At 36.5% G+C, this 57,671-nt stretch carries 46 protein-coding genes, 1 tRNA gene and 2 pseudogenes (1 of these 49 running past the window's edge); 24 read left to right on the top strand and 25 right to left on the bottom strand.

Annotation, left to right across the window (positions count from 1 at the left end):
* Both DRF57_RS13740 and DRF57_RS13735 read left to right on the top strand, forming a co-directional pair.
* Window positions 1–1,036, top strand: the 3' portion of a protein-coding gene (locus DRF57_RS13740; RefSeq protein ID WP_047495942.1) for an efflux RND transporter permease subunit. The gene continues 2,111 nt to the left of window position 1, outside the view; 1,036 of the gene's 3,147 nt are visible here — the last part of the coding sequence; its start codon lies off the left edge, out of view; it ends in the stop codon at window positions 1,034–1,036.
* Window positions 1,037–1,127: 91 nt separating this feature from the next.
* Entirely contained in the window at window positions 1,128–2,543 is a 1,416-nt protein-coding gene (locus DRF57_RS13735) for a TolC family protein (protein ID WP_052188800.1), read from the top strand.
* A 67-nt stretch (window positions 2,544–2,610) separates the two neighbouring features.
* On the opposite strand, the gene DRF57_RS13730 is transcribed toward DRF57_RS13735, so the two are convergent.
* Together DRF57_RS13730 and DRF57_RS24225 are read right to left on the bottom strand one after the other, a co-directional pair.
* Window positions 2,611–3,180, bottom strand: coding sequence for a disulfide bond formation protein B (locus tag DRF57_RS13730; protein WP_084084429.1), 570 nt, complete (start codon window positions 3,178–3,180; stop codon window positions 2,611–2,613).
* A gap of 11 nt (window positions 3,181–3,191) precedes the next feature.
* Window positions 3,192–3,344 carry a DUF5993 family protein gene (locus DRF57_RS24225; RefSeq protein WP_373866355.1) on the bottom strand — a complete coding sequence of 51 codons (153 nt, stop codon included), beginning with the start codon at window positions 3,342–3,344 and terminating at the stop codon, window positions 3,192–3,194.
* Window positions 3,345–3,440: 96 nt separating this feature from the next.
* Between DRF57_RS24225 and DRF57_RS13725 the strand changes: the two genes are divergently transcribed.
* Window positions 3,441–3,932, top strand: a complete 492-nt coding sequence (locus DRF57_RS13725) for a GNAT family N-acetyltransferase (protein WP_084084427.1) — start codon at window positions 3,441–3,443, stop codon at window positions 3,930–3,932.
* Window positions 3,929–4,408, top strand: a complete 480-nt coding sequence (locus tag DRF57_RS13720; RefSeq protein ID WP_047493004.1) for a MarR family winged helix-turn-helix transcriptional regulator — start codon at window positions 3,929–3,931, stop codon at window positions 4,406–4,408. Before DRF57_RS13725 ends, DRF57_RS13720 begins: the two co-directional genes overlap by 4 nt.
* Window positions 4,409–4,532: 124 nt before the next feature.
* On the opposite strand, the gene DRF57_RS13715 is transcribed toward DRF57_RS13720, so the two are convergent.
* Entirely contained in the window at window positions 4,533–7,142 is a 2,610-nt protein-coding gene (locus DRF57_RS13715; protein WP_115919109.1) for a TonB-dependent receptor, read from the bottom strand.
* Between the two features lie 480 nt (window positions 7,143–7,622).
* Here DRF57_RS13715 and DRF57_RS13710 point away from each other — a divergent pair, with 480 nt between their 5' ends.
* From DRF57_RS13710 to DRF57_RS13680, 7 genes are all read left to right on the top strand, one after another.
* Window positions 7,623–8,618 (top strand): alpha/beta hydrolase, encoded by a 996-nt coding sequence (locus DRF57_RS13710; protein WP_115919107.1) that lies wholly within the window; start codon window positions 7,623–7,625, stop codon window positions 8,616–8,618.
* Window positions 8,619–8,801: 183 nt separating this feature from the next.
* Window positions 8,802–9,932: an alpha/beta hydrolase-fold protein gene (locus DRF57_RS13705; RefSeq protein WP_115919105.1), complete on the top strand. Its 1,131-nt coding sequence runs from the start codon at window positions 8,802–8,804 to the stop codon at window positions 9,930–9,932.
* A 63-nt stretch (window positions 9,933–9,995) separates the two neighbouring features.
* Window positions 9,996–10,871 carry a helix-turn-helix transcriptional regulator gene (locus DRF57_RS13700; protein WP_157969894.1) on the top strand — a complete coding sequence of 292 codons (876 nt, stop codon included), beginning with the start codon at window positions 9,996–9,998 and terminating at the stop codon, window positions 10,869–10,871.
* A 229-nt stretch (window positions 10,872–11,100) separates the two neighbouring features.
* On the top strand, window positions 11,101–12,624 hold the full coding sequence (locus DRF57_RS13695; protein ID WP_115919141.1) for a long-chain-fatty-acid--CoA ligase: 1,524 nt from the start codon (window positions 11,101–11,103) through the stop codon (window positions 12,622–12,624).
* Between the two features lie 5 nt (window positions 12,625–12,629).
* The gene (locus DRF57_RS13690; RefSeq protein WP_115919103.1) at window positions 12,630–13,508 is read left to right on the top strand and encodes an alpha/beta hydrolase; all 879 of its coding nucleotides are present in this window, start codon (window positions 12,630–12,632) and stop codon (window positions 13,506–13,508) included.
* Window positions 13,509–13,520: 12 nt separating this feature from the next.
* Window positions 13,521–16,181 (top strand): TonB-dependent receptor domain-containing protein, encoded by a 2,661-nt coding sequence (locus tag DRF57_RS13685; protein WP_115919101.1) that lies wholly within the window; start codon window positions 13,521–13,523, stop codon window positions 16,179–16,181.
* Window positions 16,182–16,185: 4 nt separating this feature from the next.
* The gene (locus DRF57_RS13680; RefSeq protein ID WP_115919099.1) at window positions 16,186–17,367 is read left to right on the top strand and encodes an alpha/beta hydrolase; all 1,182 of its coding nucleotides are present in this window, start codon (window positions 16,186–16,188) and stop codon (window positions 17,365–17,367) included.
* A 325-nt stretch (window positions 17,368–17,692) separates the two neighbouring features.
* On the opposite strand, the gene DRF57_RS13675 is transcribed toward DRF57_RS13680, so the two are convergent.
* The 4 genes from DRF57_RS13675 to DRF57_RS13660 all read right to left on the bottom strand — a co-directional run bounded on the left by DRF57_RS13675 (window position 17,693) and on the right by DRF57_RS13660 (window position 23,790).
* Complete coding sequence (locus DRF57_RS13675) at window positions 17,693–18,619, bottom strand: hypothetical protein (protein ID WP_047492982.1); 927 nt, start codon at window positions 18,617–18,619, stop codon at window positions 17,693–17,695.
* A gap of 162 nt (window positions 18,620–18,781) precedes the next feature.
* The gene (locus tag DRF57_RS13670) at window positions 18,782–19,906 is read right to left on the bottom strand and encodes a hypothetical protein (RefSeq protein ID WP_115919097.1); all 1,125 of its coding nucleotides are present in this window, start codon (window positions 19,904–19,906) and stop codon (window positions 18,782–18,784) included.
* A 265-nt stretch (window positions 19,907–20,171) separates the two neighbouring features.
* Window positions 20,172–20,786: a response regulator transcription factor gene (locus DRF57_RS13665; protein WP_115919095.1), complete on the bottom strand. Its 615-nt coding sequence runs from the start codon at window positions 20,784–20,786 to the stop codon at window positions 20,172–20,174.
* Entirely contained in the window at window positions 20,779–23,790 is a 3,012-nt protein-coding gene (locus DRF57_RS13660; RefSeq protein ID WP_115919093.1) for a ligand-binding sensor domain-containing protein, read from the bottom strand. Before DRF57_RS13660 ends, DRF57_RS13665 begins: the two co-directional genes overlap by 8 nt.
* Window positions 23,791–24,052: 262 nt before the next feature.
* Between DRF57_RS13660 and DRF57_RS13655 the strand changes: the two genes are divergently transcribed.
* Together DRF57_RS13655 and DRF57_RS13650 are read left to right on the top strand one after the other, a co-directional pair.
* A tRNA-Ala gene (locus DRF57_RS13655) sits at window positions 24,053–24,126 on the top strand.
* Window positions 24,127–24,453: 327 nt separating this feature from the next.
* Window positions 24,454–24,813 (top strand): Arm DNA-binding domain-containing protein, encoded by a 360-nt coding sequence (locus DRF57_RS13650; protein ID WP_115919091.1) that lies wholly within the window; start codon window positions 24,454–24,456, stop codon window positions 24,811–24,813.
* Between the two features lie 350 nt (window positions 24,814–25,163).
* Here the strand turns inward: DRF57_RS13650 and DRF57_RS13645 are convergent, their stop codons facing one another.
* The 8 genes and pseudogenes from DRF57_RS13645 to DRF57_RS13610 form a co-directional block, all read right to left on the bottom strand.
* Entirely contained in the window at window positions 25,164–26,369 is a 1,206-nt protein-coding gene (locus DRF57_RS13645; protein WP_157969893.1) for a TIR domain-containing protein, read from the bottom strand.
* 215 nt (window positions 26,370–26,584) lie between these two features.
* A complete protein-coding gene (locus tag DRF57_RS24220) occupies window positions 26,585–26,782 on the bottom strand; it encodes a TIR domain-containing protein (protein ID WP_206607193.1) in 198 nt (65 codons plus the stop codon).
* Window positions 26,783–26,866: 84 nt separating this feature from the next.
* A complete protein-coding gene (locus DRF57_RS13635; protein WP_115919087.1) occupies window positions 26,867–28,327 on the bottom strand; it encodes an SIR2 family protein in 1,461 nt (486 codons plus the stop codon).
* 112 nt (window positions 28,328–28,439) lie between these two features.
* A pseudogene (locus DRF57_RS13630) lies at window positions 28,440–28,733 on the bottom strand (TIR domain-containing protein); the annotation flags it as partial.
* A 21-nt stretch (window positions 28,734–28,754) separates the two neighbouring features.
* The gene (locus DRF57_RS13625; RefSeq protein WP_115919083.1) at window positions 28,755–32,315 is read right to left on the bottom strand and encodes a TIR domain-containing protein; all 3,561 of its coding nucleotides are present in this window, start codon (window positions 32,313–32,315) and stop codon (window positions 28,755–28,757) included.
* A gap of 218 nt (window positions 32,316–32,533) precedes the next feature.
* Window positions 32,534–32,854 (bottom strand): helix-turn-helix domain-containing protein, encoded by a 321-nt coding sequence (locus tag DRF57_RS13620; RefSeq protein ID WP_115919081.1) that lies wholly within the window; start codon window positions 32,852–32,854, stop codon window positions 32,534–32,536.
* Between the two features lie 723 nt (window positions 32,855–33,577).
* Window positions 33,578–34,036 carry a YdeI/OmpD-associated family protein gene (locus DRF57_RS13615; protein WP_273636139.1) on the bottom strand — a complete coding sequence of 153 codons (459 nt, stop codon included), beginning with the start codon at window positions 34,034–34,036 and terminating at the stop codon, window positions 33,578–33,580.
* 115 nt (window positions 34,037–34,151) lie between these two features.
* Window positions 34,152–35,117, bottom strand: a complete 966-nt coding sequence (locus DRF57_RS13610; protein WP_115919078.1) for an alpha/beta fold hydrolase — start codon at window positions 35,115–35,117, stop codon at window positions 34,152–34,154.
* Window positions 35,118–35,901: 784 nt separating this feature from the next.
* Between DRF57_RS13610 and DRF57_RS13605 the strand changes: the two are divergent.
* The 7 genes and pseudogenes from DRF57_RS13605 (at window position 35,902) to DRF57_RS13575 (ending at window position 43,542) form a co-directional block, all read left to right on the top strand.
* Window positions 35,902–38,058 (top strand): annotated as a pseudogene (locus DRF57_RS13605) (type VI secretion system Vgr family protein).
* On the top strand, window positions 38,055–38,927 hold the full coding sequence (locus DRF57_RS13600) for a hypothetical protein (RefSeq protein ID WP_115919076.1): 873 nt from the start codon (window positions 38,055–38,057) through the stop codon (window positions 38,925–38,927). The pseudogene DRF57_RS13605 and the gene DRF57_RS13600 overlap by 4 nt, the downstream one beginning before the upstream one ends.
* A complete protein-coding gene (locus tag DRF57_RS13595) occupies window positions 38,917–40,290 on the top strand; it encodes a PAAR-like protein (RefSeq protein ID WP_167449374.1) in 1,374 nt (457 codons plus the stop codon). Before DRF57_RS13600 ends, DRF57_RS13595 begins: the two co-directional genes overlap by 11 nt.
* Window positions 40,291–40,304: 14 nt before the next feature.
* Complete coding sequence (locus DRF57_RS13590; RefSeq protein ID WP_123863325.1) at window positions 40,305–41,039, top strand: hypothetical protein; 735 nt, start codon at window positions 40,305–40,307, stop codon at window positions 41,037–41,039.
* Window positions 41,040–41,219: 180 nt separating this feature from the next.
* Complete coding sequence (locus DRF57_RS13585) at window positions 41,220–41,858, top strand: pentapeptide repeat-containing protein (RefSeq protein ID WP_047492959.1); 639 nt, start codon at window positions 41,220–41,222, stop codon at window positions 41,856–41,858.
* A gap of 518 nt (window positions 41,859–42,376) precedes the next feature.
* Window positions 42,377–42,664, top strand: coding sequence for a hypothetical protein (locus tag DRF57_RS13580; protein ID WP_115919070.1), 288 nt, complete (start codon window positions 42,377–42,379; stop codon window positions 42,662–42,664).
* Between the two features lie 77 nt (window positions 42,665–42,741).
* A complete protein-coding gene (locus tag DRF57_RS13575; RefSeq protein ID WP_115919068.1) occupies window positions 42,742–43,542 on the top strand; it encodes a hypothetical protein in 801 nt (266 codons plus the stop codon).
* Between the two features lie 179 nt (window positions 43,543–43,721).
* Here DRF57_RS13575 and DRF57_RS13570 read toward each other — a convergent pair whose 3' ends face one another.
* Together DRF57_RS13570 and DRF57_RS13565 are read right to left on the bottom strand one after the other, a co-directional pair.
* Window positions 43,722–43,916 carry a hypothetical protein gene (locus tag DRF57_RS13570; RefSeq protein ID WP_115919066.1) on the bottom strand — a complete coding sequence of 65 codons (195 nt, stop codon included), beginning with the start codon at window positions 43,914–43,916 and terminating at the stop codon, window positions 43,722–43,724.
* On the bottom strand, window positions 43,913–44,212 hold the full coding sequence (locus tag DRF57_RS13565; RefSeq protein WP_115919064.1) for a hypothetical protein: 300 nt from the start codon (window positions 44,210–44,212) through the stop codon (window positions 43,913–43,915). The genes DRF57_RS13570 and DRF57_RS13565 overlap by 4 nt, the downstream gene beginning before the upstream one ends.
* 488 nt (window positions 44,213–44,700) lie before the next feature.
* Here DRF57_RS13565 and DRF57_RS13560 point away from each other — a divergent pair, with 488 nt between their 5' ends.
* A complete protein-coding gene (locus DRF57_RS13560) occupies window positions 44,701–47,061 on the top strand; it encodes a TonB-dependent receptor (protein ID WP_115919062.1) in 2,361 nt (786 codons plus the stop codon).
* Between the two features lie 6 nt (window positions 47,062–47,067).
* Window positions 47,068–48,270, top strand: coding sequence for a YncE family protein (locus DRF57_RS13555; protein WP_115919060.1), 1,203 nt, complete (start codon window positions 47,068–47,070; stop codon window positions 48,268–48,270).
* Between the two features lie 200 nt (window positions 48,271–48,470).
* Here DRF57_RS13555 and DRF57_RS13550 read toward each other — a convergent pair whose 3' ends face one another.
* The 6 genes from DRF57_RS13550 to gcvH form a co-directional block, all read right to left on the bottom strand.
* Window positions 48,471–50,594: an outer membrane beta-barrel family protein gene (locus DRF57_RS13550; protein ID WP_115919058.1), complete on the bottom strand. Its 2,124-nt coding sequence runs from the start codon at window positions 50,592–50,594 to the stop codon at window positions 48,471–48,473.
* A gap of 10 nt (window positions 50,595–50,604) precedes the next feature.
* Window positions 50,605–51,813, bottom strand: coding sequence for a PepSY-associated TM helix domain-containing protein (locus DRF57_RS13545; protein ID WP_115919056.1), 1,209 nt, complete (start codon window positions 51,811–51,813; stop codon window positions 50,605–50,607).
* A 491-nt stretch (window positions 51,814–52,304) separates the two neighbouring features.
* A complete protein-coding gene (locus DRF57_RS13540; protein WP_115919054.1) occupies window positions 52,305–53,030 on the bottom strand; it encodes a YoaK family protein in 726 nt (241 codons plus the stop codon).
* Window positions 53,031–53,312: 282 nt separating this feature from the next.
* Window positions 53,313–53,909, bottom strand: a complete 597-nt coding sequence (locus DRF57_RS13535) for a class I SAM-dependent methyltransferase (protein WP_047492931.1) — start codon at window positions 53,907–53,909, stop codon at window positions 53,313–53,315.
* On the bottom strand, window positions 53,906–54,277 hold the full coding sequence (locus tag DRF57_RS13530; RefSeq protein WP_115919052.1) for a glycine cleavage system protein H: 372 nt from the start codon (window positions 54,275–54,277) through the stop codon (window positions 53,906–53,908). Before DRF57_RS13530 ends, DRF57_RS13535 begins: the two co-directional genes overlap by 4 nt.
* Window positions 54,278–54,330: 53 nt before the next feature.
* Window positions 54,331–54,711, bottom strand: a complete 381-nt coding sequence (gene gcvH / locus DRF57_RS13525; RefSeq protein WP_047492925.1) for a glycine cleavage system protein GcvH — start codon at window positions 54,709–54,711, stop codon at window positions 54,331–54,333.
* A gap of 231 nt (window positions 54,712–54,942) precedes the next feature.
* Here gcvH and DRF57_RS13520 point away from each other — a divergent pair, with 231 nt between their 5' ends.
* Complete coding sequence (locus tag DRF57_RS13520; RefSeq protein WP_115919050.1) at window positions 54,943–55,626, top strand: Crp/Fnr family transcriptional regulator; 684 nt, start codon at window positions 54,943–54,945, stop codon at window positions 55,624–55,626.
* A gap of 178 nt (window positions 55,627–55,804) precedes the next feature.
* A complete protein-coding gene (locus DRF57_RS13515) occupies window positions 55,805–56,176 on the top strand; it encodes a DoxX family protein (RefSeq protein ID WP_115919048.1) in 372 nt (123 codons plus the stop codon).
* Window positions 56,177–56,278: 102 nt separating this feature from the next.
* Here DRF57_RS13515 and DRF57_RS13510 read toward each other — a convergent pair whose 3' ends face one another.
* A complete protein-coding gene (locus tag DRF57_RS13510) occupies window positions 56,279–56,644 on the bottom strand; it encodes a winged helix-turn-helix transcriptional regulator (RefSeq protein ID WP_115919046.1) in 366 nt (121 codons plus the stop codon).
* 260 nt (window positions 56,645–56,904) lie between these two features.
* On the bottom strand, window positions 56,905–57,588 hold the full coding sequence (locus tag DRF57_RS13505) for a hypothetical protein (RefSeq protein WP_084084337.1): 684 nt from the start codon (window positions 57,586–57,588) through the stop codon (window positions 56,905–56,907).
* Window positions 57,589–57,671: the final 83 nt, after the last annotated feature.

Here is a 57,671-nt window from a genome sequence, read left to right as displayed (position 1 = left end):
CGGTAAGCTGATGCAGAGACCGGAAATTCAATTTGCTCAGACTTCATTCAATACAAAATATCCTCAGTATCAAATGGACATCAATGTTCCGTTAGCAAAACAGCTTGGGGTTTCCGTAAGTGATATCCTGGCTACTATGCAGGGGTATATAGGAGGTGTCTATACTGCTGACTTTACAAAATACGGAAAACAGTTCAGAGTAATGGTTCAGGCTCTTCCGGATAATAGAAAAAGTATTGATAACCTGAACGAGCTGTATGTTAAAACAGGTTCTGGGGTAATGTCTCCGATCTCACAGTTTGTTACGCTTACAAAAGCATACGGACCACAGTCGGTAAGCCGTTATAACCTGTTTACCTCAGTGAAGGTAACGGGGGCAAACTCTGAAGGATATAGTTCCGGAGATGCCATTACCGCTGTACAGCAGGTAGCCAATGAAACCCTGAATCAAAACTATGCAGTAGAATTTACCGGGTTGACCAGAGAAGAATTGAATTCAGGATCTCAGACGCTTCTTATTTTTGGGCTTAGTTTGATCTTCGTTTACTTTATCCTTTCTGCGCAGTATGAAAGCTATATTCTTCCGCTGATTGTTATTATTTCTCTTCCTCTTGGGGTAATGGGAGCTTACTTCGGACAGAAGATTATGGGCTTGGAAAATAATATTTATTTCCAGATTGCCCTGATCATGCTCGTGGGACTACTGGCGAAAAACGCGATTCTTATTGTCGAATTTGCTGTTCAGAGAAGACATCATGGTGAAACGATTGTCATGTCTGCCATCAATGCAGCTAAAGCCAGAGTAAGACCTATTCTAATGACATCTTTTGCCTTTATCTTCGGTTTACTGCCGTTAGTTCTTGCAAGTGGAATCGGGGCAGTGGGTAACAGATCAATTGCAACAGGAGCCGCTATTGGACTATTGATAGGAACTATTTTAGGATTATTTGTAATTCCTGTTCTGTATGTGATCTTTGAAACACTGCAGGAAAAAATTAAACCTCTCAAAAAAGAAGATATCAATTTAGCAGAATAAAAATAATGATTTAGAAAAGAGAAGTTAGACACTGGCTATCCGGCTAAAAACTAACTTCTCATTTCTGGATTCTAACTTCTAATTTTAAATAATGAAGAGTTTATTAAACATCATAAAAGGAATAACTTTTTCAGTTTTCATACTGGGAGCCATTACATCCTGTATGGCCAGAAAAGATTATGAAAGGCCGAAGAACGTTGTGGACGAAAAGCTTTTCCGTACAGATATGCTTCCTGCTGACAGTACCAATATTGCAGATATTTCGTGGAAGGAAATCTTTACAGATCCGGTACTTCAGGGACATATCTCTAAAGCTTTAGAGAATAACCTGGATATCAGGATTGCTTTACAAAGCATCAGTTCTGCGGAAGCTTACCTGAAACAAAGTAAAGCTGCTTATCAGCCTACCGTTTCTATTGGTCCTAACTATACTTTCCAGACTCAGTCTATCAACACGCAGTTTGGACAGATCATTGGAGACCGAAGATATGTTAATCAGTTTGATATTACAGCAAGTATTGGCTGGGAAGCAGATATTTGGGGTAAGCTGAAAGCTCAGGAAAAAGCACAGCTGGCTACTTATTTAGGCACAGTTGCTGCACATAAAGCAGTAAAAAGCAGCCTTGTTGCTTCTATTGCTTCTGCGTACTATCAGCTGTTGACTTTCGATGCTCAGAAAAAGATCATTACAGAAACTATTGACGTACGTGAGAAAAACTTAGAAACAACAAAAGCTTTGAAAATTTCTGGAACTGTTACAGAAGTGGCGGTACAGCAAAGTGAAGCCCTTGTTTTTAATGCAAAATCTCTATTGATTGATATCGATACACAGATCCAATCCCTTGAAAATACAATGAGTCTTCTCATGGGGGAACCTTCTCACGCTATTGCAAGATCTACACTGGAAAACCAGAATCTTCCTATTGACTTAAGATTAGGATATCCGACTCAGCTACTGGCTAACCGCCCGGATGTTATGAGAGCAGAGTATAATCTGATGAATGCTTTTGAATTGACCAATTCAGCTAAAGCTCAGTTTTATCCTACTTTAAAGATCACCGGAAGCGGAGGGCTTCAGTCTGTAGATATCGACCACCTGTTCAGTGTAAACTCATTGTTTGCCAATGTGGTGGCAGGGTTGGCTCAGCCTATTTTAAATAAGAGACAGATCAAGACAAACTATGATGTGAGTCTTGCCAATCAGGAAACGGCTTATTTAAACTTTAGAAAAACTGTGCTTACTGCAGGAAAAGAAGTTTCTGATGCCATCAGGGTATATTCTGTACAGGATTCTTTTATTGAATTAAAACAAAAAGAATTGGATGCCTACAAAAAATCAGTTGATTATTCTCAGGAATTGGTAAACTACGGTATGGCAAACTATCTTGAAGTTTTAAATGCAAGTGTGAATTCACTGAATGCGGAGCTTAATATCTCCAATGCACGATACAATAAAATGAAAGCTGGCGTAGAGCTTTATCAGGCTTTAGGCGGAGGCTGGAAATAATTTATATATCCTTTGAAAAAAAAGAGTTGCAGTTTTCCTGCAACTCTTTTTTTTGTTCATATCCCGATTACCACCATTCTCCGTTAAAGAGCATGTAGGAATCCGGATCATCCGGGCAAAAGCCGATACCACATTCAAAAAAAGTAGCCAGGCCGTTCGTTAAGGCCAGTAAAAAACAGATTCCAAAAGCCAGATTAGCTAATACCTTGAAACCAGGAGTAAGCTGATGATTTTCTTTTTTTTCAAATTGACCTGAAGACAGAAGCAAAAGCGCAATAGCCAGTATGCCGGAGAGAAAGGCAACAAGCGCCCAGCTATAAAGATGCATCCCCAATACAGGAGTTCCAAAACCATGGTCAGTGGGGCTTGGGCATACGTGGAGTAATATCTGTCGATAAGAAATTCCAGCTCCCAGCAATGCACTCAGGATAGACAACCCATAGTGTGCTGAACTAAATCCAAATCTGAGGTTTAAAAAGAGCCCAAACATAAGTCCAAAGAAACATAGCCGTTGTAATAAACATAAAGGACATGGATATTCATGCATTACAAACTGAAAATAATAAGCACCTGATAAAATAGCGGAAACGATTATTATTCCCAGGAAATTGATGTAGGCAATATTTTGATTATTCATAATAGTGTTTTTTAAAATTGAAGATTCAGTTCATTTGTTATATGATACTTTGCTGCTACAATAACAAGTAAAATACTTACTACGAATAAAATTATTGCCGGTTTTCTGCGATTTTTCCAGCCTAGCCAGAATGCTAGCGCGAATGTTAAAAAAGGTAATGTCATCATAATGTGAATTTTTATTTGTTAAATATAAAAGAAAAATTTAATTTGCATATATGTATTTAACTACGTAGTTTTGTACTTTAAAATTCAAATACTATGAAATTGCAAATACATCCTATAGGAAATTCTTATTCGGAACAGGCTATTGATCTCATTCTTACGATTCAGCAAAAAGAATTTAATGTTCCGCTTACAATCCATGACCAGCCGGATCTTTTTGAGATTGAAAGTTTTTACACCGAAGCCGGAGGAAACTTCTGGGGGGCTTTTATAGACGGAGAGCTGGTAGGAACTATTGCTTTGGTCAAATTTGATGAAAGGGCAGGAGCGATCAGAAAAATGTTTGTGAAAAAAGAATTCCGGGGAAAAGAACTGAATATCGCACAGGAATTGCTGGAAATTTTAATTTCTTTCTGCCGAGAAAACGGAATAGATGATTTATATTTGGGAACCATCACAGTATTGAAAGCCGCTCAGCGGTTTTACGAACGGAACGATTTTGAAAAGATTGAGAAAGAAAAACTTCCGGCTCAATTTCCATTGATGGGTTCCGACGATATTTTTTATCATTTAAATACCACCTTATGAATGTCATTAATGAAGCAGGGATACTTGCTATTTCAACCAGACTGCACCGTCTGAGTGAACAATTAAGAAAAGATGGGGCTATGATCTATAAAGCATTTGGGATAGATTTTGAACTCAAATGGTTTCCGGTCATCTTTACCATATACAAGAAAGAAACAGCAAGTGTGGTTGAAATTGCTAATGAAATTGGGTATACCCATCCTTCCACTATAACTCTGCTTAAAGAACTTGAAAAGCTCAAAATTTTGGAATGGAAAAAAGATATCAGTGATGAGCGTAAAAGGCTCTTTCTGTTAACGGCTAAAGGTATTGAGCTGGTTGAAAAAATGAAACCTGTATGGGAATTGGTCGCCATAGTATTGAGTGAAATCGCAGATAATGAAAATAATCTCCTAAAAGCCATTGATGAAGCTGAAGAAAAAATTGCCAATCAGTCTTTTTACCAGAGAGCAATGCAGATTAAGAATTCAAAATAAAAAACTGACCGGCTGTAGGGGGTATGATTTTATTACTACAGTCATTTTTTCAAGGTCGAGCAAATATTATAAAACCCGCCAGAATTGACGGGTTTTATTGATGTATAATTCGGATAATTCTGTATTAGAATCTGAAAGTGGCTGCAACAGACCAGGTTCTTCCAAATCCAAGGAATCCTGTATTGCCGTCAGCTACGCCCTGATAAACTCTTCCAGCTTCCTGGTATGTTTTCCCGGCATCCGGACCATTGGCAATTTTATCACCTGCAAAAATATTGGAGCTTAGCTCAGAAATATAATACTTATTGAATAAGTTATACACATTAGCTCTTAATGTCAAAGATTTTTTCTGATCGATAATGAATTTATAAGTAGCCCCTACATCAAATAAATGATAGCTTGGTAATTTTACAATCCCTTTTTCTCTTGCTGCTTCAGTAAGGAAGTTGATAGGGTTGAATTGCGCATAAAGCTTGTCATAATATTCCCAGTTAGCATCAATGCTGAAAGCTTTGGTGATATTATAATCAGCCCCGATGCTTGCTGTTGTTTGTGCAGCATCTCCTACCTTCAGATCTTTGATGTTGATGATTCCTGTTGCTCCGGATACTTCCTGGTTGCTCTGAACATCCATGATGTTGAAATTTGCATTTCCTTTGTACTTCCAGTTTCCTAATGATAACATCCCTCTAAGTCTAAGGTTAGAAAGCGGTCTTGCCTTCGCTTCCAATTCAACTCCCTGGTGTACTTGTCCAACATTCAGGGCGTTGTAGAAATAAGCATTTCCAAGTTTTAATTGAGAGAAATTGGCAACATCTGCAGCACCAGCATTGAATGTTCTTGAAATGAATCTGTCATCCCACTGTGTTCTGTAAGCGTTGATATTAACATCTACATAACGGGATTTGAACCCATATCCTAACTCTACAGAGAAGATTCTTTCATTCTTCGCATCATTGTAAATATTCTGGTTTGATGGGAATAAAGCATTAAATAAAGGCTGTCTTGAAATCACTCCTGTATTGAAAAATACGTTATGATGCTGGTCGATATTATAATTGGCACCTCCTTTTACAATATATCCCGTTTTGTGATACCATTTGGTTTCCTGATTTCCGGGAGTGTACAGCATATAGTCTATTCTCTTGTAATACTGTTCGGAAACTGATGCCTGCACAGAGGCGCTTAGCTTTTCTGAACTGTATTCAACCATTCCATACATACCCGCCCATTTTACCAAACCTTCATTGTATATAGATACTTTCTGAGCATTATTCAGCTTGGTAAGAGGTTCCGGTTTTACAGTTTGGTCTACATAAGATCCCTTTGGAGCATTTACCGTATTGGGAATATACAATGCATCAGAACCCAACATATCAGTCACAATATCATAAAGTGCTCCTTTATACGTCTTAAGGTCGATCCCTCCGTTAAAAGTCCAGTTGTTCTTTTTGTAATTAAGATCTGCGATTGCTCCATACCAGTCATGAGAATTAATACTTTGCTTTCTCACAATACCGCTGGTTCCGTTTAAAGTCGATACATACTGTCCGTTATGATCAGCCGGAGAACCTGTAGGAGCCGTAAAGGTTGATTTCTGGAATGAATTTCCATTATAATCGGTTACCAGACCTCCTCTGTTGTAACGGTAAATCATATCCCAGTTGATAGTACCGTCTCCGCCTTGTCCGTAATTCATGAAATTCATGGTTTGTCCGTTAGCGTTTTTGATAGAACCATTAAGTCCGGTACCACCGCCACCACGTCCCCAGGAGCCATAAACAACTGTGGAAAGCTTCAGGGCATCATTAATATTCCAGTCCCAGTTAAGTGACGCAATAGGTTTGTGATAGAAATTAGGAGCTAAATTGAAAGAAGAACCATTTAGCATTCCTGTTTGTGGATTGTATCTTCTTCCGTAAGTTTCAAACTGTTGTAGAGTGGCTACATTCGCCCCGGTGGCAGAAGATCTTCTTGTGTCGTGTACCTGTGGTGCACCCGTCGCAATCAAATTGAATGCATGTTTTTCATTGGGCTTAAATCCTGTAGAGAAAAACCATGAATATCCTTCTCCTTTGGTTCCGTTGATATAACCGTCACCTTGCCAACGGGAAAGTAATACTGTAGTTCCCCATTTATTTTTTAATCCGGAAGAATACATAGCTGATACTCTGGAGTAGTTATCGTTACCTGCTTCCGCCTTTATCATTGCTTTTTGCTCAGAATCGGTAGCTTTGGTTACAATATTTATCGTTCCTCCTACAGACGGCACTACAAATTTAGAAGCTCCAAGCCCTCTCTGAATCTGAATATTGCTCGCAATATCTGCTAACCCCGTCCAGTTAGACCAATATACAGTACCTCCCTGCATATCGTTAACAGGCTGTCCGTTGATGATAACCGCAATGTTGGCACCATCAAAACCCCTCATGTTAATTCTGCTGTCTCCAAATCCACCACCTACTTTGGTGACGTACACGGATGGAGTAGACTTCATAATTTCGGGAAATTCTCTGTTTCCTAATTTTTCCTGAATTTCAGCTGCCTTAATGGTGGAAACTGCAACAGGTGTTTTTCTTTCTTTGGCTGTTTGGGAAAGGTTCCTTCCCACTAACATCACCTCATCAATAGATTTAGATTTTTCTAAAGAATCCTTCGTACTCTGTGCATAATATATGCCGGCCGTTGGTAGTACAAGCGCTATAAGTAGTCGCTTTTTAAAAATAATGCTCATGAAATAAACTAGCGTTTTTGAGTTTAAGGCTGCAAATATGGATATTTATTTTTTAATAGAGTATTAAATCTTTATTACGGGATTTCATAAAGAAGGGAATATGGGGATAATGGCTATTTTTTGTGAGTTAATACAAGTGCTTCACTGATTTCATTTACAGGCTATTAGGGTGTGAATACGCAATTTGTTAAGTGTGGTTGCATTTGTTGTTAAAAATTTTAATCATATGATCTTTAATTTGTGAAAATGATATTTTGTAAAATAATCTGCCATAAAGCGTTTATCTTTATCCGTAAGATAGATCGTTTTTAGAAAAATCAGCTTTCATGCAGGCTGTTTATCCATCTTTTGTATTAGGATTTTATGGTTGATCTTTGTCATGAAAAATTTCTTTTCCGTATCATAAAATTTCCTTTTCGTATCATCCGATGGTAAGCATAATACTATTTTTGAAAGAATATAATCTGTATTACTATTATTATGAAAAACTCGCTGTTATTCTTACTGCCTTTCCTGATCCCGGGTTTATCATTGGCTCAACAATATCATCCGCTAACTGCCCAGGAAGGAGAAAAAAGACTGTTGCCTCAGTTTCAGGTTACGGGTCATATTCCGATTCAGGATATGACATTTGAAGAAGTAAAAAGAGATCGTAAAATTCAGGAAGAAATGGCCTGGCCGGAACTGAAAAACAAAGACAGTATTGAAGTAACACGGTCTAAAATTCCTGGACTGAATGCAAAAGATCCAGAAATTCCGGTAACGATTTATAAACCCAAAAATTCAAAAAAACTGCCCATATTTCTTTGGTTTCATGGTGGTGGTTTTGTATATGGAACCGCAAAATGGGATCATCAGCGATGTGCAGATTATGCATTGAAAGGAAATGCTGTGGTTATCAATATAGAGTACCGTTTCGCTCCGGAAAACCCTTTTCCGGCAGCCCTTCATGATGCGTATGCTTCATTATTATGGGCCTATAAAAATGCTGAAAGTATAGGTGGAAATCCAAACCTGATTGCCGTGGGAGGCTCCAGTGCGGGAGCTGGTATTTCCGGAGGCCTGGCCCAATATACCAGGGATCAGAAAGGTCCTAAAATCAGTTTACAGGTTCTGGAAATTCCGCCGGGGGATTTCAATATGGATTATCCGTCGGTCATTGAATTTAAAAGAATTCGGGGGCTTAAAGGTGACGATTTTCCGGTTTTAAAAGACTTTTACATAGGAAAAAATGGGAATCCACAAGAGAAATATGTGCTGCCCGGAAATACTAAAGATCTTTCCAATCTTCCAGCAACGGTTATTTTTGTTGCAGGAACAGACCCTTTGCGGGATAGTGGATTGGCGTACGCTGACCGGCTGATAAAAGCAGGTATTTTTACAGAATTACACCTCTTTGCAGGTTATGCCCACGGAATGCCACTCCCGGAAAGCATGGAGATCACGCTGAGAATGATGAAGCAGTTTCTTAAGTAATCAGGATAGAAATGAGGAAGGGAAATCTTAATTCCGGACAGTCAGAAAAAACAATATTCCACAGATTGAGATAAAGAAGAAAAATTTTCCTTACTATTGGTGTAAATAACGCAGTATCATCAGAAATATTGAAGGCTATTATATTATCTGACTGCGATTTTCTTATAAGTTAAAATTAAAATAATGCAGTATCCACACAAAGTATCTTTAATTGCCATTTTATTTTCTTCCATTGCGTTTTCCCAGACGTATAAAACTTCTTCAACAGTTTTATCCGGAAAAGAATTCCCGAAAATAGATGCAGAGAGAAAAGCTGAATTTCAGGTGTATTTTCCTGATGCCAAATCTGTAATTTTAGATGGAGGTGATGGAATGAAAAGTATAAAATCCTCTGCTTCCAAAGGTGAAAATGGCTTTTGGAACATCTCTACCAGCCCTATGGAAATAGGTTTTCATTACTACTGGTTTAATGTGGATGGTCAACGTACAAATGATCCTAATACCCAGCTGTATTTTGGATACAGCCAACCGACCAGCGGAATTGAAGTTCCTTCGGGAGAAGATTTTTTCCTGGAGAAAAATGTAAAGCACGGAAAAATTGTTAACGACAGTCTGAGGTCAGAAATAACCCATGGCACACGGAAATTTAAAGTATACCTTCCTCACAATTACGGATCCGAAAAACTTCCCGTTTTATATCTTTACCATGGTACCGGAGAAGATATTACCGGCTGGGAAAAACAAGGCTACATCCTTCACATCCTTGATAATCTTTTTGCAGAAAATAAGGCTAAGAAAATGATAGTGGTCATGGATTATGGCGTAGCCCTGAATCCTGAACAGGAAAAAATGCCGGATAACTATCCCAGAACTGTTCTTTCTTCTAAAAATCTTGACAAAATTGTTATCCAGGAACTGATTCCCTATATTGAAAAAAAATATAAAACCTCTGACAAGAAAGCTATTGCGGGACTTTCCCGTGGCAGTTATCAGGCCATGCTGATTGGGGTTTCCCACCCGGAGGTATTCTCGGCCATCGGGGCATTTAGCCCGGTAATTTATGAAGGAACCGAGGCAGAGCCTTTTAAAGAACTCCCGATCGGAAACTTATTAAAGACTAAGAAAAAACCTTACTTCTTTATAGGAATTGGGGAAAAAGAAGATGTGTTATTTTTTAAATTTAATGAGGTACTAACGACTTTTTTACATCAGAATAATTACCCTTATTTCCAATATAAATCTCCGGAAACCCGTCATGAATGGCTGACCTGGAGAAGATCACTTTATCAGTTCTCACAACATATTTTCAAGTGATAAAACATGATATTTGTCATGTTTTATAATTTTATTAACTTGCATCCAATAAATTACCGTTTTATGGAATTACTCCTTCCTTACCTGGAGCCGGATGGTTTTAAACAGGGTCTGATTCAGGATTACAGATTTTGTGACAAAGATTTCCTGAACTCTACTGTTCTGGAGATGCCTGAGGATTTGGGAAGCGGGAAGCTTATTCTTTTCAGTAAGAGAAATTTTCACTTTTTCCGGGGGAAATGGAACTTTCATGAAGAAACTATTTTCCATTCTCCACATAAAGTAGGAGATAATGGAATGATGGATTTCCGGATCAATAAAGAAGGAAAAATCAGCAGCAATTTCATAAATGATGAAAAAAAGTTCGAGCACAATACTACTGATATTGATGGGGTAAGAATTTTTGTTCCTAAAAATCTTTTTTCAAAAGATAACGGACTGCTGAAGGAGAAGCTGGAAAATGCACAACGCAATTACCTGAGCCAGGAAAAACTGAAAACTATTTTCGATACCCCATTTGATGATGCATCCTGCAGTATTATCCTCGAAAGCAGAATTCTGGAGTTCTTAAGCTACTGGATTCATTATCTTCTTTCTGATGAGAAGACCTTTGAACACAAAAAGGCATTTGAGGACAAAATAAAACTGGCAAAAGATTTTGTGGATACCAATGCATTCCAAACTTTGGCGATCAGGGAAATCAGCAGATATTGTGGACTCAACAGCAGTGATCTTAAAAAAGGATTTAAAGATTATACCCGATTGCCTATTCATCAATACATCATTAAAGCCAGGATGGAAAAAGCACGATCCATGCTGCTGGAAACCGAAAAATCAGTAGGGGAGATCAGTGACTGTATTGGATATAATAATCGTGGGCATTTTTCTCAGCTTTATCTCCGTCATTTCGGAAAACTTCCTTCCGAAGAACGCCAGTAAAACTTAAACACTTTTCTATGGAATGTTGTGAATGTTGTCTATTTCAACGTTTGCAAGAGGTTGTATTTTTATACGCTTTGAAAAAATTTCTTTTTCGTATCACGGAATTTCCTTTTCGTGTCAGCATCTGTTCAGCATATCATTAATTTGGAGTTAAGATTAGTTCATATGAAATATCCTTTAATCAAGGCCCTTTTCATATCAATATTAACTCAATATGAACAAAACTATGCTGAACTTATCAATTTTAGTGGAAGAAAGCGCAAGAAGGAACCCTGAAAAACCTGCCTTAAGCCTTGGAGAAACTACGATCAATTATAGAATTTTCCATGAAAAAGTCTGCCAGGCGGCCAATGCGTTTACAAAAAAGGGAATCGGTTACGGGGACAAAGTTGCTTTGCTCTGTCCTAATATTCCTCAATTCCCGATTATTTTTTTCGCCATATTAAAAACAGGAGCAACGGTTGTACCCTTTAGTATTTTTCTTAAACCTGAAGAGATTGCTTATCAGCTTTCCGACTCAGACAGCACCCTGTTTTTGTGTTTTGCAGGAACTCCGGAAATGCCTGTGGGACAATTTGGAAAAGAAGGCTTTGCTCAAAGCGGATCATGCAGAGATTTTATCAGCATAGGGCATCTGGCTGAAGATATCCTGAATTTTGATGATTTAATTAAAGATGAAGAAACCGATTTTGAATCATATATGACCTCATCGGAAGACACAGCGGTCATTATTTATACTTCAGGGACTACAGGGAGACCCAAAGGAGCAGAACTTTCTCATATTAACCTTTTTACGAATGCAGAAGCCAGTACCACCATAGTTGGGGCGGCTGAATTTGAGGCTCAGCTTGTTGTTTTACCATTATTTCACATCTTTGGCTTGACGGTAATGTTGCTTGCAGGAATCCGGAAATCGCTTCATCTTATCCTGCTTCCAAAATTTTCTGCCCAATCAGTGTATCAGCTGATTACCCGTTTTGATATCAGAATTTTCGCCGGCGTTCCCTCTATGTATTGGGTGCTTCTGAATGAAGAAGATACCGAAGAAAATACCCATAGTATTAAAAAACTGAGAATCTGTATTTCCGGAGGAGCTTCACTTCCTGTAAAAATCATTGACGAATTTGAAACCCGTTTCGAGGTTCCTATTATTGAAGGATATGGAATGTCTGAAGGTTCTCCTGTGGTGACATTCAATCAGATGGCAGTGGGGAGAAAGCCTGGCTCGATTGGAACTCCGATTTGGGGTGTTGAGGTAAAGATCGTGGATGATCAGGGCAATGAACTTCCGGTTGGAGAAAAAGGAGAGTTGGTCTACCGTGGTCCCAATGTGATGAAAGCCTATTACAAAAGACATCAGGAAACTGAAGAAGTTCTGAAAAACGGATGGATGTTTTCCGGAGATATTGCCATAAAGGATGAAGATGGCTTTTTCTTCATTGTTGACCGTAAAAAGGAGGTGATTATCAGAGGCGGCATGAATGTTTATCCCCGTGAAGTGGAGGAAGTGATGATGAGGAATCCTGATATTTCTATGGTTGCCATTATAGGCATCGATGATGAAAAACTGGGTGAAGAAATTAAAGCTTTCGTGGTGAGAACAAAAGAAAGCAAAGCTTCCGAAGAAGATATCAAACTGTGGATAAAAGAAAGAATTGCCAAGTATAAATATCCGAGAATCATAGAATTTATTAATGAACTGCCTTTAAGTGCCACAGGAAAAATACTTAAAAAGAATTTAAAAAACTAACTGAAATGAATTATTTTAAAATTGCAGTACTGTCCATTGTATTAATGGCCACAAGCTGCGCAACACAAAATACAGGGAGCACCAAAACAGCCTCTGTAAGCCAAAAGCAAGAAAAGCTTACTGACATAAAATACGGCACACATGAAAGGAATGTGATGGATGTTTATCTTCCTGCCGACAGAAGCCCTAACACGGCATTTCTTATTAGCATTCACGGTGGAGCCTGGACACAAGGTGACCGAAAAGACGATGTTAAATTGGCCGAATACCTTCTCTCACAGGGAATTGCTGTTGCCAGTGTCAATTATCGGTATGCTAATCTTACAGACACGCATCTTCCGGAACTTCTGGATGACATCGACCATGTTGCCAAATACCTTTCTTCCCATGCCGGGGAATGGAATACCAGAAAAAACGGGTTCTCCATTTCCGGAGGAAGCTCCGGCGCCCATGTTTCTCTGATGTATGCTTATACAAAAAATCCTCAGATCAAAACCATCATAGAGATGTGTGGCCCTGTAGACTTTACAGATATTCAGACGTTACAGTATGTGAAAGCAGCCAATCTTTTGAGTGTTCTGGATAAAATGTCTGGTAACAAAGTAGTCTGGAATCCCGGTGATGCTATCCCGGAAGCTTATGCTAAAACCAGCCCTGTACAATTTGTGAATCAGATTCCCACCATGATTATTCATGGGGATAAAGATGAAGTGGTTCCCATCCAGCAGGCTTATATCCTGGAAAAAGCCCTGAAAGCAAAAGGAGCTCAGTATAAATTGGTTATCGTTCCAGGAGCTGGACATCTTATTACAAAATTACCGAAGGATGAACAGATTGTTTTCACCAACGCGGCGGAATGGCTTAAAAAATATGGTACAAACTAACGATTAAAGTATATGAAGACTCAATTTTCACATAGAAAAATGACGGTAGCTATACTTTTTCTGACGGCCTCTTCTCATATGATAGGGCAGAAAAAAGAAGCTGATACCGCAAAAACAAAAGATATTGATGAAGTGATCATGACCGGGGTTTTTGACAAAAGGACAAGAATGAATGCACCCATTGCGATCTCCGTTCTGAAAAGCGATGTCATTGAGAAGCAGGTTCCCGTGAGTGCTGCAGATCTATTGAAAAACGTTCCCGGAGTATATGTCAATTCGTCATTGGGGGAGATCAGGAATAATGTAAGCTCAAGAGGGATCAGTGCGGGATCTTCAGATGGTACGTTTGCTTATGAATATATATCTATGCAGGAAGATGGCCTGCCGGTAACCAATACTACTTATTATAATTATGGACCAGACTTTTTTCTCAGAGCAGATGCCACGATTTCTCAGATTGATGCCGTAAGGGGAGGTCCCGCTTCTATTACTGCGGCCAATGCACCAGGGGGAATTTTCAATTATATCTCTAAGACGGGTGGAAATAAATTTGGAGGAGAAATCCGGGCTAAGTATGGGGTTCAGGGAGCCGATAATTCCGGGTATCACAGACTTGATGTCAACTTTGGAGGTCCTTTGGGTGATAACTGGTTTTTTAATATTGGTGGATTTTACCGGTATGATTTAGGGGCCAGATATGCAGGATATCCGTTTAATAATGGAGGCCAGGTAAAAGCAAATATTGTAAAAAAATACAGTAAAGGAAGTCTGAAGGTATTTGTAAAGTATCTTGATGATAGAAATGGCTATACCCAATTGGTACCTACAAGAAATTATACAAGTCCCGAACCGGCAGAAGGATTTAGCAGCAGCTCATCCCTGCTGATTCCGAAATTACAGTATAATTCTCCGGATTTTATTCATGGTGGGAATATAGATTATAATTCAGGCCGCCTGGTGAGTAACAAATACCGGTCTGTAGGTTTAAACTGGGACCACAACCTGGGAAATAACTGGAAGTTGTTTTTGGCTAGTAAGTATTCTGATAATGAGGTAGCACAGAACAGTGTAGGAAATTCTTTTCTTACATCGCTGGATGATATGACCTCTTATTTTTTGGTTGGCGGACTGGGAGTGGGGACTTATTCCTTTAAGGATGCCCTCACAGGACAGGAACTTGCCAGTGTGAATTCTACACTGGGGGCCGGAGGATTACCTGTTTATCAGATCACGAAGAATCAATTGCCGGGTCAGTCTATTCAGAATAATTCATTTGTCATGTCAGCGCTTAATTTTTATGAAAATAAAGTAAAGGAATCCATGAACCAGCTGACCATCAATAAAAAATGGAATACTATGAATTTTTCATTTGGCGGTTATTATGGGTACTCGGATGTATGGCGTTTCTCCGGAATCAATGGGATAGGACTTACCACCTTAGAGAACCGGCCAAGAATGATGACTTTAAGTTTAACGGGAGTTACTACTTTAGATTTTACAAAACCCGGTGTTTATCAGCTGACGAATAATGACGGTTTTGCACAGGCGGCCGGCAGTACAGGAGATTTACTGGAGTTTAAAGCTAAACAGCAGCAGGGTGCCGTATTTTTCGGACATACCTGGGATATTACAGATCACCTGACGTTGGATTGGGGAATACGGTACGAAAAGGTATGGATCAAGGGAGATAATACCCGAACCTATCTGTTTTCAGATAAAAACGGAGGTACGGATGGCAATATTTATACCTTATACAATAACAACGCTCTTTCAAAACTTACCAACGTTGCCTACAGCAGACAGCTGGAAAACTTTTCCTATTCTGCAGCGCTGAACTATAAATTCAATAATAATGTTGCCGTATATGCCAGATATTCTAAAGGCAGTAAGTCTCCGGATCTCGACATGTTTTTTGCGGCCAACAGACCGGAAACCATAGGGTTACTTGATCCGCAATCGAGAAAAACACAACAGGTGGAAATGGGATTTAAAACTAAAACAGCCTATTTTGATGCTTTTGTAACTCCATTTTACAGTTTACTGAGTAATGTACCTTACAGCTTTATGGCAGATGACGGAAAAGGTGGGTTCTACACAACGCCTTCCTTATATAATAAAAATGAAACCTATGGAATAGAGCTGGAAACCAATATCAGACCGTCCGATAATTTCAGTATCAGGGCTGTGCTTACCTTACAGGATCCAAAAGTGAAAGAAGGGTATCTATGGAATTTAGGAAGTGCACCCGGCCCATCAGATGATACTGTAATTTCATATTCGGGAACTACTATTGCGTATACCCCAAAAATTATGGCCAATATAACTCCTAATTTGAAAATTGGTAAAGCATTTGGATTTGTAACCTGGAGTTATATGGGAAAAAGAGAGGGGAGTAATACCAATATCTATAAATTGCCGGGGTTTTCACAATTTGATCTGGGAATAGGATATAATTTAAATGAGCATCTCAGTATGCTGGTCAATGTGAACAATCTATTTAACAAATATGGTGTGATGAGTTACCAGCGACCGGGAACTCTTCAGCAGCAGCTTGCCGGGTTTGAAAATTTCACTCAGGCAGAGTATGCTTCTGCAGTCGCCAACGATACGCCTTATTTCACGATTGCAATTCCTCCGACTTCAGGATATCTTACCGTAACGTATAAATTTTAATATAATGAAAAAGTCTTTAAATATATTTTTTGCGATTTTGTTCTTCATCATTTTGGTGGTGTTGGTGATCCCCATGATTTCGGTGTATCTGAAAGCTCCCATGCTTTTAAGCGGGTATAGCAGTTCGTTCACCATGCAGTTCAACTCACAGTTTGTTATTTTGAGCCTGGTACTCCTATGCATCTGTTTTCTTTTTTATAGATATGGAAAATACTGGCGTAACTTATTGAAAACTAATTTAATTCTTTCGGTATTGTTTTGTATTGCCCAGATTTACTTTACTGTAGTTATGTTTTCTACCGCTAAAAAATACAATACCCAGGTTTCATTTTCTCAGGGGTTGAAAAGTTCTGAAGAGCCGGTAAAACCTACGGAAACGTATTCTTATCTTACTATTTATAACGAAGAACAGCATATAGATGTTTTCCGCCCGGAAACAAAATCTTCAGGACCTACCATCCCGGTTATTCTTGTTCATGGCGGTGCTTTTATCGAGGGGAACAGAACTCAGGTCGGGTATGCTGCCAATTGGTTTAAAGATCATGGATATACCGTTTTCTCTATCGATTATCCTTTAGGAAAGGAAGATCGGCACAATTGGCAATCTGCTGTTAATTCAGTCGTGACTTCAATGGGATTTGTTGTGAAAAATTCAAAAAAATTCAATATTGATCCGAACAAAATAGTTTTGGTAGGCGGTTCTGCGGGAGCAGCACTGGTAATGCAGGCAGATTTAGGGCTAAGGAAAGGTTTTGCCCAATCTTATGACTCACCTCAGCCTCCGGCTCCGGCGGCCGTTATTGCTATTTATCCACCTGTCAGCCTATCCGAACTCTGGCAAAAAATAGATGAGAAAAAGAATATCGACCTGAAACATGCCGCCAGAAAATATCTGGGAGGATCTCCCACCGAATTCCCACAGCGTTATGCCCAGCTGAATTTAATAGACCAGCTTTCTGAAGGGATTTCCCCAACATTTATTATTGCCGGTGAGATCGATCATGTCGTCAATGTAGAAGCGACCAGAAAATTTGTAAAAAAAACGGAAGAGCTGAAGCTTCCTGTTTCTTATGTGGAGATTCCTTATGGTGAACACGTTTTTGACGCAAACTCCAATGCTATTGCCGGACAGATTGAATGGAATAAAATAGGGGAGTTTTTAAAGAAAAATCATCTGGAAAACTGATGAGATCAGGTTGTTCCACTCCTTTTTTCTAGAATTTTCTTAGGATATCAGAAAATAATAGACATTTAGAAATTGATGACTTCCATATAATGATAAAAAATCCTGTAATTATTGAAAATTACAGGATTTTATAGTTTTAAAAGGATTGTTGATGAGGTTTTAATCATCTCCTTAGTGGAGAATACGGGATTCGAACCTGCGACCTTTTGACTGCCAGTCAAACACGCCAATCAGATTATTTTGTTTGGGAACAATTTTTTTCTCTCTCATCATCTGTGATACTATGATGGATTGGCGAGATTGACTGAATTAAGATATGATGCAGTTAGTTGGCAATTTTATAACCATACAGTGAGCTGACTACTACCTGATATACAGTTCCACTGCTTACTGCTGCTGCAGAAGCTAAACTTACTGTTTCTCCTGCATTTAAATAGGTAATACATGAAACATTGGTACCTACGAGTGTGCCGGGGCTGGGCTGGTAGGACTGTACTAATATATTATTGGGAGTCGTATTGTAATTTTTTATAAGGTATAAAATTGCCCAGGCAAAAGCCGAATTCCCCGGAAGGGAGCCATTATCAAATTGAGTTGAACCATAGAACATGTAGTATCCCTTTGTAGGTGCGGTGAATCTGCCGTTTGATGTGTTTAGTACACCTGCTGTGTTAATTACAGTACCCTGTGGATAATTAAGTTCTGAAACAATATAAGGCCCGGTACTGGCAGGCAGTGATTGCCTCGTGGTCGTACTTATTGCAGAGAAAGGATAGGTAGTTTCTGCCGCAGGCAAACTATCCGAACTTGATAATAAAATAAGTTCCCAGGTTGTTCCCGCGGTTGTTCCCTTGCTTATGAAAAATGCATAATAACCTGGGGGAATATTAATAGAAGATACGCCTGCGCCACTTTGATTATCGATTAATTCTGATCCGTCTGCCGTTACAGAGAGCTGTCCTGTTCCTGTATTTTTGAAGTGATATATTCTTCCAATAAAATTTCCGGATCCGCTTGCTGCAGCAGGCAGAGCTAAAGTACCGTTGCTGTTACCGCTGTAAGCTATATAATAATCATTGGCATCAACAGGACCGCTTGTTGCTGTGGTTTTGTAGGCTGCCGCAAATGATCCATTGACGGTTAGTTTGCTGCCTGGACTAATCGTATTTATACCTATATTTCCTGTTTGAGAATGCATAAAAGCACCATTTAAAACTACCAATAATGGCAGGAATAACATTTTTTTTCTCATATTTAATAAGATTGATGAACTAGGGTAAAAAAAATTACTTGTTTTTAATAATCGGCAAGGGGATGCAGAGAGGGCTGTTTAATGAACTGTCGGAGGAATGAGGGATTTGGAGCAGTTCAGTTTTCAAATTTATGTATTTAGAATCATGTTGTATGGTTTTCCTTAATTTTGAAATTTTACAAAATCAAGGTAGAAAACTGGATTACCTGCATTAAAACTACTTGGAATTACACCGTTGGTTTTAACTGCTAGAACAGTATAGGCACCGGGAGTGGAAAAATATAACACACGGTTTTGATCTCTTGGAGCCATAAAAACGGGCGTATTAGAAGTACAGTAGCTTTTCCAGACATCCCCGATCCCGTTGATGTAGAATGTATAGTCATTACAGTCAGAATTTATTGCAATACCACTACGGAAAAAATACCATCCTCTGGCTGGAATAGCCACTGAAATTCCTGTTGCCAAGTTTCCTCCACCCGTAGATCCGGTAAAAGGATTAACCAATGTTCCCGTATAAGACGTCCAGTTATTGGCAAATGCAGTGGTAACTGTAGATGACCAGGTGGCTAAACCGTTGGCATCACTGGTCAGTACATAACCCAGCTGCTGGGTGCCGTCTTTAATCTGCAATGCACCGTTAGTAGTACCGTTGTCTATAACGATTTTAGAATTGGCTGCTCCTGTAGGAACAGTATTGGTCCCTATCAAAACCTTTCCGGTTCCGTTGATACTCAGGTTGTTTCCTGCAGTAGCAATATCTGTTGGCTGGGATAGACTACCTCCTAATTTAACATCAGTACCTGACATGGTGAGACCGTTACTGGCAGTGTAATTATTTGTCGAAGAGCTCATGGATACAATTTCCCAGGTAGAATTAGCACCAGTAATTCCTGTATTGATCAGCTGAGCACTTTGGTTTGCAGGGACTAAAATGCTGGTATTTCCATTGATTGTTTCCGGTACTGCAGGATTTACTGTGATGGTGAAATTTGTATTATTCTTAATGGTGTACATTCGTCCCTTGAAATTTCCCGGTCCGCTGATGGCAGCCGGAAGATTGAATACTGCATTAGCGGTACCATTATAGGAAACATGAAAATCGGCTGAATTCAAATTGTATGATGTTGTATTTATTGCGGTATAATTAGCCGCTACAGATCCATTAATGTCTATTGTAGATCCTGGGTTTGGGGTATTTATTCCTATATTTCCTGCCTGCGAAAAAACAATGGAGGAGGTTAATAGCCCTAATAATTGTCCTAGTCTGGTAATTTTTTTTAGCATTTTATTTTAATTTTAGAATCCTAACTTTCTGAATATAAATTATGTAAAGCATAGTATATTAACAGTACTTTACTCTGATATATTAACTTTAGATTAAATGTTGATTACAGTATTGTGAATTTCGTTATTTTTTGAGCTAATTTTTAAATTAATTTCATTGATAATGTAAAAATATAGAAATAATTCTACGAAAAATAATGCATTTCGTAGAAAAAAATAAAGAATATTGTAGAAAATTTTCTACATATTATGATTTATAGGTAAATCATGCTATATAGGTTTGGTACAGCTTAATGAGGTCTGCTAAATTTTTTGTTTTAAGTTTGATATGAATCCTTTTTTTATAGGTACTGATGGTAGGCATCTGGATATTCATTTTATTCGAGATTTCTAAATTGCCGTTACCCTGTACCATTAAAATAAAAATCTCATATTCCCTCACAGATAAATTTTTTATAGAATCTAAGGGAGACTGTTGAAGCAATTGCTGTACAATAGACGGGGGATAGTAAAACCCTTCCGAAAATATTTTATTGACAGCATCAGAGATTTCCTCAGATTTGCTTAGCTTACTGATGTATCCGTTGGCGCCCGCTTTTATATACTGTACCGCTACCTCTTCTTCATAAGCAGAGAATATCAGTATTTTTATGGTGGGGTCCAGTGCTTTAATTTCGGAGATCATTTTTTTGTTTTTGCTTTCCGGCATGTTAATATCCAAAATAACAAGATCATATTTCTTTCCGGAGATTTTTTCCAGAGCTTCCGGATAATCTTCAGCCTGGTCTATTACGACATCCTGGATTCTTGATTCTAAAATCATGCTTGTTCCTATCAGAACAATGTCGTGATCATCAGCAATAAGAATATTCTTAATCATCTTTTTTATTTGTTAAAATCAGTTTAAATGAAGTTCCTTTTAATTTATTTTTTTTGAATACAATTTTTCCTTCGATCATTTGAAGCAGTTGCAGGACAAGGTGAAGGCCCATTCCATATTTTTGAAGTAATAATTTTTCGTTTTCAATATTATCCTGAAGTTTTGTATAATATTCTATTTTCTTTTCATCCATTCCGATGCCCGTATCTGTTATCAATAGGATGATGGTATCGCCTTCCACACTGCTATCTATGGTGATGGTACCATTCTTAGTGAATTTTACAGAATTATCCAGAAGGTTGTGGATAATTGCAGACAGTATATTCTTACTGATCCATGCCCGTATCGCCTTGTCTACATTATTGATAATTACAGTATGATGGTTTTCTGCTATGGCATTAAAAAGCACCCTTTTTTCATCTATCAGATGATATAAGGAATAGAGTTCTGTTTTGTTGGATCGGTGGTGTGTATAAATATCCGCATATTCTTTTAAGGTAATGGTGAAATTGTATAACTGATCCGAGGACTTGTAAATAGAATTCAGGATTTTTTCACTTTGCTGTCCGCTTAATTCATTCTGATTCAGGGCCTCTTTTGCTGTAAGTGCAATAAATTTCACGGGGGTTGTAATATCGTGGGTAATAGTTCCGATAAGTTTTTTTTGCTGTTCAATTTCTTTATGAAGCTTTATTTTTGTAATCTTCAGCTTTTCAACAGTATCGGAAAGACTTTTTGTACGGGAATTGACTATTTCTTCCAGTTCATGATTTTTCTTTTTCAGAAAACGTATTCTCCACCTTACCACTATGTATAATAAGAGCAGTATGATGGAAGAAATAAATAATTTAAACCACAGCGTCTGGTAAAAATAGGGAGGAATGATAATTTTGATTTTTTTATAAATATATTTTCCATCGTCGGAAACCAGAATTCTTACTACAAAAGAATGATTTCCATAGGAAAGATTTGAAATGGAAAATTTTCCGTCCTTTCCTATAGATTCCCATCGGGAATTAGGTATTCCGCTAAGCTTTGCTTCTACAACTAGATTGTCAGGGTTTGAATAATAGGGTATATCAATGAAAATATCAATACGATTGCATTCCGGTTTTAGATTCAGTACCTTATCGAAATATTGTTCTTTGTTGTCAATAATAGCTCTTTCTATGTAAATGTTTTCCGGATAATAGCTTTTTATTTTCATCGGATCGAAGAAAACCAAGCCATCTAAAGAAGGAAGTACAAATTCCCCATTTTGTAGCCTGGTACCACAGATATTACTACCTCCATTGAATTCGTTGGTTTTAAAGCCTGAATCTTTTGAAAACCGATAATAATTAACTTTGAATTGTCTGTTCTGAACATATTGAAGCAGCTGGCTTTCAAGAACCTTGTAAAGCCCATTGTTGGTAGGAATCCAGAAAAAACCGTGTGAATCTTCCAAAATGGTATGGGAAGAAGAAATAGTGTTATTGGTATCATAGGGCATTTTGATCAGACGATTATTTTTCAGTAGATAGAGCCCTTTTCCTAAAGTGGTTATCCAGAAATTACCGTCTTTTGATTTTATAATACTGCGGATGGATAATTCATTACCGGGATTTAAATTGAGTATTTTATTTGTTTTCAACGATACTTTATATAATCCCTTTATAGTTCCTACCAGAATGTGATCCTCATCAAACTTCAGGAATTTAGAAGGCTCATTATTAAAAAAAAATCTTTTTTGTACAGATTTGAAAGACAGGTCTTTATAAATCAATAGGTTTCCACTGTATTCGGTAGTTCCATCCTTTTTTTGATGTAGTTCCAAGGCATAATACCTGTTGGCATCAAAAAAAAAGTCTATCAAAATGAAATTTTTCTTTGAAATAATTTCCTTAAAAGATGTTTTCTTCTGATATATGACCAAGTCATTTGCCTTGCGGGCAATAAGATTTTTCTTCTCGTCATAAGCCATGAAGAACGGGGTGATGCTTTCAAAACTTTTATTCTCAACGAGCCCGTTATGATCATAGCTCTCTCCAAAAGTCGTAATGACTGAAGATTTAGTGTAGGGAAGGGTGGCGTAAAAAACTGACTCTGGCTTTGATGAATGTCTCTGAAGTGTAGTAAAATCCGGAAAGCTGATCACCTGCAGACCATTGGTGCTGCTTCCGAGATAAAGTTTATGGTAAGATTTGTCATAATATACACTTATTATATTTTCTGCAATATGGTCTAGCTGCGCCAGTTTTGATATGTTGAATTTATTTTGTTCATAGAGACACCTGTAAATGCTGTTCCTGTTGACTATAAAAACCTGATTATTAATTCTGCTCCAGTAGATTTTACTATGTATATCAGTCAGTAAAGGTTCATTATAATAATCGACAACTTTTCCCTTTTCTATTTTCTGGATATTTTTTGCCTGATTGTCAATAAAGAATACTGAAGAATTGATTACAAATATTCTGGCAGCGTTCTTATAGAATGTTTTAATAGCTAGATTCTTTTCTTTTTGAGAAACAGTATCAATGTATTTCAGGGAATTTTCTTTTATAAAATAAGTACCATCTGTAAGCTGAAAATAAAGACTCAGGCCTGGGGATGTAGTATAGCTGTAATTGGACCCATATAAAAAGTAATTGGTGTGGTCTTTAAATATAAAATTTGATTTTTTTTTAAATGAGTTGATGACCTTAGGGGACTTTCGGTGTATAAGTACTGTTCTTCCGTAATCTGCTGTAGTATAAATGCTGTCTTTTTCGGGATGCCCGTAGAAGTACATAAATCGCTGACTGTTTAATGGAAGATTCTTGTAAACCAAAAATTTCATGCCATCATACCTCACAATTCCGTTTTCAGTGGTCAGCCATATAAAGCCGTATTTGTCTTTTATAATATCTTTTACGCTGTTCTGTGGAAGACCATTGTCTGTATTATATAACTGTATACTATAGTGTTGAGTGTAAATAATAGAAAAAATAAAGAGAAGAAGAACGGAAGTATATTTTTTCACAAACTTTTGTTTAATTTTTTCACAAAGTTATTACCAAATATGTAATAATAGCAAAAATAAAAGGTTTTTTATCCATCATTGATAAAAATACATGAATAATAACATTGCCTTTACTTAACATTATAATGATAATGCGATGGATGGTTTGAATTGTAGATCATATACAGAAGCGTAATTTGGATAAAACATAAGTTTGTAAAAATATTCCAAAAATTATTTGCAGGTATCATTTAAATACTTACTTTTGTACCGCTTCAAAAAAGGGGGATTGGCGCAGTTGGCTAGCGCGTTTGACTGGCAGTCAAAAGGTCACGGGTTCGAATCCCGTATTCTCCACTTCGTGTAATTGAAGAAGTCTTCAAAATACGCTAAAAGCTGATTAATCCTGCAAAATTCATTTTTGCAGGATTTTTTTATGTTAGCAATCGTATAATTTTCAAATAAGCTCACAAAGTTTGTGGCAAAATCGTGGTAATTTTAATAAAAAATGGTAACGATTTAATTATAATAATTTGATTGTTAGTATATAAATGTCTTTATCAACTTGGTTCAAAGCATCTTTAGTTCGATTTTTAGAAACATTTAAAATGTTGGATTATGTTAGAGCAAGTTATAGCCTCTTTTATTTTTTAAAGAGTACAAAAAAACAAAACAGTTCGTACAGTGTATGTAAGGTTTACCGTAGATGGTATACCTAAAGAAGCTTCAACAAGAAGGCAATGGGATATCAATAGATGGGATCAGAAAGAAGGTAAAGCAATTGGAACCAAGGAAGACGTAAAGACATTAAACGCTTTCCTTGAATCATTGACAACCAAAGTCAACAGTTATAAAACAGAACTTTTTAACAAAGGAATTCCTGTTTCTTCAGTAGACCTGATTAATTTTATAAATGGTCGTTCAATAAAGCGTAATAAAGTTCTTGAAGAGTTCCTTGATCTTAAAAGATCTCCTTTATTCTCCAGGTCATTTCCATTGCTTCCTGCCATCATGAATTTGAAAAGTAGTCCAATATTGAAATGAGATTATTGAAATTCTCTTTTTGATCCAGCAGTTCCCTATAATCGGTTAATAAAGCTTCACTTATCTTGATGATTTCTTTTAGGGGGGAAAAGACCTTTGGTTAATCTGGCATTTGAACTTTTCCGTTCTTCTGTGTAATAGTCTAGGCTTAGTTTGCTACGATTTTGCAACAATATTTTTATTGTCTTCAAAGCGCAATTGCGGAAAAGGAGGAGTTTGCACCTGCCAATTTTCTGGGAACCAAACTACAAGTTTTGTAATGCTATATGAGATTGGTTACGCTAAATCAAATTTCTAATTTATTGATTTACAAAACAATGATGTTAAACTACACTAGCCAATATTTATTTTTATTCATTAATGATTACTAAGAAAGAAATGTGAATTGTTAATCCATTATCTTTTCCTCCACTAAAATCAATTTCACCGTTAAGAACCTTAACCAGCTTTTTCACATTTTTCAAGCCATTTCCTAATAGCTGGTCCTTTTCCATTCCAACACCATTATCTTGGTAGAAAACATCAACCTGATTGCCAGAACGTGTAAATCTCCATAAAACCTGAGTTGCACCACTATGTTTTTGCATATTGACCATTAGTTCTTGCATGATGGTTTTCAGTTTATATTCCTTTTGTTTATCTATATTTGCCCAAATTTGCTTTGTGTTGCCTACTAGGATTATTTTAATACTATCATTGGCAAAGGATGTAAGCAAATCAGACAAAGTATCATGGAATTTCGGCTGCACAAAATCCGATTTATCATATGCGATATCACGGGATTTTTCGTAGATGTTTTCTAAACCATCCAGAACCTTTTCCCGATCTATTTCTATACCATCTTCAATTTCTATCATTAGACTATAAATTGAGTTAGCAACGATGTCATGTACCTTTTTTGAAATCCTAAGCTGATTTTCTTTTAAAAGCGAGTCCGCTAAAGCCTTTCTATTCACCAATAATGGCATTTTGCTAAATAAAGATCCTTTATCAAATATTGGTTTTGTACCAAGTTTAGGTTTCTTTATTATCGGCTCATCATAGACTAAGTGTAAAAGTTCAAGGTACCGCTGCTCGAATAATTTATCCTCCCGCATATCCAGAAAAACTAATGGCTGTAAGACTCTTGGTATTGAGTTCTTAGCGTCACCGTCTCTCAATACCGGAATAAATTTCTCGTTTGAAGACAACTCTGCTGCAATTTCATTCGACATAATCTGATATTCATAACCTATCCCGCCTGACCTAGTATCAGCCTTTACTTTATAACCGCTCGACATTATCAGAATAACCTTTTTACATGATTCTATTTTTTCCATAAAATGGTGATGATTTGATCCGACTTTTAAATCATAACGGTCAAAACACAGATCAACACCGTCCGAAGTTAATCGGTTTGCCAATTCCAGAACCCATTCCTTGTGCGGCTCGTTGTCCCAACTATATTGTAAGAATACTTTCAACTTATTATTATTATTATTATTATTATTATTATTATTATTATTTATTTTTTTGTTAAACGGGTTCTGCGTACAACTTTTTTTCAATTTATTCACATGATTTACTGACGCATTATTTACTAAAAAATTATATCTGCTCAGTCTCTAATTAACAGTATATCTTGTACCATTATCTAGTAAACCCTTAAACCTGTCTTTCGAACGCCTCTTCCAGTTCACGTTCAACCAAATCAGATTTACTAGGATCAAGATCTTTTTTTATCACTCTCTTTACCATAGCAGTAATGGTACTCCACGTCATCTTGGGATTGTCAAAATCGCCTTACCGTCACTCCAAACCTTTTCAATTTCATATCAACCCACTTACGGTTGTATGTTTCAGAACCAATTAAAACGACCAAGCAACTTTTGTATCGTAAATTTTCTTCTATCCAGCTTTTAATGAACCTGTCGCCATTCCGCTTGATATGTTTCCATTCGTTGGGAGTTACCGGTTTGTTTTCCTCTATGGCCCCCTATATTTCTTATTTGTTGAACCCTAAATACGTCATTGTCATAGTGAAAACAATAGAATATTTGTCTCTTCAGCATATTTATAATTTTTGCAAGATATTAACTGCTTTTAGTGTATTGTTGATAATATCATCTTGTGATGCACCTACTATTCCAAGTTTCTCAATTGCTTTGTAAAGCTCAGCATTATCAGGATAGTATGTGCTTAGGTCAGTTGTCACTTTATCCCATAATTTTTTAGATACCCCGCCCGTAACACCAACAGGGATGGGAACGACACCATTAGATAAACATATTTCAAATTCCTCCCACATTCCGTCAGCATCTATTACATCAGTTCCGTCAAGTTTATTCCCAAAAACAAAAATCGCAATTCCAGAGTTTGAAATCATTTCATTTCGGTAAGTGGTTCTCAGTACTTCAAGGCTAAGTGTTTCAGTTGGCAATTGTGGAAATGGACGAAGAAGCAACAAGTCATCAAGGTTTCTATAATTAGATTTTAGTTTGAAATCCAATGCTCCATTAATGATTGTGCTCCCAATTCCCAGACCATAACCTGAAATAATCTTATACTGTTTTTCGGCAAGTTTGTAGCTTAATGAATGAAGCAGTTTTATAGCCTCCACCTCAGAAAATGGTGAATATTCATGGGCCGATCCCGAAATAAAAATATTTCTTCTTTTAATTCTTTTTTCAATTTCCGACAGTATCGAAGTAATATAATGATATTCTTTAATCATCACAGCATGAATACCATATCTTCGCAGATCTTCTACCTTCAGTTCTTGTTTGATCTTTGCATATAGGTAATCCTCATTGTTTTTCGCATCTGTTTTTTCGGGATCTTTAAAGTCGGGTTCCGATATCTCCCTAAAAAAACAGTAATGAGTCGGCGTATCGTCTTTTAGTAGGATTTTGATCCTACTAAGGATATAATCCAGATTTGGGTCGTCAAAACTAAATCCTATAAACAAGAAAGTTTTAGATAATAAATCTCCCCTCAATGCGGTAGAAAACAATTCTTTTTTATCGTTATAGGTCTCGTAGTCGTCTTTTATCAGGACTGCTTCATCAGGAGAATCCTTATCTCCATGCATCTTATAAACGATCGCGTTCTTTCTTTTGATATTGCTTGAAAAATCTTCGTTTCTTATTTTTTTCTCAACTGTTTTTCCTTCGCTCTCTAAAGTCTTTTCAATAAGCTGGTCATAGTTTGTAGTCCAGTAAGTATCAATTTCCGTTCTGGCAAGTATTTTATGGTTTTCGCTTCCTTCTTTAAGCGAGGTAAATTCGTTTTTTATTTTATTGTTGATCTTTCCTCGCTTAAACTTATTAAAATGATACTGTGCAATTGATAATAGGTCGTGTTCTTTGTTAATGTCCAGTTTCAGTTCCCAGGCCAAGTCTCTTAGAAGTTCTTTCCAATTAACGAAACCGACAGGTGCAGAAAAACCTGCACCTGCAAATATTGCGGCATCACCATTATTGATTTCTGTTATAAACGTGTTTATAAATGTCCGTTGTTCAGAGGTAAATTCCATTTTATTTTTGTTTTAGCCAATCGGCAAGTTTAATTTTTGTGTTGTTAAATTCAACATAATAAGTCCCAGTACTAAAGAGGTATTCTGAAGTAATTATAGTATAAATGCTAAGTTATTCAGATCCGCTAAAACTATTATTTTCACTATTTGTAATTGCCATAACCACTATATTTTTAAAGTATTTCTGTGCACCTCCGTATCCAAGCTCCCAGTTGCACCATTTAGAAACAATGGCTGCTTCAGTAGCCAACAAAATAAACTTATCGTTCTGTTTTATTTTACCTTTAATCCTTGTAGCGATTGAACAATTTGTATTTTGAGGCATTCCATTGTCCAGCCAATCAACGTAGACATCAACCCCCAGTTTATTCAATAAAGTAATTACTTGTTTGATTATTTCCGTTTCATCATGCTTATAAGGCTGAACTTAAAGCGTATTATTATCAATTTTTCCTCCAACAATTCTCTCATAAATCTTCAAGACATCTGTTGGCAATGCTTGTCCTTGATAAAAGTCATCCCCTTTAGGGTCAAGATCATGGTCAATCATTATCCTTAAACATGCTTCAGTAATATACCATCCCATATCTTGGTTATGGAAATCCATAATCGGTTTTGCGGTATAGGGTAAAGCAGTATAATCCCCTAAATTATTGTTCGTTGTTGTCCAGCGACAAAAGTTCAGAATGATTGGTATAATTTTAAAGCCTGGATCAGCTTTTTTCCGTTCAAAAGCTTTCTTAATCTCATGCTCATGAATATACTCCGTTTTCATAAAATTTGGACTAACCATAAAACAGACAATGTCTGATTCTTCGAAATGTTTTTGGATTTCTTCATTCCAGGCAGAGCCTGCTTCAAGTGCACTGCAATACCAGTGCGAAACTTTACCATCTCTTTGCAATGCCGAAAGATGTTCAATGAATTTGTTAACTAATGTAAGATCCTGCTTGGAGTACGATATGAATATTTTTTTCATTCTTAACGGAGATTTTAAGTATTTTCTGAAAGATTGTAATTTATAATATTTATTTTCAAAGTGAAAAACTGCATTTTGATGCTCTTCATTTTCATGAATAATTTCTAATGGTACAAATTTTTCACCTTTTTCATCCGGTACTAATTTGGTCACCCTGATTCCTGTATTGATCGAATCAATATACTTTACAATTTCGTTGACAAATTCTTCTCCTGTACCTTTTAGCGCAAAAACGTCAAGGAGCGCACATTGATCATCTTTGTTCCACGGAACAAACTTTACCATGATAATATCCTTGCAATTTTCATTTTTCACCAATATTCCATTCTTCCAATAGTAGAACGAACTATCATCACTGGTCTCACTTAATGTCTTTGCGCCATATTCATGAAAGAAATCCAAAATGATACTTTTGTGGATGAACGTTTTATATTTATAGCGGTACGTAGGTCTTTCAAATAATTCCTCAAATAATTTTATACTTTTAGGAGGCTCATCCGGAAGGTAAAGCGGGGCGATATAAGATTTTTTACTGGAAATCGGATGTTTAAAGAGAATCTTAAAATGTAGCATTAGCTTAATAACTTCACTTACTGCATTAGCAGATTGACTTTCACCTAAAGTCTTTGCAATGGCATTTTTACTTATTTCACCATTGTTCCTGTCAATCTCAAGTAGGATTTTCGTTAAATCATTTAGTATCTTCCCTTGATTTAAAAATATCCTATCTTTTAGCTGATCGTTTTCAGGATAATAAAGGCACAGGCCAATATCAGATAAAAACGATGCAAAGACTTTAGCATCCTCCAATGAAAAAAATACCTTATCTTTTTGTTTTTTAGACCTTCCAACTAATTCTGGAAGTGCTTTTATAATTGAATTGCAGTAAGCACAGAATTCGCTATCAGAAAAACTGTCTTGAAAATTTTGATTTTCAATATTCTGTTTAATATAGTTCCAAGTTCCTAGATACTGACTGTTTAATATTTCAAGGCTGTTAAAAATATCAAATAAAGTATTTTTTGAACGCGTAAGACCTTTATTTGAAAAAAGTGAGATCTGATCAAAGTCATAAATTTTGGGGTAAGTTCCTTTTAGGCTTTCTTCATTTATAAATAATTTTTCCTTTTGAGAATCAACTTTGTTTTGCAGAACCAAGATGTTTTCCTCTTCCTCATACAAAATTTCCGAATCATCATCTATAATATCAATTAATACTTTGGAACTATCAGGAATCCATTTTTTTTTTAACATATAGGTTACTTTAAATTGGTCATTACGTTCTTCTAAAATTTTTGTTACTATATTCTTTGGTTGATTTATCTTTTTTTTATTTGTATGATACCTTATAGAATCTAGCCAGTATTCAAGCGGAAAGGTTTCAATCTCCACTTCCTGTTCTTCACCTCCTTTTTGTCTTTGATTAACTACTTGTTTACCAAAATCGTTGGAAGACCGATCCCAAAGTAATACATAAGCTGTTCTATTAGTAAAAAATAGATGATGCGTTTCGTGATAATATTCCTGTCCACCAAAATCAAAAACTCTAATGGTATAATCTTTCCCTTTAATGCTGGTTTTCCAGATCCCAAAATCTAACCAATGAGTGGTAGCCAAATTTTTATCTACTTTGTTAGTTTTTAGCCAACCGACAAACGTAGATTTACCAACATTACTATTTCCCACCAGAATAAGTTTGATATCGGAATTTAGATAGGGATTAAGCTGGATATTTTTTTCTGCTTCAAGTTGTGTAAAATACGCCAGCACATTGCTTTTACCTTTAGAAACAACTTCTGCTGGCGGAATTGACAAAGGATTATTGGCTATGCTGATAGTGCTATTCTCCCACTGCGAATCAACAATATCAAGTCTACTTATTAATTCTATTATTGGGCTTAAATCTGTAATCTGGTTAGAGTGAAGATCAACTAATGAAAGAACAGATTCTCCAACTAAAAAGTCAAGATTATCTATTCTATTATTACTTAAATAGAGGATTGTTAATTTTGGAAAACAGGTAATTTCCGGAAAATATTTAATTTGGTTATTATTAATATGTAAATACTTTAAATTAATTAAGTCCGCTAGCGGTTGAGCCGTTTGTATTTCATTATTACTCAAATTTAAAGCGATAATTTTTTTTAGCTTTGACAATGGAGTTATATCATTGATATACCACCTTGAAAAGTAATTTGATCTATTCCTTTTTGGATCGTTCCAGTTACCCCCCGCAATTAGAACCTTAAGATTTTGTAGCTTGCCTATTTCCTCTGGAAAACCAAATAAAATATTGGGTTCTAAATGATTATTACTTGTTCTATGCTTCAAATGTGTTCCATCATATTCGCCCCACTCATTGCTCAATATTAATTCCTCCAGATGTACATTTTGAAACAATTCCTTGAGATTCTTTAAACTAGTCAATCCGCAATTACCCAAATCAAGTATTGGATTTTGTGTTTCATAGTTTTCCTTTATTAATTTTTTAGCATATAACAGAGAATCTGGATGGGAATTGATGATAATCTGCCTTATTATAGTACTGAACTCATTTAAATATTCAAATGCATCATGAGCTGGCCTAGGTGGAAGAGAAACGAAGTACTCAATAAACGGTAATACATTCATCAAATGGCTTTTACCTTTCCTTAGGTTAGACTCTGCAGTAGGTGGATAGACAAAAATTACTGTACATGTATCCGACAGAATTTTTAAAAAATTAATTTCATCTTCAGAAATCTTCCAGAATTCTTTCCCTATAGAATCTGGAACAAAAATTACAATACTATCTATTTTTATAGAAGCAAAATTAGAAAGCGTATAATCTTTTATTTCAACCTCAATACTTATATTATTATGTGTATTTATGGTCCAATCAGATCCCACATATCTATCGTCAAGGTAGTGATTTCTTGAGAACATGATTTCTTCAAATACTTTTCTGATAAAATTCTTGCCTGGACCAGGATTGCCTAATACATATAGGTTTCGTTTTACAATATTCATTGGTTACTTAAGTTGATATGCTATTGATTATGGCATAGCTTGTAGATGGCATCATGCGTCGGAAGCTCGATATCATTGTTCACCATAGAATTTGGTGTGCTTAATCATAATAGGGCATATTAGTTTTTTCAGCTACAATTTAATATTTTTTATTGAGAAACGACAAATGTTAATATAGCTTATGAAATACAATCTGAAAGACCAAGAAAATCTTGCGGTCAGATGGCTTTTCCCCCAAAGGTCAGACCGTACTTTTCTCTGAACAGGTTCGCAAATTGCCGTTCGCTGAGATCCCAACCGATTTTGAGTACAACTTCGCTAATTGTTAGAAAGGGATCTTCAACTTTAAACCGGCGGGCAAGCTCAATCTTCTTTACAATAAGATAATCCCGTGCCGTAGTACCAGTCTCCAGTTTGAAATCCCTCTTAAATTTTGATAATGAAATCTTGAAAGGCTTCCTAAGTTCGTCAATCCCATTCACAGGAATATCAACAGTACCCTGCTTTATCTGTTCAATAATTCTCTCAGTATAAGCCATAATATTTTTTCTAGCAGATTAGTAATACTCAAAATTATTACTTTGCTGTTTATCATAAAAGGTGATACGGGGCCAATTTAGGAAAGTTGAATTCATAGTAAAACTCTGCACTGGAAAACAGGAAAAAATAAATCAGATCTTATGGCCATAACATGGACTGAAATAGCTACAGTATTTTTCTCCCCAATGAATTGTCATTCCTCAAAACACAAAATCTCTGGAAGGCCCGGAGATAAAAAACACAAATGATGAAAAAAAAAATATTTCGATTCGCAAATTAAGCAATTGGTTCAATTTTCAATGCTAATAAAAACACAAAATTCTTTACCCTAACATAATAGATTTGTGTGTGCAGATATAAAACTTAATAAAGATTAAGCTCAATTTAAATTTAATGCATCATAACTACACAGAAGTGTGACATTCTTTTTTAGTATCATACTGAGTACAGCCCTGTCATTATGAAATGGAAAATGACGTGTCCCGTCTGATTAATCCTTCGAAATTCATTTTTGCAGGATTTTTTTATGTTAGCAATCGTATAATTTTCAAATAAGCTCATAAAGTTTGTGGTAAAATCGTGGTAATTAATAAATTTTGAAAAACAAAATTTAATCCGATTTAATTAATTTATTATCAATATATTATTTGCTTTAATGATTGGGTTCAAAGGATCTTTAGTTCGACTTTTATAAACTTTATAGTTACCTGTTTGAGCCTTTTTTATCGTAAATGTTTCGGTTTAAGATTCAGTGCTGCACTTTCTACAACTTCCTCTATGCGCTTTTGTCTGGTTTCCTGTTTTCTGACGAGGATAATCCAGGCCAATATTATTTTTTTTGTTGATTTGCTCAAACTTAGAAAATAATCTTTCGAGCCATTGTGTTTTTCGAATGCCATTTCTAAGTCGTTCGGAATTATCACTTCTTCTATTTCATCCAAGATTGTCCAATATCCGTTCTGTTTCGCAATCTCAACACTTTCGTAGCCCTGTTTTGTCATTCTTTTGCTGTCAATAAGCTGTTGAACTTTTTCTTTGTTGATTTTTGACCAGTTGCTTTTAGGTTTACGTTTGGCAAAAAACTGCATAAACGAGATGTCGTTAATCTTTTTCCTTGTGCTGTCAATCCAACCGAAGCAAAGAGCTTCGTCAACGGCTTCACTCCAACTTAATGATGGCACATTCGACTTTTTTGTATAACAGACAAGCCAAACAGATTGGCTGGATTGATGGTTTTTTTCTAACCATTGTCTCCAATCTGCTTGACTTTGCGGACAATATGTATCTATTTCTTTGTTATGCATTCTGCTGTGCTAACCATTTTAAAATTGATCCGTTTGTTTCTTCCGGTTTTTCCTGCTGAATCCAGTGACCACAATCCAGACTGACAACGTCCAGATTAGGAACGATACTTCTCAGGTTTTCAGACTTTGGAATCGTATCCTGTTCTCCATATATCATCAGAGTCGGCTGATGAATGATTGGCTTTACGTTCGCCATAAGGTGCCAGTTTCTATCAAGGTTTCTGTACCAATTTATAGCTCCGGTAAACCCGGATGATTCAAAGGCAGACACGAATACGGATAGTTCACTGTTTTCCATTAGGGGCTTCCCAAAAGGTTTTTCTGCTCTTGCAAGATTGATCATTAGCATTCCCGGAGCAGGTGGAGCGGGAGGTATATCTTTGCGGAATATGTTATGCAGGAACCGGGATGTGTTTTCATTCATTATAGCATCTGCAATTCCCACGTGCTTATTGAAATGAACAAAATAAAAGTCTTCTCCAAATAGGGTTTCCATAAATTCAATCCATGGTTGCTCTCCGCGCTCCTGATAAGGCAGAGCTAAGTTTATTATCTTATTGACCCGTTCAGGATACAGTAGTGCCAGATTCCACACAACATTAGCTCCCCAGTCATGACCGACAAAGATGGCATTCTTGTATCCGTAATAATCGAGCAGCGCAATAAGGTCACCAGTCAGGTGCTCTATATCATAATCAGTTACTTCGGTTGGGCAAGATGAGTTACCATAGCCACGTTGATTTGGGACAATGACATGATAACCTGCTGCGACAAGAGCTGGTATTTGATAACGCCAGGAAAATGCATGTTCCGGAAAACCATGACAGAGAATGATCGGTTTCCCTGAATTTTGTTTTCCTGCTTCAAATACTTCTAATACAACACTGTTAACTGAAATCATGGTAGGTTTTGGAAATTCGATTTGATTGGATGTTGTACTGGATGATGTGTTTCTCATGTTTTTATTGCTTAATAAATTATTATGAAGCAAATTTAAATCTGATTAGTGACAGCAGCATGTCAGTAGCCAGAAGTATTTTAGTGATAACGATCAAAAAACTGAAACAGCTACTGGTTTCTGTGTTTAATTATAGCAGCTGTTCAGTTATCTCTAAAAACAACTTTTACGTATAAAAATTGATTCAAGACAAAGTTAGATGTAATAACCTGGCCTAAGTAAACCCTTTTATTCCATTGCTATTGTATTTTATAACTAGAATTGGTTCAATAGGATTGACTTCTTTAGGGGAAATACTGTAACAGTTATTGTTTTTAATTATAGTTGCAATCGTATAATTTTCAAATAAGCTTATAAAGTTTGTGCCGAAATCGTGGTAATTTGAAAAGTAATAGACGAGTTCTTACCCTAGAAATTAGTGGAGCTTAGTAAGATTCAATATATCTGTTCTAATTATCTATCTAATTAATTGAATCGTAGAACTACTACACTTTTTAAAGTTTCATGTAATTCCTTTTGCCGTGAATTTCTAAGGTGTTATATTGCGGGAAATAAATCACAAAAAAAATTATGGAAGAATATGAAAATCAGTCCGATAAAATAATTCGTTTACATTTTTAAGAAGGAGTTTTCTCGTATAAAATTCCTCACGTATTAAACTCAGACCAGTCTTAATGTACTTTTGCAAGAGACCAGCAAATTACCTGATTGTTCTTCTGATTTAAAAGGTCTCACCTTTAAAAAGGTTAATATCGAAGTAATCACAACTGAAAAAAAACATATCATGTTTCAAGAAGGAAAGAATCTTCCCAAACCGGGAGTAGATTCAGTCAAGACAGATTTTGCGAGCAAAATCCAAGAAAAGGCGAATATCCAAGAGGTAAAAAAAATTGCTTCCAAGGTTAAGAATTCTGTAAATACAGGAAAGCAGTTCCTGAACCAACCCTTAGTACCAACCCAACCAAGTATAGTTCAGGAAAAAGTCTGGGCAAAACAACCTACCTCAAAGATTTTTAATGCTCAGGCAATACCCGAAAGTGATATTGTCGGAATCAATAGAGTAGTACGGCTAGACATACATGTCGAGGGAAAACCAATTAAGTATTTCAAACATTTTAAGCTTTCCCAGAGTGCAGTAAAGCATCATGAATTTGATCTTATACTTGCCCATGATACCTTAGGTGATGCAGAAAACCATAATCTTGAAGAGGCTCAGAACTTTTTAGGAAAAAGAATTACTGTTGTCTTTAAATACAAAGATGTAGACAGTGGACCGGAACGAAATTTCGTCGGGGTTATTACTGAGGTGGGTTTCAGTCAGGAAAAAGGAAGTCTTGGCAATCTGGTATTATCAGGGTACAGTCCAACGATCTTGTTGGATGCTGCACCACACATTCAAAGTTTTGGAGGAGCACAGCCGATCAGTTTAAATTCAATTGCTAATGACATTATAAAGGAGGGACTTGGGCTAGGTAAATATGATTTCAGGGTTGATGCCCGCCACGGCAATGTACCTTATAGCTCACAATATGAAGAAACGCACTATAATTATCTTGCACGAATAGCAGAAGCTTATGGTGAGCAGTTTTTCTACGATGGTGAGGTTTTGCATTTTGGGCAGTTACCTCCACAGGAGAAACCGGTAAAACTTACCTATGGCAGTAATTTGAGTGATGTCAAAATCAAAATGAAAGCGCAGCATGTCAATCCCTCTTTCTATGGTTATAATAGCAGCAAGAATGAAAAATTCAAAGGTGGCGATGCTAAAATTAATCATACTTCTGACATTGCGAAACGCGCTTATGAAATTTCAGAGAGAACATTTCAAACCCCATCACTAAGAGTGGCTCCAATAAAAGCATCATCATTTATGGATATTGATGCCTCTCAAAAAGGAACGGCTGGAAGCAAAGCAGCAGAAGTATTTATCACTTCTGGAAATACAACAGTACCTTTTCTGTATCCGGGTTGCATTGCTGATATTGAAATGCGGAAGACAGATAGTAATGAAACATCTTACTTTACAAAATTAATGCTGATAGAAGTGACTCATGAAGTTGATGCCCGCGGGTATTACGATGGATCATTTCAGGCCATAGCATCTGATACCGGATTTATTCCCAGACCAGAATTTAATACACCAGTGGCTGAACCACAGTTTGGTAAGATTATCTCTAACACAGACCCGCAGAACCAAGGACGTGTCTAGGTTCAATTGGACTGGCAGGGTGGACAGGATACTACAGAATTTATCCGTGTCATGTCTCCTGATGCAGGAAGCAGTGACAAAGTTGGTAAGAATCGGGGATTTATGTCTATTCCAGAAGTAGGGGATCAGGTTATCGTAAACTTTGTTCATAACCATCCAGATCGACCATTTGTTATGGGAGGGATGTATCATGGCGGTATTGGAGCAGGAGGTGGCACAGGTAATAATATTATGTCATTTAGCGGTAGAAGTGGTGCTGAACTGAAATATGACAATGGAGCAGGTTCTATGAATTTGAAAGATCAAGGTGGCGCCAATATGCATTTTGACGGAGCAGGAAATGCAACAACCAATGTTAATACTAATCATATAACCAATGCAGGAAATACAACTGTAATTAATGTGGGAGCAACCAAAAAGCAGCCCGCACAATCAATCATTAAAGCTGATAGCAAAGGAAATGTTACCATTGACGCCAAGACCAGTATTACTTTTCTGGTTGGAGGAAATCAGATCAAGATCAGTAAAGAGGGGGTTATTACTATTGCTAGTCAGGGAAAGGTAGAATCCACTGCCGAAAATGGAGAAATCATTGTAAAGAGTTTGACCAGTGATGTTACCATAGAAAGTGCAGCAGCAAAAGCAAGTATCAAAGGGGCTACGGAGACGAATCTTGGAGGGGGAGCTACAACCAATACAACAGGTGGAACCGTAAATATTAATGAGCTATGAGCCTGCATGTTAAAACCATAGAGGAGACTATAGAAACTATAAAGAATAGTAATAGCTCAGGAGCGGTTTATGATGTTTCTGGTATAACACAAACCAGAAACGGGATCACTTTCATAGAAAATACCTTTTCAGCAAAGGTTAACTATCGGGAGAACTTGATAGGTCCGGTGAAAAAAGTCAACTATAAGGTGGAGGATCTACACCAGTCATGTAGCGGTTTGATCTTTCAATTTGCGGCGTATTTTAATGATATCACCTCAAGTCTGGAACTCGCAATAAATGAAGGTTATGAAGTTGAACGTATTTTAAATCTATCGGAAATATCCCAAAAATGGCATTCGGAAAAGAAGATACTTGCAGAAAAATTTAAGACGATACCTAATCTTGACAAGCTGCTCGAAAACTATGAAAAAAGCATAGACAACGAAGAAAAGCTTCGCAATAGTATTTTTTATACTGGAATTGCTCAACTATTTTTTCCCCGGATCAAGCAATTGTTACAAGTTCCGATGGAATCAAAAAAGTTTTTTCGGAAAAGGAATCTACAGGGGTTCTACTTTGGAATAAAGGTTCCTATAAAGGAGGAATTAAGCGTGGTAGAAAATTATAATGATAAAATTACCGCCCATATTGTTGGAAGTCTGGATGTGGAGAGTATCGAAGACAAGGAACATTTTCTTAGAGCATTTAGAATGTTATACGGTGAGGGTATAAACATGGAGGATATTACATTTTGGTCAAAGGAAAAATATACGATGTCCAGAGAGCTTGTATATGAAACAGGCGAGATAGATCAGTACCTTGAAGTGAATGGAGTTTACTTCAAGAAAGACAAGTTATCTTTTAAACCTAGCCATAATGAGCGATGAAAATAAAAAATATGTTCCCGAGGGAGTATTTTTGGTATGCGATATGGGAGCTACGCCTTCGCAACTCATCGCAACCCCTAGAAAAGTAAATCTGTATGGCCCAATGATGGCAACAGACGCCGATAATAAATTTACCGTAAATATCCTTCCATTTGGAGCCTGTAAAAAAATTGGGGGTCCATGTGTTTTTGCCAGTGTTGAATGGACGAAAACAAAATCAGGAAATGTATTTACCAATAGTCAAAAACCACTTCTGGAAGATTCTGAGGCTATATGTACTATAGGACAAGGTAAGATTAAGATATTTTTTGATAAATATGAGGCTGATCTGGCCAATGAGAATAACAATGAAAGTGCTTTTGTTTCGGAGGAAATATCTTCAAACATAATTGGTGGAATACTTACCAGTCCTTTTGGCAGTATTGTCGATCTATTTTGTGATGATGACAAAAAATTTACCGAGGGAGTAGGCAGAGGGTTCAAACAAGGACTTGAGGGAACCTGGAATTTCCTTACAAATGATATGTGGAAAGGAGAAACCTGGGTTGGATTGGGTAAAATGGCCGTGATAGGAGCTGCCTATTCCGGACCCACCGGACCTTTACTGGGAGATACCAATCTGCAGGCAATGGATCAGGTTTTTGGAACGGATTTTAGGAAGACCAAAGATGCTTTGGTTGAAGGGGTAGGCAATACCGTAAATAATGCGGTTGAAGATGTAAAACGGGGCGAGACCGGAGAGGTAGGGGAAAGCGTAGGACAGATTTATTATGCAGTAATTGAAGCTGTTGCAGGCAGTAAAGGCGCTGGCCTTGTTGCAAAAGGACTGACAACAGGAGCCAAAGCCTTAATAGGTGCAGAAAGATTAGCTTTACTATCTGCTAAAATCTCTAAATTTGCTAATGCATTGAAGCAAGGAATCTTAAAAATTGTAAAAGTTGGCCGGAAGAAAAAACCTACTTTTATAATTGGAAATGCTGATGATGGTCCGGGAACTTGGCAAAATAGATTTACACCAAAAAGTGGGGCTGCCTATCAAAAGAAAGTTACTGGTGCTCCGGATAATACCGAATATGTTGTTGATACAGAACGAATGGTTAATGGTGAGAAAAAATTTGATGGATTTAATCCAGAAACAAAAAGTTTACTTGATGCTAAGGATTGGGATAAATGGCCACCTCATGGACAAAAGTGGGCAGAGGACAAGGTTGCAAAAGAGATTCAAAAGGATTTGGATATTGCAAATGATGTAGGTTTCAAATTGGAATATCATGTACCAACCCAAGCGAAGGCGGATCAAATAATGGATATTTTAGATAATTATGGTATTGAAGGAGTGACAATTAAAGTGACTCCCAAATAAATATAAATGAAATTATGAACAAGAGATTAATTATCATCAGATTTAAAAATAAAATGATGACACCCCGCGAGTATATTGCTTTTAGTAAAGAAATACTTTTGAAACTGGAGAGTTTTCATCCTGTTTTTAAAAATTTATTTGGATGGGGAACTGAACCAACATCAAAAAGTATTTTCAATAAAGATAAGAGTAATTTTGAGGAGATCGTATTTTCTCAAATTGCAGACCCGGAATTAGCATATATAAACAGAGATGAGGCTGATAAAACCATGCATCTAGATTCTTATTCTCGTTCACATTACGGTAATAGTTATTCAAATATTGAAAAGGTTGATGATGGAAGGGTCACAGTCAATATCACTTGTGGCAGTAATGAAAAAGAGGTTGGGAATTTTTTTATCGAACTTCCTACTGCTGAATTAAGTGAATTTGGGGATTTACATTTCGTCAGTAAGTTGTTTAAATTATGTCTTGAATTTTTCGAAACTCCAATATATGGAGTTGTTATTACTGAAGATTTTCGAAGAAGAGTACGAAAATCAGAATTCAGCTATTGGATTGGATTAATTAATTATTTTTCAAGCAAAGATCTATTTAATACTTTGCCTTCTTCGACAATAAAAGAACATTTTTTGAATGGTACATTGTTTTATTTAGATGCTAAAATTGATTTTTCTGAGAATGAAGAAATGGTGAATAGAGCTCTTCAAATTAGAGATTTATTGGGTGAAAAAGGACATTTAGTATAAAGCGAAATTTGGAAAAATTGATCTTGTAAATATCAATAAACCATTGATAATAAGATGAAGTCTACCCGTTATAAATGTACAGCTGGTGAGTTTGCAATTGAAGTAAAAGATTTAAAACCAGAGCGGCTTTTAGAGATACATCTGTAGATAAAATTGACACCTCAGTATTATTTGAATACTATGAAAACAGATTATATAAATAAGACTTTAGAGCTAAAAACAAAATTTTCAAATCAAAACTTTGTGGATTATGATTTCACAAAAACAAATTTCAATATGTCTATATTTGAAAATACTAATTTTGAAAACTGCTTATTTGAATCCTCAGTTTTAAAAGGTTCTAGAATTTTTTATGAATCAAATTTCGAAAATTGTGTTTTTAAAAACGTTAATTTATCACAAACAACTTTTGGTAGTCATAAGGGAGTTTATAAAAATTGCATTTTTGAAAACTGTGAATATAAAAGTAAAGACTTTAATTTTACACAGTTTATAGATTGTAAATTTATAAAAGCAAAATTTACCACTGTCAATTTCAATGGCAGTAAATTTCGTGATTGCATTTTTGAGGGTAAATTCAAGGATGTTACATTTAACGGTATCTACGATTCTAATCCAGATTCCAAAGCATGTTTATATAAGTGTGATTTTTCCAATTCTAATTTCGGAGATTTTGTAAGTTTCGAAAACTGCGATTTATCAACTTGTACACCACCAAAAGGCAGAACCTTTACAGAAATTTTATATCTTGTTGATGCATCAAATCCTGCATTATTAAGTACTGGAACCCCTGATCGGATTGTAATTACAGATGTATAATCATTTCATTGCTTTATAGTAATGACAAGCTTTTATAATCACATAAATTCTGATTAATTGAGTGAATACATCCGTGGGATCTTCTCAAAAGAGGTGCAAAATAAAAAATACAGGATCTTTTTCAATGTCAATTGATATCCTTTGTGAATAACCCTTTTGTCTACTGCTAAAATGGGACGGCTTGAACTGTAATTTTAATCGAATATTACATCAATATGAGGTAATTAAAAAGGAGAATGCGGTGTCACAATAATAGATAAAAGAATTCTAAAAACTGTTCAACAAAGAAGCGGAGTTCTTTGAAATGTTTATGTTAGTAAACGGACATTAGCCATTATTTAGCCAGAAAACCACAATTGAAAAAGCAGAAATAAAGGACGTGGATAAAAAGAGGAGATTAAGAAAGAAATGCAAATTCCGGCAAAAGAAATTACAAAAAATACAGTGTAACTATTGTCTAACTAAAATAATTTCACCATATTAGAGATAAGACCATCTAAACAAATGGCATATAGGTTATGAAGCAGGAAATAAATGTATTAATGACAAAACCTGAAATGGAGAAAATTATGGAAGTAGCAGCAGAAATGGGTAAGCTAGGAAAGGAATTAAGTGAAATGACAAAAAATATAGTTAACCCTTTTGAGAATTTGAAAATTAGCAAACCGGATATTTACAACATAAATACTCAAGCTATTTCAAAAGGAACGGGAGCTAACTACCGTCATCTTAATATTAGATCTACTGAAAATTTAGAATTTATACCAACAAGGATTGTTAGATTAGAAATAGATTGGGAACATTAATCTTAAAACATTATTATAGTTTACAGCCTTCTCTTTGAGAGGGCTTTTTATTATATTTGTCATAAAACTAAATAACTATGAGTTTCGGGAATAAATTATTTAAGACAGTAAGAGAATACAAGCATTTATTATTTGATATTGGCGAAAGAATTACACTTTCAGAAGCTTCCCTTAATTTTTACTATCAAAATATTGAAATTAAAGAAGGAGATTTGCTGAAAATTAAAACACCAATTGGTATACATAAAGAAAGTGGTGAAGTGATGTTGGGAGAATATTCCTATGATAAAGTTTTTCTTGGACAAAGATTAAAGACATTATGTATGGACCAGTTACCAATAGATGGTCTATATAAACTAGTTAGCTTAGTTGAACAAGCTTTCGTACAAGTTCTACATGAGATTTTACAAAAGTATCCTTCGAAAATTGGAAGTAAAATCAAAATTGACGCAGGAATAATTCTCGAAACTGATACAATCGAGGAATTAAAAAGTTATCTTTTTAAAAGAATAATAAATGATTTAACATATAAAACCCCTGAAGATTTCGCGAAAGAATTTAAAGAGCTAACAGGAGTTGAATTATCAAAATGCCCAGAATACAATAATTATATAGAATTGAAAGCAACTAGAGATCTATTTGTGCACAATGAGGGTATTGTAAATGAAATATATTTGAAGAAAGCTAAGACGTTATCTCGTGCTAAGGATAATGATAAAATTGTATGTGATTATAACTATTTTTTACATTGTAATGAAGTTTGTCTTTCAGTGATTGAATTTGTGATAGATGAATTGCACAGTAAATGGGAAAGTACGGATTATGAGGAATGGAAAGCTAGTATCCGCAATAAAAATATAGAAAAAACAGCCCCTTAATTGGGGCTTTGATATTTAAGCAAGTTCTAGCTGTTCCTTAGAAAATGTACCTTCTTTAAGTTCATCTCCAATAAACCAACTGCAGATCCCACAATTAAAATTTAAGTTATATGAAGTTAAAAATCTTCAATTGGCTTTAAAAGATGATCTGCTTTCTCTTTCGTAGTAGATTGATGAATCTACTTAAATACTAATCCATTTTTCGGAGATGTGCCGGTGATCGTTTTGTCCTTGTGTACCGTTAGAGAGTTCCATGTATTCTCTTCAAGTTCTTTCTGGTAGTTGGTGCAGAATATCTGTCCGTTTGCTTCCCGTATAGTCTCTTTTTGATATCTGTTTTCTGCTAGGAAATGGTAGAAATCAAAGTTGCTCATGATTTAGAATTGTATATTTCGTTTGCTTTTTCAATTGCTGAAATAGTGGCTAATTGTCTTGTTTCAAAACCTTGGTCACTTCTTAGAGGTTTAGCCATATTAATTTCCCAGTAAAAATGAAAACCATCATAGTAGGTGTTGTTGATTGTCAGTACAATGAATACCGAATCCAGCCATTCAATTATTAAGGTAGCCTGGAATTTATCAGCAAGGCTATTAAAGCCAGTACCCGGATGAAATATTATCTCGTCTTTCATCCATTTTTCGAAGTCTGTTTTTGCTTTTCCTGTTAGCATAATTCTATTTTTTAAGCTACTCAATTACCTTATGAGTGTGGAAAATTATTTAGTTTTCTGATTTCTATTTTCATAGCCTCCTATAATCAATATTTCAGGTCAATATAAATGATAATAATGGTCTATAGATATAGCAGCTGACAAAAATTAACATCTTAGCAAAGTAGGACGCAATCAGGTAATGTCATTTCTAAAAAACCAGCATTAATCTAAGGGTAAGAAACTAATTTATCCTTGTTTTTTTATCAAAATCCTATAAAAAATGGGTCAACTGATAGAATTCGGTTTTGTTATGGAGATGACTTATTTCATATGGACAACACTCCATACTCTTGTTTCTTAATGGTTGTGTTTGAGTCTAAGCTATTTACAGTTTTTGCTTAATATTGTTTGTTAATACTAATTAGAATAATTAAAAATAAATAAGTCTTTTCCTTTGGGAATCCATAGGGAACCTTTAATTTTGCTGTTTATAATAATTATAAATAATGAAATTATATCAGCGTATTTTTATCTTTCTCATTTTTATTCTTTCAATTTCTCTTATCCGGGCACAGGATACTGGTTTTTCAGTTCAGGGAGTTGTACAGGATCACACAAAACAGGGGCTAAGCGGTGTGAACATTTTTGTTGAAAACACAAAAATTAAAACACAAACCGATCAAAACGGAAATTTCAGGATGAGCTACAAAAAAGGAGAAGCTGTATTGATCTTCAGTCTGGATGGGTACAAAAAGCTCAGAAGGAAAATGAACTTCAGCGGCGAAATATCTCCGGTCAGTATTCAGCTGGTTGCGGACCAGGCGGCTGTAGAAGAGGTCATAGTACACGGAAAAGGTAAAGTGAAAGCACTGCAGGACGGTGCTTTTACTGTGAATGCTATAGATGTGGCTAAATTGGCCAATACCACAGCCGATCTTAATCAGGTTCTGAACAGAACCACAGGGATTAAAGTTCGCCAGCAGGGTGGTATAGGTTCCGACTATAACTTCTCTATCAACGGAATGTCCGGTAAAGCCGTGAAGTTCTTTATAGACGGTGTTCCTTTGGAAATGCTTGGAAAAGGGGTAGATCTGAGTACACTGCCAGTCAACATGGCAGATCGTGTAGAGATTTATAAAGGCGTGGTTCCTATTCATCTGAGTACTGATGCAATGGGTGGAGCAGTTAATATTATTACTCCCGGAAGTAGCAGGAATTATCTGGATGCCGGTATAAGTGTAGGATCTTTTAATACACAGCGTATCAATCTGAACGGACAGTTTAAAGATGATAAAACGGGGGTTATCCTGCGCATCAACAGTTTTTATAACCACTCGGATAACAACTATCTGATGAAGGATATGAAAATCTGGAATGCTGCCAAAAATGAATATGAGTTTAGAAATCTAAAACGCTTCAACGACAGATATCAATCTGTTTTTGGGATGGCTGAAGTGGGAGTTGAAAACAAAAGCTGGGCAGATTCTTTCTTTGTAGGAATGTCACAATCACTTTTCGATAAACAGATACAGACGGGCTCTAACCAGGAAGTAGTATATGGTGGGGTAAAGCAAAACGGAGAAGCTTATAATTACTTTATGAAGTATAAGAAAGCCAACCTCTTCAATGACCGTCTGGATGTGAATGTGTATGCCGGTTTTTCTAAAAGTGTCCAGAAAGCAACCGATACCCTTATGCGTAAATATAGCTGGGATGGTAGTTTCGAGCCTTCTGCTACCAGTGAAAAAGGGGGAAGAAGTATAATAATGCAGCATGAAGACCGCCTTTATTCACAGGTAGGGGCTACTTACAGAATAACTGAGCATCATAAGCTTATCTTCAATTATGTACTCGATTATCTTAAGAATACCACATTCAATCAGCTTGAAGAAAGGAAAGAAGATGTACCTCCGGCGAAGATGACCAAGCAGATTTTGTCTATGGCTTATCAACAGGATTTTTTCAATAAGCACTGGACGAATATTTTCTTTGGTAAATATTACAGTGTAGGACTGCAGAAAATGGTTTTCGATCCGGTAACCAGAACTGATTATCCGGCAAAAGATAATTTTAGCAACTGGGGGTACGGTTTTGCAACCACTGTAAGGATTACGAGAGAACTGGGGATAAAAGGATCATTTGAACGTTCTTACCGTTTGGTAGAGCCACAGGAAATCTTCGGAGATGGGGTTGCTGTAACCAGTAACATGAATCTGAAGCCTGAAACCAGTAATAATGTAAACGTTGGTTTGTATTATAATCATCATTGGGGGCAACATGCCTTCCGTATTGAAGGTGCCGGATACATACGGGATACAAAGGATTTTATCTACACGGTTCCTAATTTGTACAACAGTACTTTCAAATATGAAAACCTTTCCAATATCTTTACCCGAGGACTGGAAGGAGAGGTGAGTTACCAATACAAAAGACTCCTGAATGTGCTGATGAACGTGAGCTATAATAAAGCTTATGACAATACAAAATTTGCCAACAACAGTGAAGATGTAGTTTCAGCAACTTACAAAAAAGATGTTCCCAACCAGCCCTGGTTATTTGGAAATATGAATGTAAGCATTGGTAAGGACGACTGGTTGCAGAGAGACAGCCGTGTAGAGCTTTACTACGGACTACAGATGACCGAGTGGTTTTACAAAAACTGGAAATCCTATGGGAATCCACAAAATATTCCGGTGATCCCCAGACAAACTTTGCACAATATAGGGATCAGTTACTCCATGAAGAACGGAAGGTATAATTTGGCCTTCGATGTAACCAACCTTAGTGATGCGCTGGCTTATGACAATTTCAAACTTCAGAAGCAGGGACGTGCTTTCTACATAAAATTCAGATATCTACTTAAGTAAAAAACCATGACACAATATTTTAAAAACAGTATATTTTTACTGCTCGCATGTTTATCCATCATTAGTTGTGAACGCGAACCAGGCTCCGGAGGCTCCGAAAGTGGTGAAAAAGATTATCAATATTTTCTGCTTTCCGCATTAGGAAGCTGGCCCAATACCGTACATTATATGACGGCTACCAACGACCTTACCAATGGCGAAATGGATATTACCAAAGAAGGAGACGAGATCAACTCCAAAGGAACCTATTCTTATATTGTTAAAAACGGGTTTATCTATAACTATAAAACAGATCAGGGAATCTTCAAAAAATTTAAATATACTCAGGATCGGCTGACGACTGTAAAAGAAGTTCCTTTTACCTATATCAGTGATATATCCAGCTATGTATGGATAGATGCTAATACGTTGGTTATTGTAGGAGAAACAGGCGATGGTCAGCATATACGTTATACTGTTTTCAATACTTCAGACCTTAGTATTATCCGTCAGGGTGAGATTGAAGGATTTCAGCCTTTCCCAACGGCTTATAATTTCTATTCGCTGGGAGCTATGACTTATATAGATGGACATATCTATTTGCAGTATAGCTTCCGCAATGGTAAATGGATCACTCCGGATTATTACAATTTTGCGGTAATCGATTATAAAAACTTCAAAGTAATCAATTCGGTAACTGACAGCCGAAGCTCTGGTGTGGCTAATGGATCGCCTTATTTCAAAACTACTTTTACCAAGGATAATGAAGCCTTTTACTATACCTGCTTTCCACGTGTAGGAGCCGGATCAAATAAAATTTACCTTTTCAGGGCTCTTAAAGGGGCAACTTCGCCAGATCCAGGGTATCAGATTAATCTTACCGATCTGGTAGGAGGTAAATCTCTGGAAACAGTGATCGAGTATATGGGGGATAATAAGATGGTGGTTCTCTACCGTGATCCGACATTAGGGAATGCCTATAATGGCCGCTATGCTATTATAGATATCGAAACCAAACAAGTAGTGCGGGTATTGGATGAACTGCCGGGAGATGAACCATATGAACAGGGGATGTTTGTTCGGAATAAAAAGTTATACATTGCTGTCAATGCCAATAAAGGGGGGAACTATGTATGGATCTATGATCTGCAAACTGACAAAATAAGTAAGGGAATGAAGCTTCCGGATAAGATTTCTGGATTTGCCCGTTTCGATAAGTTTTATGACTGATCATAGCCTATCAATTTCGTGGAAAATATAGCCTATTGATTTGACTAAAAAGCTGTTCTCAAAATTATTGACAACAGCTTTTTTTGTTTCTGTTTAAACCACCACAGCTCGGTTAGAATAACGACAAGTAATGTAAACTCTTTGATACTACTAAGAGCCAAGCCTTGTCAAGGTTACTAACCTTGACAAGGCTTTATGTTCTAAAGCTTGTAATTGAATGACAGGGTTACCACTCGGCTGTCCAGATTGTATTTCTGTCGGATAGTAGAGCTGAAGTTATCTCCTGTTACACGGTAATTATTGGTTTTTAATAAGTCTGTCACTGCTAGTTTTAATGTTGCTTTATCCTTCCATAATGTTTTTGAAACTCCCAATGTCAGGTCAAAGTAAGCATCGCGGATAAACAAACCAATATTTGATTTCGAGAAATATTGGGCGTTAGCCTCTGCTTTTATACCTTTTGCAATGCTGAAACTGTTTTGAGCATTGAGCGTAAAAGCAAGTTGTGAACTGTTTACCGCGTAATTCTGATAATTACCTTTGTACTCAGTATTGAATACATTAAGCATGGAGGTAAGTGACCAAAAGTTGAAAAGTTTTGTCGTAGCCGTTAAATTGGCACCATAGACATAAGACTTGTTCAGATTGTCCTGAGTTTTCACCAGGATTCCTGTATCCGGCTGGTAGTTGTATACTTCCGTCATTACGTCGTTTGTGACACTGAAGTAAGCTGATGCTATAATGTATTTCCCCCAGGTATACCCCAATTCTGTGGCGTGTGTAAACTCAGGATTCAGGTTTGGATTTCCTTGCCAATAGTTGAACGGATCATCATAAAAACGGAACGGATTGAGGTCAAAGTGGCTCGGCCTGTTAATCCTTTTACTGTACGAAGCATAGAGTCCATGCTGATCATTGACCTGGTATTTGATGGATGCACTTGGGAACAGGTTCGTATAATTTCTTTTTCGCTGTTCCTGGGATGTTTTCTGGTTGATATCCGTGTCGGTCATTTCCGTTCTCAATCCCAGTTGGAAAGTCCACTTCGTCAGATTGAGCTTATAATTGGCATACAATGCGTGGATCTGCTCTTTGTAAACATATTCGTTACTTGCTTGATCATCATGTATCCATTCTTCACCTTGCTGTATAAAATACTCTGAAGGGTTATTATTAGACTTTATAGTGGATTTTAGTCCTGTTTCCAGACTGTGTCTTTCACTAAAAGGGAGGGTAAAGTCTACCTTAGCATTGAAGACTTTCAGGCGGGAAGCGATATTGCCTCTTCTGTTGTTAAACTGCTCTGTTCCCTCATTTACCAGTGCCTCTGAAAACTGATTCTGAAGGGAAGTGAAACGCGAAGTTTCGTATTCCAGATCTACATCTACCTTATACTCTTTATCATTGAAAATGTGTGTTCCCTTTAGATTATAGGTGTAATCGTACCAGTTTTCTTTGCTTTTATTATCTGAGACTACCTGAGCAAACAGATGGTCTGCAGGTTGAAATATACTGTTTTCACCTTTCGAAAAATCTTCATATCGTCCTATTTTAGCATCGAATAAAGCACCGATACTTGTTTTGTCACTGAAAGCATAATCCGCTCCGAATTTAAAGTTATTGGAGGTTAAAGGCTCATTCGTTATAGAATGCTGATCTGTTTTCCGCGTCATTTGCTGAGGTTGTTTCTCATCGTAGAAAACCTGGCTAAAGTCCCGTCTTTCTTCCTCCCCACGAAAAGTATAACTATAGTCCCCATGCAGAGAGAGTTTCTTATGGGTATAATTAAGGCTCAACCCGGTATTAAGTCTGTTTTTTCGGCCTCTTCCGCCGTTCAGATAATAGGTGCCGCTAATTCCTTCCAGGGAGCTCTTTTTCAGGACAATATTAATGATACCTGCATTTCCTGCAGCATCATATTTGGAAGAAGGGTTGGCAATAATTTCAATATTCTTAACCAAAGTAGAATTGGTAGAACGCAGCAGGTTAGCAAGCTCCTTAGTCGACAGGGAGCTCAGTTTACCATTAATCATGACACTGACTCCTCTCTTACCGCGTAATGATAATTCGCCTTCCTGCGAAACCACTACACCTGGTGTTTTACCCAACAATTCCAATACAGTAGTTCCATCGGATAGGACACTATTTTCTACATTAAAAATCATCTTATCGGCTTTCTGCTGAAAGACTGCTTTGTTTCCTTTGATAACGATACCGCTAATTTCTGAAGTTTTTTCTGTCTGCAAAGAGTCGTTTTGGCTTTCCGTTTGTCCGTAGGCATTCAGGCTCGCCATTAAAGGTAGCCATATATAGTGTTTCTTCATGATAATGGATTTAGGTTGTTGTTTTCTTTTTATTTCTTCGGCCCCACCAGATCATAAATCCAGTTACCGGCAATGAGGCGCAGAATAGACTCATGATAAAAGCCAGTATTTTGCCGGGCATTCCGAAGAAGGCTCCCACATGCAAGTCATAGGTAGCATCTGTAGCCCTTTCAGCCATAGGTTTGTCTTCGTGAGGACGGCTAAAGAGAATCTTCCCCGAATGTTCATCGAAGATCATCATGGAAGATTCGGCATAGGTGAATTCTTTTTCCTTGATCCAGATGCTTAGGTTATCGTGTTGGTGATCTGCCTCAGCATGATCTTCCAGATCAATTCCAAAGGAATAGGCTTTCGGGTAATGGGTTTTTACCTGTTCTATGATGCGGTCTATCGTTGTTGTAGTTTCCACAGATTCCGGAGCGGTAGTTTTGTACTGGCTGTAATCCGGAGTTGCAGAGGAAAAGCCGTTCAGTAATGCATATAACCACAGTTGGGTAATACGGAACGAATACATAATCCCGGTAATGGCTACAACAATGGCCAGAAAGGAAGAATAAAAGCCAAGGATGTTGTGTACATCATAGTTTTTGCGTCGCCAGCCTTTTACCTTTTCCCAACGGAACCATAGGCGCTGTTTGCTCATCTTTTTATTCTTCGGCCACCACAAGATAATCCCGGTAATCAGCATGATCACAAAGATAATCGTGGAGACCCCCACAATAGTACCTCCAACTTTATTGCTCAGCAGGAGTGAACGGTGCAGGATCATGCAGATAAAGAAAGGATTGTTTTTTACATCGTATATCTCAAGGACTTTTCCGGTATATTGGTTTACATAAACGTTTTTATAGATAATAAAAGTATTGAAGTGGTTCCAGCCATCCCGGTTAACTTTAAGAAGACTGAATTGGTAGGAGCGGGCAGGGTCTATAGGAATGGTAACCTCCTCTGTTTTTACGATCTCATTTTTCAACTGGGCATTGACCAGGTCTTTTAGCTCTCGGATAGGGATAGGCTTCTTATGCTGAATATCTTTTTCCCCATGGAAAGTATGTTCCTTACGCAATGCAGCCGTAATATCTTCATTGAAAACAAAAAAAGCCCCTGAAAGAGAAACAATCAGCACAATAATGCCGGAAAGCAGGCCAAGCCACAGATGAGCTTTCAGAATATATTTTTTGAAGGTTCCCTTTGACTTCTTTTTACCGGTCTGCTGCATTTTTATTGTTATTTAGTCTTATTAAAAATAAATGAACTGCAAATATAGCTTTATTTGTATAATTCCAAACATTGGGAAAGCGTTATTTTACCCGGAAAACCTGATTTTTATTAGGATTTAATAGGTTTGATCATACAACAGGGGCGGTTAATTTCTAAAAGGAGAGATTAAAGGACGACAATGTGTGTATCTACATAAGTGCGAAAAAGAAGTTTTTTGTAATTCATAGATATATTGTATTCCCTACTACAGAAGTCTATAACTTTTAAATTATTTATTTAGAAGTTAGGGTTTTTGCCTGTTAATAGATTGATAAAAACTGAAGCAGCTGCTACTCAATTTTAAGGACTGTGAACATTTTGTAACAGCTGCCCAGTCATTACATACATTACATTTGATACACAAACTTAACAAAGACTTAGAGAGTTGGGAGTATACAAATCATTCAGGAACTTGCTGGTTTTGTTACCACCGGAAGTTTATCATACGACTTATCTTAATTTTCTTTTCAGATAATAATAACGGTATAAAATACTGTCACTCCAGACTATAAAAAGAAGAAATCCGGAGGTAAATAATAAAGTCTTTATATAGAATACTTTGTATAATAATCCGCCTATAATGCATCCACAGAAAAAGCATAGGATAATGGCAAGTTTCAAAAAAATGCTTCTTTTAATCTGCCGATGTCTTGCACCTACGTTCTTAAAAAACAATTGTGATAGGTCAATTCCCAGATCGGTAAATAAACCTGTAAGATGAGTTGTTCGCACTACCGACAGAGATACTCTGGTAACCAAAGAGTTTTGGATTCCCATTGCAAAAAGAAGTATGTAAGCAATACTATCCTGTGAACTGATAAGCTTCATTTCTTTAAAACCCGATAATCCTACAAAGGTGAGAAGTCCGGTTTCTATGAGAATAGGAACCAGATGCGGGCGCTTTTTATTATGAGCTGATAAAAATTCAACAATAAAGCTGGAGATAAAAGAGCCCATTAGGAAAAAGAATATGAAAAGCAGATATATAAAAGCCGGGAGGTGTTTCTTAAATAATATTTCCTCGGAAAAAAAAGCAAAGTGTCCCGTTATATTGGTAGTGAGGATCTTTACAGATAATACCCCTACAATATTTACTGTACCCGCTACAAAAGAAAGAGCTGATGCAAGTTTTAAATTATGGAAATAGGTTCTTCTTTTCCCTTTATGCCGAAACATCTGTTCTGTATTATTTAAAAATAAAAGCCTTCAATTTTGGAAAGAAGCATCATTATATTTAAGCTCATTTCTCTAAGAAAAAAGTATTACTACAAAAAAGATTGTAGTAATACTCCCAAAAAAATATATAATATCCAGACCGCATATCATGGGCAATACTGCCTTAATTGCTGATTTGTCAGTTGTGTAATCAGAAGGTCTATAGAATCTTAGTGATCTATCTGCTTTCTGAATTGGGGTAACCTGCTGTCATTAGACAGGCACCATTCATTTCGGAATTGATTATACTGTTTTCTTCCAGAAGTTCAGTAATCCATTACAGTCGGTACCAACGATATCAAAACTGCTAGGAATCTCATCCCATTTACTCCAATACGTAACCAGGCGGGTTCCTACAGGAGTTTTATCAAGTTGTTCTTTTACATAGTCGGAATAAGCATAATATAGATCTTTCTCCGGCATTACCGTATTGTCGATTAAACATGTGGTATCTATGTTTTCATAAAAAGAATTAAAAAAGTAGAAGGCATCATAATCCAAAAAGGAAATTTCATTGATATTGGCATGGATAAACTCTACGTTATTGATTTTATTACGGGAAGCTATTTTTTTTGAGATCTTCGTGAGGGAAGCTCTTTGTTCGACACCGAAAAACATCCCTTTGGTAGAGGCTGCTCCCACCAGGCAAAACTTTCCGACACCGGCACCAATATCCAATATTTTAGTATCAGGCTTCTGAGCGAGATATTCGGCGGCCAGTCTGGCAACAGCAATGGGGGTCCAATGACGGCTTGCCAGCTCTTTTATATGACTAGGGTAAAGTTCATTAAAAGTGCTGTCTTTAACATCAAGATTTAATTTGAGATCATTAAAAATCATTTGATAAGTTGAATATATTCTTTATTAGTCAAAAACTCACTGGTGCAAATATCGGCTGAAATACTTAAAAACCAATAGCTATAAGGAGCTATATTGATATGTGAAGGATTTTCGTTCAGCATGATATTGACATCTGTAATGGTAAATTCATTGGGTAAAATAAGGGGGAACGTTTTGTGAGTTCCATAAACAAAGCCCCATGTTTTTTTTTCTTCTATGGTATTTTCCTCCAGATTGAATTCAATGAGATTGATCTCACCTATTTCCTTTTGGGCAAAATCGGTAATGCCTATGCAAAAATCATACAATCCTATTTTTCTAAGCCATAAGTGATTTTCAGTATAATAAAGATTTTTAGGAATAAGCATAGGAATCAAATCTATTTTTTATGAATGCTATTTCTTTGTGATCAGGTTTTCCATTATTGACCAATCAAGGAGGCATAAGACTTGGCTCTTAATAACCCTTCTGTATCAAAAATATTTTCGATTCTGATTTTGATCATCCAGCCTTCTCCATAGGGATCCGTATTCACAAGTTCCGGGTTGGTTTCCAGTTTGGGATTAATCTCCAGTATTTCTCCGGGAACAGGCAGGAAAAGGTCTGATACGGTTTTTACGGCTTCCACACTTCCAAATACCTCATGCTGTTTTAAATTTTCCCCCAGGGTCTCGATTTCAATATAAACAATATCACCTAATTCATGTTGTGCAAAATCGGTAATTCCAATATAGGCTGTATTATTTTCTAATCTTACCCATTCATGGTCCTCCGTATACAAGAGGTTTTCAGGAATCTTCATTTTTTTATAATTCTTTATTTAATTGATGTATTCAGCAGGACTGGCCCTCTGTCTAAATTTCATAGCCTGCAAAAGACTTTATTTGTGCTCTTAGTAGGATATGTTAAAGTCAATTTAATTGCTTGTGTAAAAGTAGATCGTTTAGCTGAGACTTACGATGATCTAGATCGTTATAAAATTTGATTTAAGTCAAATTGTATAGCTGAAAATTGCGTAATTTTGTTGTAACCTATGATTTCAAAATTTATCTTTAATAATCAATACCTTTTTGACGAACTGCCGGACAGTGATAAAGAACTGCTTCAGGGCGTGATGCAGAATAGGAATTATCGCAAAAATGATGCGATATTTACTGATGGAACTATACCCAGTGGTATTTTTTATTTAAAAGCAGGAAAAGTAAAAAAGTATAAAGTAGATAATGAGGGGAGGGAGCAGATCATTTATATTTACAATTCAGGGGAGTTTTTCGGGTATTCAGCTATTTTGAGCAATGAATGCTATGGAGATACCACACAGGCTCTTGAGAATTCGATCATCTCATTTATTTCAAAAGAAGACTTTCTCAAGTTACTTGATACTTCCGTAGTATTTTCAAGATTGCTTTTAAGAAGCCTAAGCCATGAGTTCAGTGTGATGGCAAACTTGATGACGGTATTGTCACAACGTACGGTCAGAGAAAGGGTAGCACTCAGCCTCCTTATTTTGCATAATAAATATACAGGGAGCGGAACAGAGGACCCTGTATTCATTACCCTGTCCCGTGCAGACTTAGCCAATATGGCTGGTACGGCAAATGAAACATTGGCCCGCATACTTCATGATTTTAAAAAAGATCAGCTTATCTTAATGGAAGGCCGGAAAATACAGGTGCTCAATTTTAAAATGCTGACACAGATAGCCAATTTCATGTAAATGATTCCAATTTTTTTCAATAATATAATACCCCGACTTTGATTTTCATGCTCTGGCAGTCTAACTTTTATAGATCTTATATAAAGATCAGCATTTTTCCTCAAAATTTCCCTTTCCCTACAATTTAGTAAGTAAACAGGAAAAATATTTCTTTTTATGAAATTTGTAAAAAAAAGAAATGGAAATTATTAAAACCGTTATTTATTGGGTGGGCTATGCCTATTATCTGTATGTTTTTGGGTATGCTTCTTTGTATAAAGTCTTTCAGAAGACCTCCATGATGCAAAGTATGAAGTCTTTAGGGTTCAATACCCCTTCGACCATTCTTATAGGAGCGTTGGAATTACTGGGAGTTGTGTTGTTGGTGGTAGGCCTGTTTAAACCTCAGTTTAGAAATATAGCAGCGCTGTATTTATTTCCCTTTGCAATAGGAGCTTTCACAGCTCACATGGCTCACAATGAATACAATCATTATTATAATTCTTTACTGATGTGTATTATTTCAGTTGTCTTGCTGGTACTCGATAAGAACTTTAAAATTATGGTCTGAGTAGTAATAAAAAGATCATCTCAAAATTAAGATAGCCTTTTTGTTTGAGCCACGAATGTGCGAATGTCTTATCCGTGTATTCGTGGTTTATAATTCACAGGCTTATTCATCTTGTTTTTCGATGACCTGATCTCCCCAGCGGTCCATCAAGTCAAGGATTTCTTTCAAAGACTTTCCTTTTTCTGTCAGAATGTATTCTACCTTAGGAGGGAAACCTTCATATTCAATCTTTTCTATCAGCGCATCATTTTCAAGCTCTTTTAACTTCGCACTGAGTACCCGCTCGGAAATACCAATAAGCTTTTCTTTAAGTTCAGAATACCGAAGCTTTGGGTAGTTCAGCAGATAGGTAAGGATATTAATTTTCCATCTTCCCCCTATCATGGCTAAAGTAACAGACAGTCCACAATTACTTTTCCAATACATTTCATTGTGATTATTTGTTGAATTTTCTTTTCTGGTGGTCATGGGGATAGCTGCTGGTTTATATTTAAAATCCGGTCAAGTAGAGTGGAGTATACCTGTATTATTAAGCAAATGTACAAAAGGAGATTGAAGTTTGATTATAATTGATGGACAACAAAAACGGCTTATCAATGAATTACACTGCTGAACATAAAACATCTAACGGCCTTCATAACCACTTTGACTGCTTCTTTACCCTGTTTTTTCTAAAAAAAGAGCCCCAATAAAATATTGCGGCTCTTCATTGAAATCAATTATATATATTATAGACTTTTTGAACGGGCTACCGAAATAAGGTAGACAAGGTGTGCAAACATGCTTCGTTTTACAGATTCTATTTTGATATCCCCGGTAGTCTGATTAATGGTAGTTACCAGGTCGGTATTACATTGTCCGGAGAATGATCCGCTTCCCAGATAATTGGCCATGTTGGCACTAGGATAGGAGATTCTTGGATAATCGGGAGGGATCTGATTGGCTACAGGTGCTGTGCCGGCAAACCCTTTATTGTCGATAAATCGGGCTGACCAGGTTCCTAAGAACTGTCCGTTTCCTGTATTAATGCCCTGTCCAACTACGATTTGGGTATCCACAGCATTGGTAAAACCGGCACATGAACTGTAATGATTGACAATAACCGTACATGAAGAGGCATTATCTGAAGGCTGGAAGCACTTTCCTTCATAAATAGTTGACCGCTGTTCAGTAGGGGATGTAGAAGTGTTGAGTATAGCTTTGGGAGAAAAAATTTCTTCAGGGGACATTAGGATTAGAACACCCTGTGCATCTGCCGAAACAATTTTTTTATCAGGATTTGCCAACCCTCTTACTCTTACCTGTCCATTTACATCTAATGTCTGAGTAGGAGTTGTTGTGTTAATTCCCACCTGAGCACTTAAACTTCCATAAAAAGCAAGTGCGGTCAAAAAAATAGTTTTTGTTTTCATGTTATTAAATTAAATCTATCTAATTTTTCACTAAGATAGGAAATATATATAATTTAAAATATTAATTATGTAAAAATATATAA

The organism is Chryseobacterium rhizosphaerae, assembly GCF_003385455.1.
Classification (GTDB): domain Bacteria; phylum Bacteroidota; class Bacteroidia; order Flavobacteriales; family Weeksellaceae; genus Chryseobacterium; species Chryseobacterium rhizosphaerae.
This window is presented reverse-complemented; position numbering and strand designations above follow the sequence as displayed.

Excerpts from the sequence above, each read along its gene's own strand:
- DRF57_RS13735 (WP_052188800.1), top strand. The coding sequence starts at position 1,128 with ATGAAGAGTTTATTAAACATCATAAAAGGAATAACTTTTTCAGTTTTC.
- DRF57_RS13730 (WP_084084429.1), bottom strand. The coding sequence starts at position 3,180 with ATGAATAATCAAAATATTGCCTACATCAATTTCCTGGGAATAATAATC.
- DRF57_RS24225 (WP_373866355.1), bottom strand. The coding sequence starts at position 3,344 with ATGACATTACCTTTTTTAACATTCGCGCTAGCATTCTGGCTAGGCTGG.
- DRF57_RS13725 (WP_084084427.1), top strand. The coding sequence starts at position 3,441 with ATGAAATTGCAAATACATCCTATAGGAAATTCTTATTCGGAACAGGCT.
- DRF57_RS13720 (WP_047493004.1), top strand. The coding sequence starts at position 3,929 with ATGAATGTCATTAATGAAGCAGGGATACTTGCTATTTCAACCAGACTG.
- DRF57_RS13715 (WP_115919109.1), bottom strand. The coding sequence starts at position 7,142 with ATGAGCATTATTTTTAAAAAGCGACTACTTATAGCGCTTGTACTACCA.
- DRF57_RS13710 (WP_115919107.1), top strand. The coding sequence starts at position 7,623 with ATGAAAAACTCGCTGTTATTCTTACTGCCTTTCCTGATCCCGGGTTTA.
- DRF57_RS13705 (WP_115919105.1), top strand. The coding sequence starts at position 8,802 with ATGCAGTATCCACACAAAGTATCTTTAATTGCCATTTTATTTTCTTCC.
- DRF57_RS13700 (WP_157969894.1), top strand. The coding sequence starts at position 9,996 with ATGGAATTACTCCTTCCTTACCTGGAGCCGGATGGTTTTAAACAGGGT.
- DRF57_RS13695 (WP_115919141.1), top strand. The coding sequence starts at position 11,101 with ATGCTGAACTTATCAATTTTAGTGGAAGAAAGCGCAAGAAGGAACCCT.
- DRF57_RS13690 (WP_115919103.1), top strand. The coding sequence starts at position 12,630 with ATGAATTATTTTAAAATTGCAGTACTGTCCATTGTATTAATGGCCACA.
- DRF57_RS13685 (WP_115919101.1), top strand. The coding sequence starts at position 13,521 with ATGAAGACTCAATTTTCACATAGAAAAATGACGGTAGCTATACTTTTT.
- DRF57_RS13680 (WP_115919099.1), top strand. The coding sequence starts at position 16,186 with ATGAAAAAGTCTTTAAATATATTTTTTGCGATTTTGTTCTTCATCATT.
- DRF57_RS13675 (WP_047492982.1), bottom strand. The coding sequence starts at position 18,619 with ATGAGAAAAAAAATGTTATTCCTGCCATTATTGGTAGTTTTAAATGGT.
- DRF57_RS13670 (WP_115919097.1), bottom strand. The coding sequence starts at position 19,906 with ATGCTAAAAAAAATTACCAGACTAGGACAATTATTAGGGCTATTAACC.
- DRF57_RS13665 (WP_115919095.1), bottom strand. The coding sequence starts at position 20,786 with ATGATTAAGAATATTCTTATTGCTGATGATCACGACATTGTTCTGATA.
- DRF57_RS13635 (WP_115919087.1), bottom strand. The coding sequence starts at position 28,327 with ATGGAATTTACCTCTGAACAACGGACATTTATAAACACGTTTATAACA.
- DRF57_RS13625 (WP_115919083.1), bottom strand. The coding sequence starts at position 32,315 with ATGAATATTGTAAAACGAAACCTATATGTATTAGGCAATCCTGGTCCA.
- DRF57_RS13620 (WP_115919081.1), bottom strand. The coding sequence starts at position 32,854 with ATGGCTTATACTGAGAGAATTATTGAACAGATAAAGCAGGGTACTGTT.
- DRF57_RS13610 (WP_115919078.1), bottom strand. The coding sequence starts at position 35,117 with ATGAGAAACACATCATCCAGTACAACATCCAATCAAATCGAATTTCCA.
- DRF57_RS13600 (WP_115919076.1), top strand. The coding sequence starts at position 38,055 with ATGAGCCTGCATGTTAAAACCATAGAGGAGACTATAGAAACTATAAAG.
- DRF57_RS13595 (WP_167449374.1), top strand. The coding sequence starts at position 38,917 with ATGAGCGATGAAAATAAAAAATATGTTCCCGAGGGAGTATTTTTGGTA.
- DRF57_RS13590 (WP_123863325.1), top strand. The coding sequence starts at position 40,305 with ATGAACAAGAGATTAATTATCATCAGATTTAAAAATAAAATGATGACA.
- DRF57_RS13585 (WP_047492959.1), top strand. The coding sequence starts at position 41,220 with ATGAAAACAGATTATATAAATAAGACTTTAGAGCTAAAAACAAAATTT.
- DRF57_RS13580 (WP_115919070.1), top strand. The coding sequence starts at position 42,377 with ATGAAGCAGGAAATAAATGTATTAATGACAAAACCTGAAATGGAGAAA.
- DRF57_RS13575 (WP_115919068.1), top strand. The coding sequence starts at position 42,742 with ATGAGTTTCGGGAATAAATTATTTAAGACAGTAAGAGAATACAAGCAT.
- DRF57_RS13570 (WP_115919066.1), bottom strand. The coding sequence starts at position 43,916 with ATGAGCAACTTTGATTTCTACCATTTCCTAGCAGAAAACAGATATCAA.
- DRF57_RS13565 (WP_115919064.1), bottom strand. The coding sequence starts at position 44,212 with ATGCTAACAGGAAAAGCAAAAACAGACTTCGAAAAATGGATGAAAGAC.
- DRF57_RS13560 (WP_115919062.1), top strand. The coding sequence starts at position 44,701 with ATGAAATTATATCAGCGTATTTTTATCTTTCTCATTTTTATTCTTTCA.
- DRF57_RS13555 (WP_115919060.1), top strand. The coding sequence starts at position 47,068 with ATGACACAATATTTTAAAAACAGTATATTTTTACTGCTCGCATGTTTA.
- DRF57_RS13550 (WP_115919058.1), bottom strand. The coding sequence starts at position 50,594 with ATGAAGAAACACTATATATGGCTACCTTTAATGGCGAGCCTGAATGCC.
- DRF57_RS13545 (WP_115919056.1), bottom strand. The coding sequence starts at position 51,813 with ATGCAGCAGACCGGTAAAAAGAAGTCAAAGGGAACCTTCAAAAAATAT.
- DRF57_RS13540 (WP_115919054.1), bottom strand. The coding sequence starts at position 53,030 with ATGTTTCGGCATAAAGGGAAAAGAAGAACCTATTTCCATAATTTAAAA.
- DRF57_RS13535 (WP_047492931.1), bottom strand. The coding sequence starts at position 53,909 with ATGATTTTTAATGATCTCAAATTAAATCTTGATGTTAAAGACAGCACT.
- DRF57_RS13530 (WP_115919052.1), bottom strand. The coding sequence starts at position 54,277 with ATGCTTATTCCTAAAAATCTTTATTATACTGAAAATCACTTATGGCTT.
- gcvH (WP_047492925.1), bottom strand. The coding sequence starts at position 54,711 with ATGAAGATTCCTGAAAACCTCTTGTATACGGAGGACCATGAATGGGTA.
- DRF57_RS13520 (WP_115919050.1), top strand. The coding sequence starts at position 54,943 with ATGATTTCAAAATTTATCTTTAATAATCAATACCTTTTTGACGAACTG.
- DRF57_RS13515 (WP_115919048.1), top strand. The coding sequence starts at position 55,805 with ATGGAAATTATTAAAACCGTTATTTATTGGGTGGGCTATGCCTATTAT.
- DRF57_RS13510 (WP_115919046.1), bottom strand. The coding sequence starts at position 56,644 with ATGACCACCAGAAAAGAAAATTCAACAAATAATCACAATGAAATGTAT.
- DRF57_RS13505 (WP_084084337.1), bottom strand. The coding sequence starts at position 57,588 with ATGAAAACAAAAACTATTTTTTTGACCGCACTTGCTTTTTATGGAAGT.